This is a genomic window from Actinosynnema sp. NPDC059335, from assembly GCF_042752395.1.
In the GTDB taxonomy this organism is placed as follows: domain Bacteria; phylum Actinomycetota; class Actinomycetes; order Mycobacteriales; family Pseudonocardiaceae; genus Actinosynnema.
The window spans coordinates 14,424-64,705 of record NZ_JBHYXZ010000034.1; the positions used below are offsets into that span (position 1 = coordinate 14,424).

General features: G+C 72.1%; 50 protein-coding genes. 14 read left to right on the top strand and 36 right to left on the bottom strand.

From position 1 onward, the window contains the following. The first annotated feature begins 227 nt into the window (after window positions 1-227). The gene (locus ACFXGA_RS13360; RefSeq protein WP_378087436.1) at window positions 228-1,043 is read left to right on the top strand and encodes an SAM-dependent methyltransferase; all 816 of its coding nucleotides are present in this window, start codon (window positions 228-230) and stop codon (window positions 1,041-1,043) included. A 237-nt stretch (window positions 1,044-1,280) separates the two neighbouring features. On the opposite strand, the gene ddaH is transcribed toward ACFXGA_RS13360, so the two are convergent. Continuing rightward, on the bottom strand, window positions 1,281-2,159 hold the full coding sequence (ddaH, locus tag ACFXGA_RS13365; RefSeq protein WP_378087438.1) for a dimethylargininase: 879 nt from the start codon (window positions 2,157-2,159) through the stop codon (window positions 1,281-1,283). A 75-nt stretch (window positions 2,160-2,234) separates the two neighbouring features. On the opposite strand from ddaH, the gene ACFXGA_RS13370 reads away from it, so the two are divergent. The 4 genes from ACFXGA_RS13370 to ACFXGA_RS13385 all read left to right on the top strand — a co-directional run bounded on the left by ACFXGA_RS13370 (window position 2,235) and on the right by ACFXGA_RS13385 (window position 6,635). After that, entirely contained in the window at window positions 2,235-2,675 is a 441-nt protein-coding gene (locus ACFXGA_RS13370) for an Lrp/AsnC family transcriptional regulator (protein ID WP_378087440.1), read from the top strand. Window positions 2,676-2,685: 10 nt separating this feature from the next. Then, on the top strand, window positions 2,686-3,447 hold the full coding sequence (locus ACFXGA_RS13375; protein ID WP_378087441.1) for an enoyl-CoA hydratase: 762 nt from the start codon (window positions 2,686-2,688) through the stop codon (window positions 3,445-3,447). A gap of 219 nt (window positions 3,448-3,666) precedes the next feature. Then, window positions 3,667-5,583 (top strand): 2-oxoacid:acceptor oxidoreductase subunit alpha, encoded by a 1,917-nt coding sequence (locus ACFXGA_RS13380; protein WP_378087443.1) that lies wholly within the window; start codon window positions 3,667-3,669, stop codon window positions 5,581-5,583. After that, on the top strand, window positions 5,580-6,635 hold the full coding sequence (locus ACFXGA_RS13385; protein ID WP_378087445.1) for a 2-oxoacid:ferredoxin oxidoreductase subunit beta: 1,056 nt from the start codon (window positions 5,580-5,582) through the stop codon (window positions 6,633-6,635). The genes ACFXGA_RS13380 and ACFXGA_RS13385 overlap by 4 nt, the downstream gene beginning before the upstream one ends. Before the next feature lie 69 nt (window positions 6,636-6,704). Here the strand turns inward: ACFXGA_RS13385 and ACFXGA_RS13390 are convergent, their stop codons facing one another. Then, complete coding sequence (locus tag ACFXGA_RS13390; RefSeq protein WP_378087447.1) at window positions 6,705-8,621, bottom strand: hypothetical protein; 1,917 nt, start codon at window positions 8,619-8,621, stop codon at window positions 6,705-6,707. Between the two features lie 196 nt (window positions 8,622-8,817). Between ACFXGA_RS13390 and rarD the strand changes: the two genes are divergently transcribed. Continuing rightward, the gene (gene rarD, locus ACFXGA_RS13395; RefSeq protein ID WP_378087449.1) at window positions 8,818-9,741 is read left to right on the top strand and encodes an EamA family transporter RarD; all 924 of its coding nucleotides are present in this window, start codon (window positions 8,818-8,820) and stop codon (window positions 9,739-9,741) included. A 172-nt stretch (window positions 9,742-9,913) separates the two neighbouring features. On the opposite strand, the gene ACFXGA_RS13400 is transcribed toward rarD, so the two are convergent. The 19 genes from ACFXGA_RS13400 to ACFXGA_RS13490 form a co-directional block, all read right to left on the bottom strand. After that, window positions 9,914-10,915 carry a polyprenyl synthetase family protein gene (locus ACFXGA_RS13400; RefSeq protein ID WP_378087451.1) on the bottom strand — a complete coding sequence of 334 codons (1,002 nt, stop codon included), beginning with the start codon at window positions 10,913-10,915 and terminating at the stop codon, window positions 9,914-9,916. Between the two features lie 21 nt (window positions 10,916-10,936). Next, window positions 10,937-12,508 carry an NADH-quinone oxidoreductase subunit NuoN gene (gene nuoN, locus ACFXGA_RS13405; protein WP_378087453.1) on the bottom strand — a complete coding sequence of 524 codons (1,572 nt, stop codon included), beginning with the start codon at window positions 12,506-12,508 and terminating at the stop codon, window positions 10,937-10,939. Between the two features lies 1 nt (window position 12,509). Then, window positions 12,510-14,072: an NADH-quinone oxidoreductase subunit M gene (locus tag ACFXGA_RS13410; RefSeq protein ID WP_378087454.1), complete on the bottom strand. Its 1,563-nt coding sequence runs from the start codon at window positions 14,070-14,072 to the stop codon at window positions 12,510-12,512. Then, window positions 14,069-16,003 carry an NADH-quinone oxidoreductase subunit L gene (gene nuoL / locus ACFXGA_RS13415; RefSeq protein ID WP_378087456.1) on the bottom strand — a complete coding sequence of 645 codons (1,935 nt, stop codon included), beginning with the start codon at window positions 16,001-16,003 and terminating at the stop codon, window positions 14,069-14,071. Before nuoL ends, ACFXGA_RS13410 begins: the two co-directional genes overlap by 4 nt. Before the next feature lie 10 nt (window positions 16,004-16,013). Continuing rightward, a complete protein-coding gene (gene nuoK / locus ACFXGA_RS13420) occupies window positions 16,014-16,313 on the bottom strand; it encodes an NADH-quinone oxidoreductase subunit NuoK (RefSeq protein ID WP_053715303.1) in 300 nt (99 codons plus the stop codon). Then, window positions 16,310-17,152, bottom strand: a complete 843-nt coding sequence (locus ACFXGA_RS13425; protein WP_378087458.1) for an NADH-quinone oxidoreductase subunit J — start codon at window positions 17,150-17,152, stop codon at window positions 16,310-16,312. The genes nuoK and ACFXGA_RS13425 overlap by 4 nt, the downstream gene beginning before the upstream one ends. Next, complete coding sequence (gene nuoI / locus ACFXGA_RS13430; RefSeq protein ID WP_378087460.1) at window positions 17,149-17,715, bottom strand: NADH-quinone oxidoreductase subunit NuoI; 567 nt, start codon at window positions 17,713-17,715, stop codon at window positions 17,149-17,151. Before nuoI ends, ACFXGA_RS13425 begins: the two co-directional genes overlap by 4 nt. Continuing rightward, on the bottom strand, window positions 17,702-19,033 hold the full coding sequence (gene nuoH / locus ACFXGA_RS13435; protein ID WP_378087462.1) for an NADH-quinone oxidoreductase subunit NuoH: 1,332 nt from the start codon (window positions 19,031-19,033) through the stop codon (window positions 17,702-17,704). The genes nuoI and nuoH overlap by 14 nt, the downstream gene beginning before the upstream one ends. Continuing rightward, the gene (locus ACFXGA_RS13440; RefSeq protein WP_378087464.1) at window positions 19,030-21,480 is read right to left on the bottom strand and encodes an NADH-quinone oxidoreductase subunit G; all 2,451 of its coding nucleotides are present in this window, start codon (window positions 21,478-21,480) and stop codon (window positions 19,030-19,032) included. Before ACFXGA_RS13440 ends, nuoH begins: the two co-directional genes overlap by 4 nt. Continuing rightward, entirely contained in the window at window positions 21,477-22,757 is a 1,281-nt protein-coding gene (gene nuoF, locus ACFXGA_RS13445) for an NADH-quinone oxidoreductase subunit NuoF (RefSeq protein ID WP_378087466.1), read from the bottom strand. Before nuoF ends, ACFXGA_RS13440 begins: the two co-directional genes overlap by 4 nt. A 15-nt stretch (window positions 22,758-22,772) precedes the next feature. After that, window positions 22,773-23,558, bottom strand: a complete 786-nt coding sequence (gene nuoE, locus ACFXGA_RS13450; RefSeq protein WP_378087468.1) for an NADH-quinone oxidoreductase subunit NuoE — start codon at window positions 23,556-23,558, stop codon at window positions 22,773-22,775. Further along, window positions 23,555-24,958 carry an NADH-quinone oxidoreductase subunit D gene (locus tag ACFXGA_RS13455; RefSeq protein WP_378087470.1) on the bottom strand — a complete coding sequence of 468 codons (1,404 nt, stop codon included), beginning with the start codon at window positions 24,956-24,958 and terminating at the stop codon, window positions 23,555-23,557. Before ACFXGA_RS13455 ends, nuoE begins: the two co-directional genes overlap by 4 nt. After that, window positions 24,955-25,653: an NADH-quinone oxidoreductase subunit C gene (locus ACFXGA_RS13460; RefSeq protein WP_378087529.1), complete on the bottom strand. Its 699-nt coding sequence runs from the start codon at window positions 25,651-25,653 to the stop codon at window positions 24,955-24,957. Before ACFXGA_RS13460 ends, ACFXGA_RS13455 begins: the two co-directional genes overlap by 4 nt. Window positions 25,654-25,764: 111 nt before the next feature. After that, window positions 25,765-26,313 (bottom strand): NuoB/complex I 20 kDa subunit family protein, encoded by a 549-nt coding sequence (locus ACFXGA_RS13465; protein ID WP_378087472.1) that lies wholly within the window; start codon window positions 26,311-26,313, stop codon window positions 25,765-25,767. A gap of 14 nt (window positions 26,314-26,327) precedes the next feature. Further along, the gene (locus tag ACFXGA_RS13470) at window positions 26,328-26,693 is read right to left on the bottom strand and encodes an NADH-quinone oxidoreductase subunit A (protein ID WP_033428518.1); all 366 of its coding nucleotides are present in this window, start codon (window positions 26,691-26,693) and stop codon (window positions 26,328-26,330) included. 346 nt (window positions 26,694-27,039) lie between these two features. Further along, complete coding sequence (locus ACFXGA_RS13475) at window positions 27,040-28,317, bottom strand: geranylgeranyl reductase family protein (protein WP_378087474.1); 1,278 nt, start codon at window positions 28,315-28,317, stop codon at window positions 27,040-27,042. Between the two features lie 43 nt (window positions 28,318-28,360). Beyond that, window positions 28,361-29,086 (bottom strand): demethylmenaquinone methyltransferase, encoded by a 726-nt coding sequence (locus tag ACFXGA_RS13480; RefSeq protein ID WP_378087476.1) that lies wholly within the window; start codon window positions 29,084-29,086, stop codon window positions 28,361-28,363. 264 nt (window positions 29,087-29,350) lie between these two features. After that, entirely contained in the window at window positions 29,351-30,460 is a 1,110-nt protein-coding gene (locus tag ACFXGA_RS13485; RefSeq protein WP_378087478.1) for a glycosyltransferase, read from the bottom strand. Then, window positions 30,457-31,560: a glycosyltransferase family 4 protein gene (locus ACFXGA_RS13490; protein WP_378087479.1), complete on the bottom strand. Its 1,104-nt coding sequence runs from the start codon at window positions 31,558-31,560 to the stop codon at window positions 30,457-30,459. The genes ACFXGA_RS13485 and ACFXGA_RS13490 overlap by 4 nt, the downstream gene beginning before the upstream one ends. Window positions 31,561-31,704: 144 nt before the next feature. Here ACFXGA_RS13490 and ACFXGA_RS13495 point away from each other — a divergent pair, with 144 nt between their 5' ends. Beyond that, complete coding sequence (locus tag ACFXGA_RS13495; RefSeq protein ID WP_378087481.1) at window positions 31,705-32,532, top strand: inositol monophosphatase family protein; 828 nt, start codon at window positions 31,705-31,707, stop codon at window positions 32,530-32,532. A gap of 180 nt (window positions 32,533-32,712) precedes the next feature. On the opposite strand, the gene ACFXGA_RS13500 is transcribed toward ACFXGA_RS13495, so the two are convergent. From ACFXGA_RS13500 to ACFXGA_RS13530, 7 genes are read right to left on the bottom strand one after another with little or no spacing between them, the layout of a single operon-like run. Next, complete coding sequence (locus ACFXGA_RS13500; protein WP_378087483.1) at window positions 32,713-33,348, bottom strand: hypothetical protein; 636 nt, start codon at window positions 33,346-33,348, stop codon at window positions 32,713-32,715. 17 nt (window positions 33,349-33,365) lie between these two features. After that, window positions 33,366-34,400: a 1,2-phenylacetyl-CoA epoxidase subunit PaaE gene (gene paaE / locus ACFXGA_RS13505; RefSeq protein ID WP_378087485.1), complete on the bottom strand. Its 1,035-nt coding sequence runs from the start codon at window positions 34,398-34,400 to the stop codon at window positions 33,366-33,368. Next, entirely contained in the window at window positions 34,400-34,900 is a 501-nt protein-coding gene (gene paaD, locus ACFXGA_RS13510) for a 1,2-phenylacetyl-CoA epoxidase subunit PaaD (protein ID WP_378087487.1), read from the bottom strand. Before paaD ends, paaE begins: the two co-directional genes overlap by 1 nt. Then, on the bottom strand, window positions 34,894-35,784 hold the full coding sequence (gene paaC / locus ACFXGA_RS13515; RefSeq protein ID WP_378087490.1) for a 1,2-phenylacetyl-CoA epoxidase subunit PaaC: 891 nt from the start codon (window positions 35,782-35,784) through the stop codon (window positions 34,894-34,896). The genes paaD and paaC overlap by 7 nt, the downstream gene beginning before the upstream one ends. 53 nt (window positions 35,785-35,837) lie before the next feature. Next, window positions 35,838-36,122, bottom strand: coding sequence for a 1,2-phenylacetyl-CoA epoxidase subunit PaaB (gene paaB, locus ACFXGA_RS13520; protein ID WP_077010962.1), 285 nt, complete (start codon window positions 36,120-36,122; stop codon window positions 35,838-35,840). After that, window positions 36,119-37,051, bottom strand: a complete 933-nt coding sequence (gene paaA, locus ACFXGA_RS13525; protein ID WP_378087493.1) for a 1,2-phenylacetyl-CoA epoxidase subunit PaaA — start codon at window positions 37,049-37,051, stop codon at window positions 36,119-36,121. Before paaA ends, paaB begins: the two co-directional genes overlap by 4 nt. A 41-nt stretch (window positions 37,052-37,092) precedes the next feature. Continuing rightward, entirely contained in the window at window positions 37,093-37,539 is a 447-nt protein-coding gene (locus ACFXGA_RS13530) for a DUF3592 domain-containing protein (protein WP_378087495.1), read from the bottom strand. Window positions 37,540-37,603: 64 nt separating this feature from the next. Here ACFXGA_RS13530 and ACFXGA_RS13535 point away from each other — a divergent pair, with 64 nt between their 5' ends. Next, a complete protein-coding gene (locus ACFXGA_RS13535) occupies window positions 37,604-38,833 on the top strand; it encodes an isochorismate synthase MenF (protein WP_378087498.1) in 1,230 nt (409 codons plus the stop codon). A gap of 5 nt (window positions 38,834-38,838) precedes the next feature. On the opposite strand, the gene ACFXGA_RS13540 is transcribed toward ACFXGA_RS13535, so the two are convergent. From ACFXGA_RS13540 to ACFXGA_RS13555, 4 genes are all read right to left on the bottom strand, one after another. Beyond that, on the bottom strand, window positions 38,839-39,249 hold the full coding sequence (locus tag ACFXGA_RS13540; RefSeq protein WP_378087501.1) for an Imm1 family immunity protein: 411 nt from the start codon (window positions 39,247-39,249) through the stop codon (window positions 38,839-38,841). 63 nt (window positions 39,250-39,312) lie between these two features. Further along, window positions 39,313-39,507: a DUF397 domain-containing protein gene (locus tag ACFXGA_RS13545; protein ID WP_378087502.1), complete on the bottom strand. Its 195-nt coding sequence runs from the start codon at window positions 39,505-39,507 to the stop codon at window positions 39,313-39,315. 114 nt (window positions 39,508-39,621) lie between these two features. Beyond that, window positions 39,622-39,816, bottom strand: coding sequence for a DUF397 domain-containing protein (locus ACFXGA_RS13550; protein ID WP_378087504.1), 195 nt, complete (start codon window positions 39,814-39,816; stop codon window positions 39,622-39,624). Continuing rightward, complete coding sequence (locus ACFXGA_RS13555) at window positions 39,797-40,696, bottom strand: helix-turn-helix domain-containing protein (protein ID WP_378087506.1); 900 nt, start codon at window positions 40,694-40,696, stop codon at window positions 39,797-39,799. The genes ACFXGA_RS13550 and ACFXGA_RS13555 overlap by 20 nt, the downstream gene beginning before the upstream one ends. 121 nt (window positions 40,697-40,817) lie before the next feature. On the opposite strand from ACFXGA_RS13555, the gene ACFXGA_RS13560 reads away from it, so the two are divergent. Next, a complete protein-coding gene (locus ACFXGA_RS13560; RefSeq protein ID WP_378087508.1) occupies window positions 40,818-41,024 on the top strand; it encodes a hypothetical protein in 207 nt (68 codons plus the stop codon). A 51-nt stretch (window positions 41,025-41,075) separates the two neighbouring features. Here ACFXGA_RS13560 and ACFXGA_RS13565 read toward each other — a convergent pair whose 3' ends face one another. Next, window positions 41,076-42,569, bottom strand: coding sequence for a M1 family metallopeptidase (locus ACFXGA_RS13565; protein WP_378087510.1), 1,494 nt, complete (start codon window positions 42,567-42,569; stop codon window positions 41,076-41,078). 56 nt (window positions 42,570-42,625) lie between these two features. Continuing rightward, the gene (gene menD, locus ACFXGA_RS13570; RefSeq protein ID WP_378087512.1) at window positions 42,626-44,248 is read right to left on the bottom strand and encodes a 2-succinyl-5-enolpyruvyl-6-hydroxy-3-cyclohexene-1-carboxylic-acid synthase; all 1,623 of its coding nucleotides are present in this window, start codon (window positions 44,246-44,248) and stop codon (window positions 42,626-42,628) included. A gap of 94 nt (window positions 44,249-44,342) precedes the next feature. Between menD and ACFXGA_RS13575 the strand changes: the two genes are divergently transcribed. The 5 genes from ACFXGA_RS13575 (at window position 44,343) to ACFXGA_RS13595 (ending at window position 49,297) form a co-directional block, all read left to right on the top strand. Continuing rightward, entirely contained in the window at window positions 44,343-45,254 is a 912-nt protein-coding gene (locus ACFXGA_RS13575) for a 1,4-dihydroxy-2-naphthoyl-CoA synthase (protein ID WP_378087514.1), read from the top strand. A gap of 6 nt (window positions 45,255-45,260) precedes the next feature. Continuing rightward, window positions 45,261-46,325 carry an o-succinylbenzoate--CoA ligase gene (menE, locus tag ACFXGA_RS13580; protein WP_378087516.1) on the top strand — a complete coding sequence of 355 codons (1,065 nt, stop codon included), beginning with the start codon at window positions 45,261-45,263 and terminating at the stop codon, window positions 46,323-46,325. Between the two features lie 127 nt (window positions 46,326-46,452). Continuing rightward, entirely contained in the window at window positions 46,453-47,652 is a 1,200-nt protein-coding gene (locus ACFXGA_RS13585; protein ID WP_378087518.1) for a hypothetical protein, read from the top strand. Between the two features lie 52 nt (window positions 47,653-47,704). Continuing rightward, a complete protein-coding gene (locus ACFXGA_RS13590) occupies window positions 47,705-48,577 on the top strand; it encodes a 1,4-dihydroxy-2-naphthoate polyprenyltransferase (RefSeq protein ID WP_378087521.1) in 873 nt (290 codons plus the stop codon). 72 nt (window positions 48,578-48,649) lie between these two features. Continuing rightward, complete coding sequence (locus tag ACFXGA_RS13595; RefSeq protein ID WP_378087523.1) at window positions 48,650-49,297, top strand: hypothetical protein; 648 nt, start codon at window positions 48,650-48,652, stop codon at window positions 49,295-49,297. Here the strand turns inward: ACFXGA_RS13595 and ACFXGA_RS13600 are convergent. Further along, entirely contained in the window at window positions 49,278-49,676 is a 399-nt protein-coding gene (locus tag ACFXGA_RS13600) for a hypothetical protein (RefSeq protein ID WP_378087525.1), read from the bottom strand. The two genes, ACFXGA_RS13595 and ACFXGA_RS13600, sit on opposite strands and share 20 nt — an antisense overlap. A gap of 72 nt (window positions 49,677-49,748) precedes the next feature. Next, the coding region (locus tag ACFXGA_RS13605; protein ID WP_378087527.1) for a pyridoxal-phosphate dependent enzyme at window positions 49,749-50,282 on the bottom strand (534 nt) is incomplete at its 5' end.

Consider the following 50,282-nt stretch of genomic DNA (forward strand, 5'->3'; position numbering starts at 1 on the left):
GGGGCGGGCCGCCGCGCCGCGACCCCGCGGGGGGGGGCGCGCGCGGGGCCCGGCGGGGGACGCCCCCCGGGTGGGGGGCCCCCCGGCGCCCGGGGGGGGGCCCCCACCCATCGGGAATGCCGATGACGCCTGTGCCGGTCAGGGCGGTGACGTGCGCGAACATGGGCCCTTTGTCGGGGAGGCACCACCGTTCCGCACGGAATCCATCCCACCTTAGGACGGCACCAGTGTCAGCTTCCGAGACCGCGCACCTGGATCCCGAGACGCCCAACATCGCCCGCATCTACGACTACTACCTGGGCGGCGCGTTCAACCTGCCCGCCGACCGCGAGCGCGCGGACCGCATCAAGTCGGTCCTGCCCGGCATGGAGATGCTCGCCCGCTTCAACCGCGGTTTCCTGCGGCGGGCCGTGGCCTACCTGCTCGACCAGGGCATCACCCAGTTCCTCGACCTGGGCTCCGGCCTGCCCACCGCGGGCAACACGCACGAGGTCGCGCAGGCCCGCGACCCGCGGGCCAAGGTCGTCTACGTCGACTACGAGCCGGTCGCCGTCGCGCTCGGCCGGCGCATCCTGCGCGCCAACCCCGGCGCGGTCATGGTGGAGGCCGACGCGCGCCGCCCCGAGGAGGTCTTCGCCCACCCGCGCGTGCGGGAAGTGCTCGACCTGAGCCGGCCGCTGGGCGTGATGATGACCGGCGTGATGGTGTTCGTGGGCGACCACGAGGACCCGGTCGGCCTGATGAAGTCCTACCGCGACCTGTGCGCGCCGGGCAGTCACATCGCGTTGTCGCAGTTGACCGACGAGTGCGCCGACCCGGAGACCAAGGTGCAGGTCAGGGCCATGGTGGAGGCGTACCGGGGCGTGATCGAGCAGCTCTACGTGCGCGACCGGGCGGGGGTGGAGGCGTTGTTCGAGGGCATGCCCCTGGTCGAGCCGGGCGTCACCCTGATGCCCGACTGGCGTCCGCACGCGGACACCGACATCGCCACGGGCAGCCCCGCCCACGGCCTCGGCTACGCCGCCGTGGGCCGGGTGGACTGACCCCGACGCCGGTCGGCACGCCCTGGGCTCGGACCTTGTGGCCGCTCTGCGGGGCGCGGTCGAGGACTTCGTCGACCTCGGCCTGCCGGCACCGCTTACCGGCCCGTGCAGGTGGTGGCGATCAAGCCGGCCGGACCTCGCCGCTCGACCGGGATCGGACCTTCAGGGCCACGAATGGCGTCGCGCTGGTCAGCGGGCTGAGGCCAGAGCTGACCAGCGCGAAGCCCGAAGGCAGGTTCAGTCCCGAAGTTCCATCGTGCAGCACTTGGGGCCGCCGCCCGACTTGCGCAGTTCCGAGATGTCCACGAACACCGGCTCGAAGCCGTGACGCGCCACTTGGTCCGCCAGCGCCGTGGCCTCGACCGGCAGGATCACGTGACGGCCGTCGCACACCGCGTTCAGGCCCAGGCACGCGGCGTCGTCGGCGGTCGCGACGATGGCGTTCGGGAACAGGCGGCGCAGGACGCGGCGGCTGCCCGGGGAGAAGGCGTCCGGGTAGTAGGCGATCAGGTCGTCCGTGAGGACGAACAGGGCGACGTCCAGGTGGTAGTACCGCGGGTCGGTGAGCTGGAGCGAGATGACCGGGACGCCGAGCACCTCCTGCGCCTCGGCGTGGGCCAGCGGGTCGGTGCGGAAGCCCGTGCCGGCCAGGAGGTACTTGCCCGTCCAGGCGAAGTCGCCCTCGGCCTCGTTGGTCCGCTCCGGCATGACGACGTCGCGGTAGCCGTTGGCGAGGAACCAGCGGCGGAAGTGGTCGGCTTCGGCGGCGCGTTGCGGGGCGCGGAAGCGGGAGCCCAGGACCCGGCCGTCGATCACGGTGCCGGAGTTGGCCGAGAACACCATGTCCGGCAGGCCCGGTTGGGGTTCGATCACGGAGACCTCGTGGCCCAGGCGCTCGTAGGTCTCCTTCAGCGCCGTCCACTGCTCCATCGCGAGCGCGGTGCTGGTCGGGCGCGTGGGGTCCATCCACGGGTTGATCGAGTACTCGACCGTGAAGTGCGCCGGCGGGCACATCAGGTACCGGCGGGTGGTCGGCACGCGCACCTGCGTGGCGGGCGTGGGCACCTCGAGCACGATCGGCTCGTCGCCGGGGCCCGCGAAGGAAACCGAGGTCATGGATCGAAATGTAGATTGCGGTCGGACCGTCGAACAACGCCGCGATATTGCGTCTTCTGGGGCAGAATGTTGCGTGTGGACACGATCGACCAGCGAATCATTTCACGCCTGATGGCCAACGCCCGCTCCAGCTACGCCGACGTCGGCAAGGAGGTCGGCCTGTCCGCGCCCGCGGTGAAGCGGCGGGTCGACAAGTTGCTGGACACGGGCGTCCTGCGCGGCTTCACGGCCGTCGTGGACCCGGAGCAGCTCGGCTGGGGCACGGAGGCGTTCGTCGAGGTGCACTGCCGCGGCAACGTCGCGCCGCACGACATCCAGCAGCACCTGGAGCCGATGGCCGAGGTCCGGGCGGCCTACACCGTCTCCGGCGCGGCGGACGCGATCGTGCACCTGCGCGCCGCCGACATCCACCACCTCGAAACCGCGCTGGAACGCCTGCGCGCCGTCGAGATCATCGACCGCACCGTCTCGACCGTGGTGCTGTCCCGCCTCTTGGACCGACCGCCGGCACCCTAGAGTCGCGCGCATGGCCGAAGTGCTGCTGGACCGCTCCGACCGCGTGGCGGTCATCACCGTGCACGACCCGAAGCGCCGCAACGCGCTGACGCTCGACCTCTCCGACCAGCTCGTGGCGGCCGTGCGGACGTGCGAGGACGACCCCGAGGTGCACGCCGTCGTCGTCACGGGCGCGCCACCGGCCTTCTGCGCGGGCGCGGACCTGAGCGCGCTCGGCGAGGCCCGCGAGGAGGGCCTGCGCCGCATCTACGCCGGGTTCCTCGCGGTGGCCCGCTGCACGCTGCCCACGATCGCCGCCGTGGGCGGCGCGGCCGTGGGCGCGGGGCTCAACCTCGCCCTGGCCTGCGACGTGCGGCTGGTCACCGCCGACGCCCGGTTCGACGCGCGGTTCCTCCAGCTCGGCATCCACCCCGGCGGCGGGATGACGTGGATGCTCCAGCGCCTCGCCGGCACCCAGACCGCGACCGCCATGACCCTGTTCGGCCGGGTCCTGGACGGCGCCGCGGCGGTGTCCGCCGGGGTGGCCCTGGCGCGCGTCGACGGCGGGCACGACGAGCTGGTCGCCGCCGCGGTGGAGCTGGCGCGCCCTTCGGCCGAAGCGTCGCGCGAGCTGGTCCGCACCATCAAGGCGTCCATGCGCACCACCGCGGCCCTGACCGACCACGCCGAGGCGGTGGACGTCGAGCTGACGCCCCAGGCCGCCTCGATCGCCACGCCCGAGTTCCAGGCCCGGCTGGCGGCCGCGAAGGCCCGCATCAGCGGCCGCGGCTGACCTGGACACCGGCCCCAAATAGCTGTAACTTCGAGTAACAGTTACCCGTCAGTATTACTCGATTACTGCCGAGTTCCGCCCTCGCGCACCAGGTGGGACGAACCGTCCCGCACAGTGGTACGGGAGAAACCGGCGGCTGGGCGGGCACGACTACCCTCGCGGAGGGGGATGGGGCACCAGACCCTCCGGCGGTTGTGAGGAAAGGGATCGGCGTAGGACATGACTACCGACGTTGGTAACGGCGCCGCGCCAGGTGGCTCGCCCGAGGACACCGCGGCCGGGCGCAACGGCGCGGTCCGCAAGCTCGACCGCGTGGTGATCCGGTTCGCCGGCGACTCCGGCGACGGCATGCAGCTCACGGGCGACCGGTTCACCTCGGAAGCCGCCGCGTTCGGCAACGACCTCGCCACCCAGCCGAACTTCCCGGCCGAGATCCGCGCGCCCCAGGGCACCCTCCCCGGCGTCTCCAGCTTCCAGCTGCACTTCGCCGACTACGACATCCTCACCCCCGGCGACCGCCCCGACGTGCTCGTGGCGATGAACCCGGCGGCGCTCAAGGCGAACATCGACGACCTGCCCAAGGGCGGGATCCTCATCGTCAACACCGACGAGTTCACCAAGCGCAACCTGGTGAAGGTCGGCTACGCGAGCGACCCGCTGGAGGACGACTCGCTCACCGACACCTACCAGGTGCACAAGGTCGCGATGGCCACGCTGACCATCGGCGCGCTGGAGCACACCGGCCTGGGCAAGAAGGACGCGGAACGGGCGAAGAACATGTTCGCCCTGGGCCTGCTGTCCTGGATGTACCACCGGCCCACCGAGGGCACCGAGCGGTTCCTGCGCGAGAAGTTCGCCAAGAAGCCCGAGATCGCCGAGGCCAACGTGCTGGCGTTCCGGGCGGGCTGGAACTACGGCGAGACCACCGAGTCGTTCGCGGTGACCTACGAGGTCGCGCCCGCCAAGCTCAACCGGGGCACGTACCGCCAGATCACCGGCAACACCGCGCTCGCCTACGGCATCATCGCCGCCGGTCAGCAGTCCGGGCTGCCCGTGGTGCTGGGCACCTACCCGATCACGCCCGCCTCCGACGTGCTGCACGAGCTGTCCAAGCACAAGCAGTTCGACGTCACCACGTTGCAGGCCGAGGACGAGATCGCGGGCATCGGCGCGGCCCTGGGCGCGTCCTACGGCGGCGCGCTCGGCGTGACCTCGACCTCCGGTCCGGGCGTGGCGCTGAAGTCCGAGACCATCGGCCTGGCCGTGATGACCGAGCTGCCGCTGGTCGTCATCGACGTGCAGCGCGGCGGCCCGTCCACCGGCCTGCCGACCAAGACCGAGCAGGCCGACCTGCTCCAGGCGATGTTCGGCCGCAACGGCGAGTCGCCGGTGGCCATCGTCGCGCCGCAGTCGCCCGCGGACTGCTTCGACGCCGCGCTGGAGGCCGCGCGCATCGCGCTGACCTACCGCACGCCGGTGCTGCTGCTGTCCGACGGCGCGATCGCCAACGGCTCCGAGCCGTGGCTGATCCCGGACCTGTCCGAGCTGCCCGACCTGAAGGTGACGTTCGCCACGGAGCCGAACGCGCCGGACGGCTCGTTCTGGCCCTACCTGCGCGACCCGGAGACGCTGGCCCGGCCGTGGGCCGTGCCCGGCACCGCGGGGCTCCAGCACCGCATCGGCGGGCTGGAGAAGGCCGACGGCACCGGCAACATCTCCTACGACCCGGTCAACCACGACACCATGGTGCGGCTGCGGCAGCGCAAGATCGACGGCATCGAGGTGCCCGACGTCGTGGTGGACGACCCGTCCGGGCAGGCGCGGGTCCTGGTCGTCGGCTGGGGCTCGTCCTACGGCCCGATCGGCGCGGCCGCGCGGCGGGTGCGCAAGCTGGGCATGCCGGTCGCGCACGCGCACCTGCGCCACCTCAACCCGTTCCCCAAGAACCTGGGCGACGTCCTCGCCCGGTACGACCGGGTCGTCGTGCCGGAGATGAACCTCGGCCAGCTGGCGCTGCTGCTGCGCGCCAAGTACCTGGTCGACGCGATCAGCTACACGAAGGTGCAGGGCCTGCCGTTCAAGGCCGAGGAGCTTCAGGACGTGCTCGCCGACGTGATCAAGGGAGTGAACGCATGACGGCGACGGAACTGGGTCTGCCGACCGTGGGTGGCCTGGTCGGCGTGCCCACGGCGGACGAGCCGCAGAAGGCCAAGGACTACAAGTCGGACCAGGAGGTCCGCTGGTGCCCCGGCTGCGGCGACTACGTCGTGCTGAACGCCGTGCAGTCCTTCCTGCCCACGCTGGGGCTCAAGCGCGAGAACATCGTGTTCGTCTCCGGGATCGGCTGCTCGTCGCGGTTCCCGTACTACATGAACACCTACGGCATGCACTCGATCCACGGGCGCGCGCCGGCCATCGCGACCGGCCTGGCCGTGGCGCGGCCCGACCTGTCGGTGTGGGTGGTGACCGGTGACGGCGACGCGCTGTCCATCGGCGGCAACCACCTCATCCACACGCTGCGCCGCAACGTGAACCTCAAGATCCTGCTGTTCAACAACCGGATCTACGGCCTGACCAAGGGCCAGTACTCGCCCACCTCCGAGGAGGGCAAGGTCACCAAGTCCACGCCGTTCGGCTCGCTGGACCACCCGTTCAACCCGGTGTCGCTGGCGCTGGGCGCGGAGGCCACGTTCGTGGGCCGCGCGGTCGACTCGGACCGGGCGGGGCTGACCGAGGTGCTGCGGCAGGCCGCCGAGCACCGCGGGTCGGCGCTGGTGGAGATCTACCAGAACTGCCCGATCTTCAACGACGGCGCGTTCGACGTGCTCAAGGACGCCGACGAGGCCGCCCGGCGGATCATCAACGTGGTCGACGGGCAGCCGATCACGTTCGGCAACGGCGAGTACGCCGTGGTCCGGGACGGTTTCGGCCTGGCCGTGGCCAAGACCTCGGACGTCGCGCCGGAGGACGTCGTGGTGCACGACGCGTCGGACCTGAACCTGGCGTTCGCGCTGTCGCGGCTCTCCACGCAGGACCTCCAGCACACCGTCACCGGCGTGTTCCGCAACGTCGCCCGCACCACGTACGACGACGCGGCGCGGGCCCAGGTGGAGCAGGCGAAGGCGGCCAAGCCCGCGGACCTGCGCGCGCTGCTGCACGGCAAGGACACCTGGACCGTCGCCGGCTGAGCCGCCCGACACGACGGAGGACCCCTGTTCCGCCTCCCGGAACAGGGGTCCTCTCGCATCACCGGGTGGTCAGGGCGCCTGGCGGAAGCCCGCCTTCTCCGCGTCGGCGGTGGTGCGGAACCAGACGTCGGCGCGGGTCTCGCGGAAGTTCGCCGAGTCGTTGGTGAAGTAGCGGCGGCCGGTCAGGGTCGCCTTCACCTGGAACTCCGGCGCGGGCGCGAGGCCGTCCGACTTCGGCAGCACCGAGCCGGGGCCGAACGGCGACCGCGGGTTGAAGCCCTCCTGCTGGCCCTGGAAGCGGGTGCTGCCGGGCGAGGGCTGACGGCCGCCGGTGCTCGGGCTGAACCCGACCGGGCGCGGTCGCACGGGGCGCGGTGGCGGCGGGGTGATCGGCTTCGGCGCGGGCGGTGCGGGCGGCGGCGTGCGCTGGGCCGCGGGGCGGGTGGGGCGCTGCGGCAGGCCTGTCGGGTGCATCGGCACGGGGTTGCCGGCCAGCAGCTCGGGCGCGAGCGTCGGCACGAACGGCTGGTCGTTGCCGGCGGACGCCGGGGCCGGGCGGGTCTGCTCGGGCTCCGGCTCCTCGTCCGAGTCCGGCAGCGGCTCGAACAGGCTGCGCGGCCGGGCGGGCTCGCCGGTCTTCGGCTCGGGTGTCGCGGGCTTCGGCTCGGCGGTCCGGGCGGGCAGCGGCCGGTCGGAGGAGGACGGGACGAACGTCGGCTCGAACGCCGGCGGGTCGACCGGCTCGGGCGCGACCTCGGGTTCGGCGACGAGTTCCGCGCCGGAGGGTTCCGGCTCGGGCGCACGCGCCGCCCGCGGCTCGGGCGTCGGCTCGGGTTCGGCCTCGGGCCGGGCGTGCGACGGCTCGGTGTCGACCACGGCGCGGATGACGTCGGTCCGAGGCCCCTCCTCGTGGTCCCGGTCGTCACCCGCCGGCTCGTCGCGCGCCTGTTCGTCGTGCTCGCTGCGGGACTGCCGGGACTCGCGCTCGCGGGTCAGCTCGTCCAGGAACGCCTCGTCGCTGGCGGTCGGCCGGACGGGCTCGGACAGCTCGCCGTGCGCCGACTCGACGTCGACGGGCGCGAAGTGGCCGGTCAGGTCGTGCTCGGGCCAGACCTGCGCCTCGGGCGCCTCGGACCGCCGCTGCTCGCCGTCCACCTCGGCGATGGCCTCGGCCAGCGCGGTGGCCGGGATGAGCGTGGTCTCGGCGGCGGGGGCCGACGTGCGTTCCGGCTCGTCCTCCTCCTCGTGACCGGCGGTGTCGACGTCCTCGTCGTAGACCTCGCCGACGGGCTCCTCGCGCCACACCTCGCGCGGCTGGAAGACCTCGACCTCCGGCGGGGCGGTCGGCTCGTCGCGGCGGGGCGCGACCTCGGCGACCGGACCGGCCGGCACGGCGGGCATCACGGTGGTCGCCTCGGCGGGCAGCTCCGGCTCGTCCTCGGGCTGCCGGGGCCGCGGGCGCGGCGCGGGCTCCGGCGTCTCGCGGCCGTCCGGCGCGGGACCGGTCTGGCCGGGGGCCAACCGGTCGAACAGGCTGCGCGGCGGCTCGGCGTCGAACTCGGGGAAGTCGTGCTGCTCCTCGAAGTCGGACAGCGGCCGGTGCTCGTCGTCCAGCTCCTCCAGCAGGGAGTCGCGCTGGTCGAGCTTCATGTTCGTGACGTCGTACCGGACGGCCTCGGGCGCGGGCGTCTCGAGCCGGGCGCGCTCGGGGGTGGCGTCGGGCCGCGCGGGCTCGGGGGTCAGCACGTCGTCCGCCAGCGACCGGGACGCCTCGACGTGCCAGTCGTCGAACTCGTCGGAGGAGCCGGACCGCGACGTGGCGGAACCGCCGGACGTGCTCGTGGGGCGCGGCGAGGTGAGGAGGCGTTCCTCCAGGTCCTCCAGCTCGCGCTTGGCCGGACGCACCAGGACCAGCCAGGTCAGTGCGACGCCTGCCACGAAGGACAGCAGGCTCCACAGCCACACCTGCCCGAAGAGCGAACTCACGGGAGACCCTCCCACCGCTGCTTGTCACACCCCGACACGCTCCGCTTCCGGACCTTCACCCGGTAGGGGAAGCGGTGCCAAACTACCCTGACCTCCCGGTTCGGCGCGTGCGGCCGGCCGGACCCGTGGCCAGGGTTCGATAGTAGGCCACTTGGAGCAACTGACCAGCCAAAACGGTCGGCGTAGAGTGAGCCGTGTGCCACCGTTGACCAACGCCTCGACTGATTCGACGGGTGTCAACCGCACGAACCGGGGTATCGCTTTCGGCGTCGGCGCTTACTTCATGTGGGGCATCGTGCCCGCCTACTGGCCGTTGCTCCAGCCGGCCGGGTCGGTGGAGATCCTGGCGCACCGGATCGCGTGGTCGCTGGTGGTGATGGCGGTGCTCACCGCCGCGCTGGGCCGCTGGGCGGGCATCCGGGCGCTGTCGCTGCGCGGTTGGCTGATGGTGGCGGCCGCGTCCGTGCTCATCGCGGTCAACTGGGGCGTCTACATCCACGCGGTCAACACCGAGCACGTGGTCGAGGCGGCGCTGGGCTACTTCATCAACCCGCTGGTGAGCGTGCTGCTCGGGGTGCTCGTGCTGCGCGAGCGGTTGCGCGTGCCGCAGTACGCGGCGCTGGCCATCGCGGTGGCGGCCGTCGTCGTGCTGGCCGTCGACTACGGCCGGCTGCCGTGGATCTCGCTGGCGCTGGCGTGCTCGTTCGGCGTGTACGGGTTGTTGAAGAAGGTCGTGCCGCTGGACGCGACGGCCAGCCTGACCGCGGAGAGCGTGGTGCTCGCGCCGGTGGCGGTGGGCTACCTGCTGTGGCTGGGCCCGGCGGGCACGTTCCACTCCGGCGGCTGGGTGCACGCGCTGCTGCTGGCGTCGTCCGGGCTGGTCACGGCCGTGCCGCTGATCCTGTTCGGCGCGGGCGCGCGCCTGGTGCCGCTGACGACGATGGGGATGCTCCAGTACCTCGCGCCCGTGCTGCAGTTCGCGTGGGGCGTGTTCGTGGCGCACGAGCCGATGCCCGCGTCCCGCTGGTTCGGCTTCGCCCTGGTCTGGCTGGCCCTGGCGATCTTCACCGCCGACACCCTCCGCGCCCGCCGCCGCCTCCCCGTCCCCGACCTCCCCTGACCCCCGCGAGAGTCCAACGTCCGCGCGGCGAGAGTCCAACGTTCGGAGCACCTGAATTCAACGCTCACGCACCGACCGTTCGTCGTGAGCGTTGAACTCACGGTGCGCGAACGTTGGACTCTCGCGCTCTCAGCGTTGGACTCTCGCGCTGTGAGCGTTGGACTCTCGGGGGTCAGTGGGAGCGGGTGACGACGTACTCGCTCACGGATTCCAGGGCGTCGCGGGCGGTGCCGGCGGGGAGGACGGAGAGGGTGGCGCGGGCGCGGGCCGCGTAGTCGTCCAGGGTCCGGCGGGCACGCAGGAGGCCCGACGAAGCGCGCAGCAGGGCCAGGGCCTCGTCCACCTCGGCGTCGTCCTCGATGGGACCGGCCAGCAGCGTGGCCAGGCGCGACTCCGGCTCGTCCTGCAGCGCGTACAGCATGGGCAGCGTCTTCACGCCCTCGCGCAGGTCCGTGCCGGGCGTCTTGCCCGACTCCTCCGACGGCGACGCGATGTCGATGACGTCGTCGGAGATCTGGAACGCCGCCCCGATGACCTCGCCGTACGCGCGCAGCGCCTCCACCTGCTCCGGCGTGACGTCGGAGAACATCGCGCCGAACCGGGCCGCCGTGGCGATCAGCGAGCCGGTCTTCTCCGCGATCGTGGTCAGGTAGTGCGCGACCGGGTCCTCGCCGGCCCGCGGACCCATCGTCTCCCGCATCTGGCCCGTCACCAGCTCGGAGAACGTCTGCGCGATGATCCGCGCCGCGCCCGTGCCCAGGTCGGCCACCAGCGCCGACGCGTGCGCGAACAGGTAGTCGCCGGTCAGGATCGCGATGCTGTTGTCCCACTTGGCGTTGGCCGACTCCGCGCCGCGGCGCATGGTGGCCTCGTCCATCACGTCGTCGTGGTACAGCGTGGCGAGGTGGGTCAGCTCCACCACCGCCGCCGCCTTGATCACGCTCTCGCGGTCCCACGTGCCGCCGAACTGGGCGGACAGGATGGTGAACAGCGGGCGGATGCGCTTGCCGCCCGCGGACACCAGGTGCAAGGACGTCTCCATCACCGGGTGGAAGTCGCTCTGCACGACCTTGTGCAACAGCGCTTCCACCTCGGCCAGGCCGTCCTGAACCACCTCCGCGAGCACGGGGTCCGAAAACCGGAACCCCGTCCCCGCCCGCTCGCTACTGGTCACGGCTACAGAGCCTACGTACCACTAGAAGATGAACGTTCCGGCACCCGCCCAATCGAGGGCAAACGACGGGAAGACGCCCAGCACCAGCGTGACCGCCGCGCCGAGCGTGATGGCCACCGTGGTGAACGCGCCGGGCACGCTCACCGTCGGGCCGTCCGCCGCGGGCTCGCTGAAGTACATCAGCACGATCACCCGCAGGTAGAAGAACGCCGCCACCGCGCTCGCCACCAGGGCGACGACCACCAGCGGCACCATCTCGGCCTCCACGGCCGCCGCGAACACCACGAACTTGCCGACGAACCCGCTGGTCAGCGGCAGACCGGCGAGCGCGAGCAGCAGGAACGTGAACACGCCCGCGACCACCGGCGACCGCTTGGCCAACCCGGCCCACTGGGACAGGTGGGTGGCCTCGCCGTCGCCGTTGCGCACCAGGCTGACGATGCCGAACGCGGCGATCGTGGTGAAGCCGTAGGCCATCAGGTAGAACATCGTGCCGGACAGGCCCTGGTCGTTCAGCGAGATCGCGCCGATGAGCAGGAAGCCGGCGTGCGCCACGGACGAGTACGCGATCATCCGCTTCACGTCGGTCTGGGTCAGGCCGAGGACCGCGCCGATCACCATGGACACGATCGCCACGGCCCACAGGACGCCGTTCCACTCCCAGCTCGACCGCTCGAACGCGCCGTAGAGCACGCGCAGGATGCCGCCGAACGCCGCGACCTTCGTGCACGCCGCCATGAACGCCGTCACCGGCGTGGGCGAGCCCTGGTAGACGTCGGGCGTCCACGCGTGGAACGGGCCGACCGACGCCTTGAACAGCAGGCCCACCACGAGCAGGCCGAAGCCCGCGTACAGCAGCGTGTCGGACCGGTCGGTGGCCGTGGTCGCGGTGGCGATGTCGGACAGCTTCACCGAGCCCGCGTAGCCGTACAGCAGGGCCACGCCGTACAGGAAGAACGCCGACGCGAACGCGCCCAGCAGGAAGTACTTCACCGCGGCCTCCTGCGACAGCAGGCGGCGACGGCGGGCCAGGCCGCACATCAGGTACAGCGGCAGGGACAGCACTTCCAGCGCGATGAACATGGTCAGCAGGTCGTTCGCCGCGACGAACGTCATCATCCCGCCGAGCGCGAACAGCGTCAGCGGGAACACCTCGGTCTGCATCTCCTGCCGGCGCAGCTTCTCGCGCACGCCGACCGGCGCGCCCGGCAGGATCGAGGCGTCGGCGACGAACGCGCCGCCCGGCTCGACGGACCGGTCCGCGATGAGCAGCACCGCGCCCAGGCCGAGCAGCAGCAACGTGCCCCACAGGAAGATCACCGGGCGGTCGACCGCGATGGTGCCCGCCAGGGTCAGCTTGCCCTGTTCGAGCGTGCTGTCCGCGGACGCGTGCAGCACCACCCCGGCGCCCGCGGCGGCCAGCGCGAGCAGGGTGAGCACGACCTGCGCGCTCCACCGCTGCCCCTTGGGCAGGAACGCCTCGAACAGCACGCTGAGGCAGGCCGCGCCGAGCACGATCAGCAACGGTGCGACGGCCCCGTAGTCGATCTCCGGGGCTTGCAGCCGCTCCACTTGCGAGAGGAACGTCGTCACGTCACTTGCCTTCCTGCGCGACCGGGTCGGCCACCCCGACCTCGCTGAGCGTCGCCCCGACGGACGGGGTGATCACGTCCAACACCGGCTTCGGGTAGAAGCCGAGCACCAAGATCAGCGCCACCAGCGGCGCGAGCACGGCCAGTTCGCGCTTGTTCAGGTCGGGCACGGCCGCCCGCTCCGGGTCGACCGCCGCGCCCGGACCGCCGACCGCGTCCAGCAGCGCCGTGCCGCGCACGGGGCCCTGGAACACCCGCTGGTACAGCCACAGGACGTACAGCGCGGCCAGGATCATGCCGACGGCGGCGAGCACGGTGTAGACCGGCTCGTTCGGGTAGGAGCCGATCAGCACCAGGAACTCGCTGACGAACGAGTTGGTGCCCGGCAGCGCCAGCGACGACAGACCGGCCACGAAGAACAGGCCGCCCAGCACCGGCGTCAGCTTCGCCATGCCGCCGTAGTCCTCGATCAGGCGCGACCCGCCGCGGGCCATCACCATGCCGACGACCAGGAACAGCATGCCGGTCGAGATGCCGTGGTTGACCATGTAGAGCACCGCGCCCGCGCCCGCCTGCGAGCTGAACGCGAAGATGCCCAGCGCGATGAACCCGAAGTGGGCGATCGAGGTGTAGGCCACGAACCGCTTCATGTCGGACTGGCCCACCGCGAGCAGCGAGCCGTACAGGATGCCGACCACGGCCAGGATCAGCACGAGCGGCGCGAGCTCCTGGCTGGCCGCCGGGAACAGCGGCAGGCAGTAGCGCAGGAAGCCGAACGTGCCGATCTTGTCCAGGATGCCGACCAGCAGCACGCCCGCGCCCACGGGCGCCTCGGCGCCGGCGTCGGGCAGCCAGGTGTGCAGCGGCACCAGCGGCGCCTTGATCGCGAACGCGACGAAGAAGCCGAGGAACAGCCAGATCTGCGTGGACAGCGGCAGGTCGCGGGTGACCGTGACCAGGGTGGCCCAGTCGAACGTGCCGGAGCCGAGCTTGTCCGCGCTCACCACGTACAGGCCGATCACCGAGGCCAGCATGATGAGGCCGCCGAGCAGCGAGTACAGGAAGAACTTCATCGCCGCGTACTGCCGGTTCGGCCCGCCGAAGCGGCCGATCAGGAAGTACATCGGGACCAGCACGGCCTCGAAGAACACGTAGAACAGGAACACGTCGGTGGCGGCGAAGACGCCGACCATGCCGGTCTGCATGACCAGCAGCAGGGAGAAGAACCCGCCCGCGCTGCGGCCCTCGGGCAGCTTGTCCGCCCACGAGCCGCCGATCACGACCGGCACCAGGAACGCGATCAGCGCGATCATCACCAGCGCGATGCCGTCCACGCCGAACGACAGGTGCACGCCGAAGGCGGGGATCCAGTCGGCCGAGCTGGTGAGCTGCAACCGCTCGCCGCCCGGGTCGAACGCCGTCCACGCCAGCACGGCCAGCAGCAGCTCCACCAGCGAGAACGCCAGCGCGACCGTCTTGGCCAACCGGTCGTTGCCCCGCAGGAACGCCACCACCAGGCCGCCGACGAGCGGCAGCAGGAGCAGCGCGATCAGCGTCCAGCTCACGAGAACCTCACCATCAGCAGCGCGCCCAGGACGAAGACCGCACCCAGGAGCATGGAGAGCGCGTACGAGCGCACGAACCCGGTCTGCAGCCTGCGCAGCCGGCCCGAGCTACCGCCCAGCAGCGCCGCCGACCCGTTCACCAGGCCGTCGACGCCCTTGTTGTCCACGAACACCAGCGCGCGGGTGAGCCAGGTGCCCGGCCGCGCGAACAGCGCCTCGTTGAGCGCGTTGCCGTACAGGTCGGCACGCGCGGCGCGGACCGGGAACGACACCCGCGCCGGCCGCTCCACCGGCTGCTCCCCGCGCAGGAAGAGCAGGAAGCCGAGCCCGGCGCCGAGCGCCGACAGGGCCAGCACCAGGACGTTGACCACGCCGTGGCCGAGCACGCCGTGCTGCTCCTGCAGCTCGCCCAGCGACGGGGTGAGCCAGCCGGCCAGGTTGTCGCCGGAGGAGAAGAACCAGCCGGCGCCGACCGAGCCGACCGCCAGCACGATCATCGGGACCGTCATGCTCAGCGGCGACTCGTGCGGGTGGTACTCGCGGCCGTCCGCCGAGCGCAGCTCGGTGTACCGGGGCTTGCCCAGGAACACCAGGACGAACAGGCGGGTCATGTAGAACGCGGTCAGGCCCGCGCCCAGGGCGGCCACGCCGCCGAAGACCCAGCCGCGCCACCCCTCCATGCTGAACGCCGCCGCGATGATGGCGTCCTTGGAGAAGTAGCCGGACAGGAACGGGAAGCCGATGAGGGCCAGGTAGCCGAGCGTCCAGGTGACGAAGGTGATCGGCATCTTCTTCATCAGCCCGCCCATGCGGCGGATGTTGCCCTCGTCGTTCATGCCGTGCATGACCGAACCGGCGCCGAGGAACAGCCCGGCCTTGAAGAAGCCGTGCGTGAGCAGGTGCATGATGCCCAGCGCGTAGCCGATCGGCCCGAGGCCGACGGCCAGGATCATGTAGCCGATCTGGCTGACCGTCGAGTAGGCCAGCACCTTCTTGAAGTCGTCGTAGGCGCAGCCGATGACGCACCCGATCAGCAGCGTGAACCCGCCGATGATCATCACGACCAGGCGGCCGTCGGCCGACAGGTTGTAGAGCGGGTTCGAGCGCGCGATCAGGTAGACGCCCGCGGTGACCATCGTGGCCGCGTGGATCAGGGCGGAGACCGGGGTGGGGCCCGCCATCGCGTCCGGCAACCACGCCTGGAGCGGGAACTGGCCCGACTTGCCGCACGCGCCGAGCAGCAGCAGCAACGTGATGGCCAGCACCTCGGCCGAGGACAGCTCGCCGACGCGGGCGAACACGTCGGCGTACTGGGTGGTGCCCAGCTCCTTGAACATGATGAAGATGGCGATCGCGAGGCCCAGGTCGCCGACCCGGTTCATCAGGAACGCCTTCTTCGCGGCCGACGCCGCTTCCGGCTTGTACTGGTACCAGCCGATGAGCAGGTAGGACGCGAGACCCACGCCCTCCCAGCCGAAGTACAGCGTCACGAAGCCGTTGCCGAGCACCAGCAGCAGCATCGCGGCGACGAAGAGGTTCAGGTAGGCGAAGAACTTCCGCCGCCCGGCCTCGTGCGCCATGTAGCCGATCGAGTAGATGTGGATCAGCGACCCGACACCGGTGATCAGCAGCACGAACGTCAGCGACAGCGGGTCCAGGCGCAGGCCGAACTCCACGTTCAGCGCCGCGACCGGGATCCAGTCGAACAGGTGCACCTCGGTGGTGCGCGCCTCGGGCGCCAGCGCGACCGTGTCGAAGAACAGCGCGACCCCGTACGCGAACGCGGCGATCACGGTGGCGCAGCCCAGCAGGTGGCCCCACTTGTCGGTGCGCTTGCCGCCCACGAGCAGCACGAGCGCGCCGAAGGCCGGCAGGGCGAGCAACAACCAGGCGAGACTGCCGATCCCGCTGGCGGCAACAGGTTCCGTCACCGTGGACCTCTCAGTACTTCAGCAGGTTGGAGTCGTCGACCGAGGCCGAGCGACGCGTCTTGAAGATCGCCATGATGATCGTCAGACCGACCACGACCTCGGCCGCGGCGACGACCATCACGAAGAACGCCATCACCTGGCCGTCCAGCCCGCCGTTGATGCGGGCGAACGTGACCAGGCTGAGGTTCACCGCGTTGAGCATCAGCTCCACGCACATGAACACCACGATGGCGTTGCGCCGCACCAGAACGCCGACCGCGCCGAGGCTGAACAGCAGCGCGGACAGCAGCAGGTAGTACGTAGGGGTCACGACGACTCTCCCTTGAGCGCGCGCGCGTCGGGCTGGTGCCCGGTGCCGGACACCTCCGCGACATCGTCCTCGAGAGCTTCCCTCGCGGTCGTCTCGATCAGCTCGGACAGCGACTCGGGGGCGACCGAGCCGTCCGGCAGCAGGGCGGGCGTGGCCACCGAGTTGGCGGTGGCGAACACGCCGGGGCCGGGCAGCGAGCCGGGCCGGTCGCCGCGGAAGCGCTCCTCGACCAGCTGGCGCTGGGTCTTCTTGGCGTCCTTGCCGGTGCGCGAGGTGAAGGCGAGCACCATCGCGCCGACGGCCGCGGTGATCAGCAGCGCCGAGGTCAGCTCGAAGGGGAACAGGTAGTCGGTGAACAGCGCCTCGCCGATGTTGGCGACGTTGCCGCCGTTCTGCGTGTTCTGCTGGGCCAGGCCGACCGGCTCCACGTCGGTCAGCGCGCGGGCGACCGAGGCGACCACGAGGCCCGCGAAGCCGACCCCGATGACCGCCGCGGCGAGCCGCTGGCCGCGCAGCACCTCGACCACCGAGTCCGAGCTGTCCCGGCCGACCAGCATCAGCACGAACAGGAACAGCATCATGATCGCGCCGGTGTAGACGATGATCTGCACGAAGCCGAGGAACGGCGCCTGCTGGACCATGTAGAGCACACCGAGGCTGAGCATGGTGAGCACCAGCCACAGCGCGGAGTGCACCGCGTTGCGCGCGAAGAGCATGCCCAGCGCGCCGGCCAGCGCCAGCGGGCCGAGGATCCAGAACGCGACCGCCTCGCCCGTGGTGACGGTGTCGACCACGCGCTGGACCTCGTCGGGCTGCTGGAGCAGGAACGTGAGGCTCACTTGCGTGCCTCCTCTGGCCCGGTCTCCGCGGTCGCGCCCTCGGGCACGCCGGCCCGGCGCGCCAGCGTCGGCCCGTTCACGTAGTAGTCCTGCTCGTTCTCGCCCAACCGCATGGGGTGCGGCGGCTGCTCCATGCCGGCGAGCAGCGGGGCGAGCAGGTCCTCCTTGGTGAAGATCAGCTTCTGGCGGTCGTCGTCGGCCAGCTCGTACTCGTTGGTCATGGTGAGCGAGCGGGTCGGGCACGCCTCGATGCACAGGCCGCAGCCGATGCACCGCAGGTAGTTGATCTGGTAGTCCTTGCCGTAGCGCTCACCCGGGGAGTAGCGCTCCTCCTCGGTGTTGTCGCCGCCCTCGACGAAGATCGCGTCCGCCGGGCAGGCCCACGCGCACAGCTCGCAGCCCACGCACTTCTCCAGCCCGTCCGGGTGCCGGTTGAGCTGGTGGCGGCCGTGGAACCGCGGCGCGGTGACCTTCTTGACCTCGGGGTACTCCTCGGTGACGACCTTCTTGAACATCGTGCCGAAGGTGACGCCGAAGCCCTTGACGGGATCAAACACGCCCATCGCTGGCCTCCTTGTGTGAAGCTGCGGGTACCGCTGCCGGTTCCTGCGTCTCGTCGTCCGTGCCGGGCAGTTCCGCGACGCGCACCTGGCGGCGCGGCGGCGACTTCGGGACCTTCAGGTCCAGCGGCGGCACCGGGAAGCCGCCACCGGTGACCGGCACGGCGTCGGGGTCGTGCGGCTCGCGCTTGTCCGGCAGCAGGAACGCGATCAGCAGCACCACGACCAGGAAGCCGCCGATCACCATCAGCGCCGTGCCGGTGTCCAGGCCGCCGCCGGACTCCCACTCCTGGCGCAGGTAGCGGGCGAACGCCACCGCGACGAACCAGACCAGCGCGATCGGGACCAGGAACTTCCAGCCCAGGCGCATGAACTGGTCGTAGCGCAGGCGGGGCAGCGTGCCGCGCAGCCAGATGAACAGGAACAGGAAGGCCAGCGTCTTGATCACGAACCAGAGCAGGCCGAACCAGCCGCTGTTGAGGACGTGGTCGTCGCCGACGAACGGGAACCGCCAGCCGCCCAGGAACAGCGTGGTGGCGAGCGCCGACACGGTGACCATGTTGACGTACTCGGCGAGGAAGAACAGCGCGAACTTCAGCGAGCTGTACTCGGTGTGGAAGCCGCCGACCAGCTCCGACTCGGCCTCGGGGAGGTCGAACGGGGCGCGGTTGGTCTCGCCGACCATCGAGCAGACGTAGATGAGGAAGCTGACCGGCAGCAGGTAGAAGAACCAGCCACTGGCCTGCGCGTCCACGATGTCGGAGGTGGACAGCGAGTGCGAGTGCATGACGACCGCGATGATCGACAGGCCCATCGCGATCTCGTACGAGATGACCTGCGCGGCCGAGCGCAGCGCGCCCAGCAGCGGGTACGGCGAGCCGGACGCCCAGCCCGACAGCACGATGCCGTACACGCCGAGCGAGGAGCACGCCAGCACCACCAGCACGCCGACCGGCAGGTCCACGAGCTGGAGCGCGGTGCGCTCGCCGAAGATCGAGACCTCGCCGCCCAGCGGGATCACCGAGAAGGCGACGAACGCGGGGATGCAGGAGATCACCGGGGCCAGGAAGTACACCCACTTGTCGGCCAGGACCGGGCGGATGTCCTCCTTGAACGCGAGCTTCAGGCCATCGGCGAGCGACTGGAGCCACCCGCCGGGGCCGACCCGGTTCGGCCCGGGGCGCTGCTGCATCCGGGCCACGACCTTGCGCTCCCAGTTGATCATGAACAGGGTCATGACCACGAGGAACGCGAAGATGCCGACGACCTTGACGATGATCAGCCAGAGCGGATCGTCGGCGAGAAGTTCTGCGGTGCTCATGCATTGCCTCCGCTAGAGACGGCCACCACGGACCCGTGGCCGGCGACGAGGTTGCGCCGCACCGTGACCGCGCCCGAGTTGCCGGGCAGCCACACGACGCCGTCGGGCAGGTCGGCCGCCTCGACCGGCAGCACCACCTCGCCCCGATCGGTGGAGACGGTGATCTCCCCACCGAGTTCGACACCCAGGTGCGCGGCCGTGGCGGCGGACAGCTTGGCCACCACCGGGCGCGCGGTGCCCGCCAGGTTCGGCTCGTCGTCCTGCATCGAGCCGTTGTCCAGCAGCCGGCGCCAGGTCGCGAGGACCGCCTCGCCCTGCTTCGGCTGGGTGAGCAGGGGGGCGGGCACGGTCGGGGCCGCCACCCGGGCGGCGCCCGGGCCGAGCCGCGCGAAGTCGGCCGCGGCCGCCGCCGGGGTCTGCGTGAACAGGTCGGCGTCCATCTCGACGGCCAGCGTGTCCAGCACCCGGCCGTCCGGCAGCGCGCCGGTGCCCTCCAGCGTGGTGGCGAACGGGCGCGGGCGGCCCTCCCAGTTCAGGTAGCTGCCCGACTTCTCCACCGCGGGCGCGACCGGGAGCACCACGTCGGCGTGCGCGGTGACCGCGCTGTGCCGCAGCTCCAGGCTCACCACGAACCCGGCGGCCTCCAGCGCGCGCTCGGCGAGCGCCGGGTCCGGCAGGTCGAACGGGTCGACGCCGCCGACGACCAGCGCGTCCAGCCCGCCGCTCGCGGCGGCGGTCAGGATGCCGTCGGTGTCGCGGCCCGCCCGCGCGGGCAGCGCGCCCGCCTCGACGCCCCAGGCCCGCTCGACCTCGGCGCGGGCCGCCTCGTCGCCCACCAGGCGGCCGCCCGGCAGCAGCGTCGGCAGCAGGCCGGCCTCCAGCGCGCCCCGCTCGCCGGCGCGCCGCGGGATCCAGGCGACCTTCGCGCCGGTCCGCTCGGCCAGCGCGGCGACCGCGGAGAACAGGCCGGGCACCTCGGCGGCGCGCTCGCCGACCAGGATGACCGCGCCCGGCTTCGACAGGTCCTCGACCACGTCGGCCGCGTGCTCCGGCAGCGCGTTGAGCGCCGACGGCTCCTGGCCCGGCACGCAGGCCAGCAGGACGCCGTTGGTCTTCTCCACCGCGGGGGTCGTGTACTGGCCCAGGTGGAACACCTTCGTGCGGTTCTTGCGGGCCGCCTTGCGCAGCCGCAGGAACACGATCGGCGACTCCTCCTCGGGCTCGAACGCGACCAGCAGCGCGGCGGGCGCGGACTCGATGCCCGCGTACGTGACGCCGCCGTTGTCCGGGTTCGTGCCGAGGATCGCGCCGGTCAGGAACTCCAGCTCCTCGGCCGAGTGGGCGCGGGCGCGGAAGTCCACGTCGTTGGTGCGCAGCGCGATCCGGGCGAACTTCGAGTACGCGTAGGCGTCCTCGACGGTCAGCCGGCCGCCCGCGAGCACGCCGACGCCCTTGCCGTCACGCGCCTTCGCCAGGCCCTGGGCGGCGTGCTGGAGCGCCTCGGTCCAGGACGACTCCCGCAGCTCGCCGGTGGCCCGGTCGCGCACCAGCGGGCGGCGGATCCGGTCGGCGGCGGTGGCGTAGGTGAACGCGAAGCGACCCTTGTCGCAGGTCCACTCCTCGTTGACCTGCGGGTCGTCGCCCGCGAGCCGGCGCTGCACCTTGCCGCGCCGCCAGTCGGTGCGGGTCGCGCAGCCCGACGCGCAGTGCTCGCACACGCCCGGCGTGGACACCAGGTCGAACGGGCGGGCGCGGAACCGGTACGCGGCGCTGGTCAGCGCGCCCACCGGGCAGATCTGGATGGTGTTGCCGGAGAAGTAGGACTGGAACGGCTTCTCCTGCGCCACGCCGATCTGCTGCTGCGCGCCGCGCTCCAGCAGCTCGATGAACGGGTCGCCGGCGATCTGCGCCGAGAACCGCGTGCAGCGCTGGCACAGCACGCACCGCTCCCGGTCCAGCAGCACCTGCGTGGAGATCGGGATCGGCTTCGGGAACGTCCGCTTGTGCTCGTGGAACCGGGAGTCCGCGCGGCCGTGCGCCAGCGCCTGGTTCTGCAGCGGGCACTCGCCGCCCTTGTCGCAGATCGGGCAGTCCAGCGGGTGGTTGATGAGCAGCAGCTCCATCACGCCCTGCTGGGCCTTGTCCGCGACCGGCGAGGTGAGCTGGGTCTTGACCACCATGCCGTCGGCGACGGTCATGGTGCAGGACGCCTGCGGCTTCGGCATCGGCCGGCCGCCCATCTCCACCTCGACCAGGCACTGCCGGCAGGCGCCCGCGGGCTCCAGCAGCGGGTGGTCGCAGAAGCGCGGCACGACGATGCCCAGCCGCTCCGCGGTGCGGATCAGCAGCTCGCCCTTGGGCGCGACGACCTCCATGCCGTCGATGACGAGCTTCACGTGGCCCTCGGGCACCACCAGCTCGGCCTTCTGTTCAGGCGCGATCGTCATGCGCTTGCCCCCGCCAAGACCTGTGAGTTCTGGTCGCACAGAGCCAGGAACTCGTGCTTGAAGTACTTGATGCCGCTGGTGATCGGGCTGACCGCGCCGTCACCGAGGGCGCAGAACGAGCGGCCCAGGATGTTGTCGCAGACGTCCAGCAGCGTGTCGATGTCACTGGCCGTGCCCTCGCCGCGCACCATCCGCTGGAGGATCTGGACGAGCCAGTAGGTGCCCTCGCGGCACGGCGTGCACTTGCCGCAGGACTCGTGCTTGTAGAACTCGGTCCACTTCATGACCGCCCACGGCACGGACACCGTCTCGTTGAAGATCTGCAGCGCGGTGGTGCCCAGCATCGAGCCCGCCTCGGCCGCGCCCTCGAAGTCCAGCGGCACGTCCAGGTGCTCGGCGGTGAACAGCGGGGTGGACGAGCCGCCCGGCGTCCAGAACTTCAGCGGGATGCCGTCCTTCATGCCGCCCGCGAGGTCGAGCAGCTCGCGCAGCGTGATGCCCATCGGGGCCTCGTACTGGCCGGGGCGCTCCACGTGGCCGGACAGCGAGAAGATCTTCGGCCCCGGCGAGCGCTCGCGGCCCATGCTGCGGAACCAGTCCGCGCCGCCGTTGACGATGTAGGGCACGCTGGCGATCGTCTCGACGTTGTTGACCACGGTCGGCGAGGCGTACAGGCCGGCGGTCGCCGGGAACGGCGGCTTGAGCCGGGGCTGGCCGCGCCTCCCCTCCAGCGAGTCCAGCAGCGCCGTCTCCTCGCCGCAGATGTACGCGCCCGCGCCCGCGTGCACGACCAGGTCGAGGTCGAAGCCCGAGCCGAGGATGTCCTTGCCCAGGTAGCCCGCCTCGTACGCCTCGCGCACGGCCGCGTGCAGCCGGCGGATCACGTGCAGCACCTCGCCGCGCACGTAGATCGCGGCGAAGTTCGCCCGGATCGCGTACGAGGTGATGATGATGCCCTCGATCAGCGAGTGCGGGTCCGCCATCATCAGCGGGATGTCCTTGCAGGTGCCCGGCTCGCCCTCGTCGGCGTTGATGACGAGGTAGTGCGGCTTGCCGTCGTTCTGCGGGATGAAGCCCCACTTCATGCCGGTGGGGAAGCCCGCGCCGCCACGACCGCGCAGCCCCGAGTCCTTGCACTGCTGGATCAGCTGGTCCGGGTGGGCCTTGAGCGCCTTGCGCAGCGCCGTGTAGCCCTCCAGCTGCTCGTAGGTCTTCAGCGTCCACGAGCGCGGCGACAGCCAGCGCTTCGTCAGGACGGGAGTCAGGTTGTCGACCACGTCAGCTCCCTCTACCTACTTCTTCTCCGGCAGCGGCGGGAACTCCGCGTGGTCCGGCATGGCCGGCGCGGTCCACCCGCGTTCCGCGGCGATCTTGGCCCCGCGCACGGTCTCCGGCGCGGCCGACGGGCCGTCCAGGTCCGCCTCCCGACCCTCGAAGAACCCGGCGAGCTGCAGCTCGGCCTGGCGGAAGTCGGTCAGCGGCGCGCCCCGGGTCGGGTGCGGCTTCTCCCCCGCCTGCAGGGACTTCACCAGCTCCAGCGCGCCGTCCGGCGTCTGGTTGTCGAAGTACTCGTAGTTGACCTGGAGCACCGGGCCGAGGTCGCACGCCGCCAGGCACTCGGCGTGCTCCAGCGTGATCGAGCCCGGCGCGCCCGGCTCGCCCGCGGTCTCCTCGTGACCCACGCCGAGGTGGTCCTTGAGCTTCGCGTAGATCGCGTCACCGCCGAGCGCGGCGCACAGCGTGTTCGTGCAGACGCTCACCAGGTGCTCGCCACACGGGCGGCGCTTGTACATGGTGTAGAACGTCGCGACCGCGCTGACCTCGGCGTTGGTGAGGTCGAGCTGGTCGGCGCAGAACGTGATGCCCGCCTGGCTGACGTAGCCCTCCACCGACTGCACCAGGTGCAGCATCGGCAGCAGGGCCGAGCGCGCCACCGGGTAGCGCGCGATGATCGCCTGCGCCTTGTCCACGATCGACTGGTCGAACACGCCGGTGTCGACCGGGTTCTCGGTCACCAGCCGCTGCGTCTCGACGGGGTCCAGCGGCGAGGCCGCGTAGACCTCTTCGGAAGTGCTCATCGGTCACAACCACCCATCACCGGGTCGATAGAGGCCACCGACGCGATGACGTCGGCGACCATGCCGCCCTCGCACATCGCGGGCATCGACTGGAGGTTCACGAAGCTGGGTTCGCGCACGTGCACGCGCATCGGCCGGGTGCCGCCGTCGGAGACGATGTGGTAGCCCAGCTCGCCGCGCGGCGACTCGATCGGGACGTACACCTGGCCCGCCGGCACCGCGAAGCCCTCGGTCACCAGCTTGAAGTGGTGGATGAGGGACTCCATGGACTGGCCCATGATCTTGCGCACGTGCTCCAGCGAGTTGCCCATGCCGTCCGCGCCGATGGTCAGCTGCGCAGGCCACGCGATCTTGGCGTCCTCGACCATGACCGGACCCGGCGTCAGGTTGTCCACCGCCTGCCGGACGATCCGCAGCGACTGGTGGATCTCCTCCAGGCGCAGCCGGTAGCGGGCGAACGAGTCGGCCTCGTTCGACGTGGGCACGTCGAACTCGTAGTTCTCGTAACCGCTGTAGGGCTCGACCTTGCGCAGGTCCCACGGCAGGCCCGCGGAGCGCAGGATCGGACCGGTGATGCCGAGCGCGAGGCACGCGTCCACCGGCAGGTAGCCGATGCCCGCGAGGCGGTTGCGCCAGATCGGCTGGCCGGTGAGCAGCTTGTCGTAGTCGGGCAGCCGGGAGTCCATCACCTTGATGAAGTCCTTGATCCGCTGCTCCGCGCCCTCGGGCAGGTCCTGCGCCAGGCCGCCGGGCCGGATGAACGCGTGGTTCATCCGCAGGCCGGTCAGGAACTCCAGCAGGTGCAGGACCTCTTCGCGCTCGCGGAAGCCCGCGGTCATGCCGGTCAGCGCGCCCAGCTCCATGCCGCCGGTGGCCAGGGCCACCAGGTGCGAGCTGATCCGGTTCAGCTCCATGAGCAGCACGCGGACCGTCTGCGCCCGCTGCGGCACGGTGACGCCGAGCAGCTTCTCGACCGCCATGCAGTACGCGGCCTCGTTGTGCAGCGGGGCCAGGTAGTCCATGCGCGTCACGAACGTGACGCCCTGGGTCCAGTTGCGGTACTCGACGTTCTTCTCGATGCCGGTGTGCAGGTAGCCGATGACGCTGCGGGCCTGGGTGACCGTCTCGCCCTCCAGCTCCAGCACCAGGCGCAGCACGCCGTGCGTGGAGGGGTGCTGCGGGCCCAGGTTCATGACGATGCGCTCGTCACCCGCGGCCTCGGCCAGCACCTCGTCCCAGTCGCCGCCGGTCACGGTGTAGACCGTGCCCTCGGTCGTCTCGCGGGAGCCCGCGTACGCGTCGGGGTTCGGCGTGGTGCGGGTGGCGTCGTGGGAGTCGCTGTCCCGACCCGGGTCGCTGGTGTCGGTGCCCGTGGTCACGTCGGAAAGTCGCTCGGTCATGAGTAGGACCGCCTCTGGTCTGGCGGGGGGATCTCCGCGCCCTTGTACTCCACCGGGATGCCGCCGAGCGGGTAGTCCTTGCGCTGCGGGTGGCCGTCCCAGTCGTCCGGCATGAGGATCCGGGTGAGCCCCGGGTGGCCGTCGTAGACGATGCCGAACATGTCCCAGGCTTCGCGCTCCTGCCAGTCGGCGGTCGGGTAGACCGCGACCACGCTGGGGATGTGCGCGTCGTCCACGTCGACCGCGACCTCCAGCCGGATGCGCCGGCGGTAGGTCATCGACGTCAGGTGGTACACCGAGTGCAACCGCTGCGGCGCGTCCGGGCCGTAGTCGACCCCGGACACCGAGCTGCACAGCTCGAACCGCAGCGCCGGGTCGTCGCGCAGGATGCGCGCCACGTCCACCAGGTGCTCCCGGCGCAGGTAGAAGGTGATCTCGCCGCGGTCGACGGTGATCTGCTGGACCGTGTCGGAGGGCAGGCCCCGCTCCCGGATGGCGGCCAGCAGCTCGTCGGCGACCTCGTCGAACCAGCCGCCGTAGGGCCGCTCGGAGGGCGCGGCGACGTGGGCGGGCAGCCGCAGGCCGCCGAAGCCGGAGGTGTCGCCGCTGCCGGAGATGCCGAACATGCCCTTGCGCGCCCGGCCCGCGACCACGCCGCCGCGCGCGAGGTACTCCTCGTGCTCGGCCTCGTTCATGCTCGCCGAGCTGAGCGCCTCGTCGTTGCCCGGGGTGTCGGCCCCGGGGGTCTTGGCGACCTCGCCGTTGGCGTTGTTGTCTCCAGCTCCGGTCTCATTTGGCATTGCCGCTCACTTCTTCGCAAAGCGCTCGGAGGACGGGATGAGGTCGGTCCGGTGGCCCGACTCGGCCAGCAGCGCGGCCCGGTTCGGCCCGAGCGGTTCGTCCATGATCTTCGCGTGGATCTTGAGGATCGCGTCGATCAGCATCTCCGGCCGCGGCGGGCAGCCGGGCAGGTACATGTCGACCGGCACGACGTGGTCCACGCCCTGCACGACCGCGTAGTTGTTGAACATGCCGCCGCTGGAGGCGCACACGCCCATGGCGAGCACCCAGCGGGGCTCGGGCATCTGGTCGTAGATCTGCCGCAGCACCGGCGCCATCTTGTTGGTCACCCGGCCCGCGACGATCATCAGGTCGGCCTGGCGGGGCGAGGCGCGGAAGACCTCCATGCCGAACCGCGCGAGGTCGTAGCGCGGGCCGCCGGTGGTCATCATCTCGATCGCGCAGCAGGCCAGGCCGAAGGTGGCGGGCCACAGCGAGGACTTGCGGGTCCAGTTGACCAGCTTCTCCACGCTGGCGAGCAGGATGCCGTTCGGGAGCTTCTCTTCGAGACCCACTTCGCTTCTCCCCCTCAGTTCCAGTCCAGGCCGCCGCGACGCCACACGTAGGCGTACGCGAAGCCGACCGTCGCGACGAACAGGGCGATCTCCACCAGGCCGAACAGGCCGAGCCGGTCCGCGGACACCGCGAAGGGGTAGAGGAACACCATTTCGATGTCGAACAGGATGAACAGCATCGCCGTGAGGTAGTAGGCGACCGGCATGCGGCCACCGCCCACCACCGGTTGCGGCGACGGCTCGATGCCGCACTCGTAGGCGTCGAGCTTCGCGCGGTTGTAGCGGCGGGGACCGATGTACGGCGCGGCCGTCACCGAGAACAGCGCGAAGGCCGCGGCGAGGGCGAACATCAATACGAGGGGGAGGTAAGGGTCCAGCACTCTCCGTCGTCCTTTCCTCGCTGTCGCGGTGGTGGTGCACCGCCGACCGTTGCGCACCCTAAAGGGTGTTCTTGCGGCCTCCGGAGGTTAGGCGGGCCTAACAATCCGCAGGTCGCTTGTGAAACACTTCACAAGGCATCTCAGCCGGTTGTGAACTGATTCACAAGACCTGAGGCCCAGTGTAGAACGTCACACAGAGGCGTGACGGGCACCCCCGTCATACCGGTTGACCTGCACTTTCACGGTGCAGATCGACGGTCGGCGGACGGGGACGTGAACGGGAACACACCCATAACGAAACAGCGCCGTCCCGGAGGACGGCGCTGCATCGTTCAGGTGAGGGCGGTTAGGCCGTTGGGGCGAGCTTTGTCGCGGCCGTGATGATGCGGTCGAACGAGTCGCCGTCCTTCGGGTCGTAAAGGCCCGCGAGGAGCTTCAGGACCAGCTTCATCAGGGTCTTGCGCGGCAGCCCGTACTTCGTCGCGGTGCGCATCACGGTGGGGTTGCCGATGAGCTTGCTGAAGATGTTCCCGAGCCGGTAGTAGCTGCCCAGGGCCTGCTCGATGCGCAGCGGGTAGCCGTGCAGCGCGCGTTCACGGCTCGCGCCCTGGCGGGCCAGGGCCTGCACGACGGTCTCGGCCGCGATCCGGGCCGACTCCATGGCGTAGCCGATGCCCTCGCCGTTGAACGGGTTCACCATGCCGCCCGCGTCGCCGACCAGCAGCAGGCCGTCGCGGTAGTGCGGCTTGCGGTTCAGGCCCATCGGCAGGGCCGCGCCGCCGATCTTGCCGGTGGCGTGCTCCTCGCGGAAGCCCCACTCCTCGGGCGTGCCGTCGAGCCAGCTCTTGAGCAGCGCGCGGTAGTCCGTGGTGCCGTACGCCTTGGAGGTGCTGAGGATGCCCAGGCCCACGTTCACGGTTCCGTCGCCCATGCCGAAGATCCAGCCGTAGCCGGGCAGCAGCACGTCGTTGGCGCGGTCCCACAGCTCCAGGTGCGACTCCAGGTAGTCGTCCTTGGTGCGGGGGCTGGCGTAGTAGCGGCGGACCGCGACGCCCATCGGCTTGGCGTCGTCCTTCTGGATGCCGACGCTGAGCGCGAGGCGGGCGCTGACGCCGTCGCAGGCCAGCACGAGCGGCGCGCGGTAGGTGACCGGGGTCTTGTCCGGGCCCTGCTTGGCCGTGACGCCGACGACCCGGCCGTTCTCCACGACCGCGCCGGTGACGGTGGTCTGCTCGTGCATCCGCGCGCCCGCCGCGACGGCGGTCCTGGCGAGCATCTCGTCGAAGTCCTGGCGGGGGCGGACCACGCCGTAGGGCGGGAACGTGGCCAGCTCGGGCCAGTCCAGCTCCAGCGTGACGCCGCCGCCGACCACGCGCAGGCCGCGGTTGTGCAGCCAGCCGGCTTCCTCGCGGGTGTCGATGCCCAGGTCGATGAGCTGCTTCACCCCGCGCGGGGTGAGGCCGTCGCCGCACACCTTCTCGCGCGGGAAGGTGCTCTTCTCCAGCAGCACCACGTCCAGGCCCGCGCGTGCCAGGTAGGTGGCCGCGGTGGAGCCCGCGGGCCCCGCGCCGACCACGATCACCTCGGCGTCCTCGCCTGCCTTGCGGCGGCTGGGAGTCGTCATCCCCGCTCCTTGTGCCCGTGTTCACAAAGTCCCGGGGCCGAGTCTACTTGCGCGTGACCGGGGGCCTCGCGCTCGACGGCCGGGCGGGCTTCGTGCCGCGGTGCAGGGCCACCATGCCGCCGGTGAGGTTCATCCAGGCGACGTCCTCCCAGCCGGCGCGGGCCACGATCTCGCCGAGGGCGCGCTGGTCGGGCCACGTGCGCATGGACTCGGCGAGGTACTTGTAGGCCTCCGGGTTGGAGGAGACGAACCGGGCGATGAGCGGCAGGATGCGCAGCAGGTAGCGCATGTAGACGAAGAGGAACGGCCGGAAGGTGGGCGTGGAGACCTCGCACACCACGAGCCGTCCGCCGGGCTTGACCACGCGCGCCATCTCGCGCAGGGCGGCCTCGGTGTCGTTGAAGTTGCGCAGCCCGAAGGAGACCGTGACGGCGTCGAAGGAGTCGTCGGCGAAGGGCAGGCGCAGGGCGTCGGCGGCGACCTTGGGCACCGGCCGGTGCGCGCCGCCGAGGAGCATGCCGAGGGAGAAGTCGGCCGCGACGCACCACGCGCCGGAGGCGGCGTACTCGACCGTGGACACGGCCGTGCCGGCGGCGAGGTCGAGCACCTTCTCGCCGGGCTTGGCGTCCAGCACCCGCCTGCTCCACTCCCGCCAGCGCCGGTCGAACCCGAGCGTCATGACGGAGTTCGTGCGGTCGTAGCCCCGGGCGACGCCGTCGAACATCTCGGCGACCTCGCGGGGGTCCTTGTCCAAACCTGCACGCGACATGCCGGAAGCCTAAGTGACACCCCCACCACCCGCGTGTCCTACGCCCGGAACGCGAGTGTCCTACGTTCAGAACGCGTGAGTCCTACGTTGAGAACGCGAGTGTCCAACGCTCAGGTACCCCGAGTTGAACGCTCAGGACGGCCGGGCTGTGTTCCGAACGTTGAACTCGGGTGTTCCGAACGTAGGACTCACGCGTTCCGAACGTAGGACTCTCGCGTTCTGGACGTAGGACACGCGCGTTTTGGAGGTAGGACACGCGCGGGGTCAGGTGGCGCGGAGGGCGGTCAGCATGCCGGTGACGGCGGTGTGCCAGGGGTACTCCTCGGCGCGGGCGCGGGCGGCCGAGCGGCGGGACGGTTCCGGGTCGTCCAGGAGGCTGGTCACGGCGTCGGCGAACGCCGGGGCGTGGTCGGGGACGGCGGCACCGCAGTCGGGGCGCACGATCTCCCGCAGCGCCGAGGAGGCGGAGACGACGACCGGCGTGCCGGACGCCAGCGCCTCCAGGGCGGCGAGGCCGAACGTCTCGTGCGGGCCCGGGGCCAGGGAGACGTCGGCCGACGCGAGCAGGTCGGCCACGGCGGCACGGTCGCCGACGTGACCGAGGAACGTCACCGGCAACCCGGCCGCACGGCGTTCCAACGCCTCCCGGCGCGGCCCGTCACCGGCGACGATCAGCCGCACGGCGTGCCCGGCCGCGTGCAGCTCCGCCGCCGTGTCCACGCTGCGCTCCACGTGCTTCTCCGGCGACAGCCGCCCGCAGTGCACGAGCAGCGCGTCCGCGCCCCGCGCCAGGTCCGCCCGCAACGACCGGTCGCGCCGGGCCGGCGTGAACGTCCGCAGGTCCACCCCCAGCGGCACGCGGGCCACGTTGCGCGCGCCGATCCGGTCGAACTCCTCCCGCGCGAACTCCGTCGTGCACACCACCGTGTCGTACGAGGCGGCCATCCGCGCGTTCGCCCGGTCCGCGCCCCGCCGCGCCAGCGCCGCCGGCAGCAGGAACTGCTCCAGCAGCCGGTCCAGCCGCTCGTGCGAGATCACCACGCTGGGCACGCCGCGCGCCGCCGCCCACCGGCCCATCCCCCGCAACGTGAGCCGGTCGGAGACCTCCAGCCGGTCGGGCGAGAGGTCGTCCAGCAACGCCCGCACGCGCCACGGGTCCACCGCCCGGTACCCGCCCGTGCCGGGGATGCGCGGCGCGGGCAGCGTGATCCGCCGGACCCCCGGCGACAGCTCCTCGTCCGCGTGCGCCGGCCCCGGCACGACGAGCGTGACGTCGTGGCCGCGCGCCGCGTACCCGCCGCCCAGGTGGTGCAGCGCCGTGCGCAGGCCGCCGGACCGGGGTCCGTAGAAGTTGGCCAGCTGGACGATCCTCATGCGGCGCGGCGCTCCGGCACGCCCAGCACGGCCGCGTAGTGGCCCAGCAGCTCGTCGCACACCGCCGACCACGTCCGCCCCCACACCCACCGCCGCGCCGCCAGGCCGAACCGGCGCCGGCGCAGCGGGTCGGCCAGCTCGACCACGGCCCGCCGGAGCTGGTCGTCGTCCGAGAACAGGTACCCGGTGGTCGGCAGCACCAGGTCACGCGGCCCGCCCGCGTCCGGCGCGACCACCGGCACCCCGCTCGCCAACGCCTCCTGCACCGCCTGGCAGAACGTCTCGTGCGGCCCCGTGTGCACGAACACGTCCAGGCTCGCGTAGGCCGCCGCCAGGTCCGTGCCGCTCCGGAACCCGAGGAACGCCGCGCCGGGCAGGTCGCGCCGCAACCGCGCCTCCTCCGGCCCCTCGCCGACCACGACCAGCCGCACGCCGGGCAGGTCGGCCAACGCCGCGAGCCGGTCCACCCGCTTCTCCGGCGACAGCCGGCCGACGTACCCGACCAGCAGCTCACCCCCCGGCGCGAGCGAGGCGCGCAACGCGTCGTCCCGGCGGGAGGGGTGGAACAGCTCCACGTCCACCCCACGCCCCCACCGGTGCACGCGCGGCACGCCGTGCTCCCGCAGCGCCTCCACGGCCCACGTCGACGGCGCGAGCGTCCGGTCGGCCTGGGCGTGCAGGCGCCGCGTCCACCGCCAGGCGGCGCGCGCGGTCAGGCCGAGGCCGTAGTGGCCGGCGAACCCGGCGACGTCGGTCTGGTAGACCGCGACCGTCGGGATGCCGAGCCGACGCGCCGCCGACAGCCCGCGCGCGCCCATCACGAACGGGCTGGCCAGGTGCACGACGTCCGGCCGGAAGCCGGCCAGCGCGGTCAGCACCTTGCGCGTCGGCACGCCCACGGGCAGCGAGCTGAACCTCGGCAGGTCCACCGCCGGCACGCGGACGACCGGCGTGCCGCGGTGGTCGTCCTCCCCCGCGCCGGGCGCGACGACGAGCGCCTGGTGACCGTGCGCCCGCAGGTGCTCCAGGATCCGGAGCACCGAGTTGGTGACCCCGTTGACCTGAGGGAGGAAGCTCTCGGTGACGATCGCTACGCGCACGCCGATCACCCTGCGGTGCCGAGGACACGACGGCGTGACACCTCGGCGAACGCCCGCCGAACTCCTCGCGTCGCGGTTGACGTTGGCCCCGGGTTCACCTGGAGTACGCGACGCGGTCACTGCGTGCGGTCACACTAGGTCGGCATGACCGTCTTGTCGTCCCGGCCCACGCAGCCCGTCGATCCCGGCCTGGTGTCGATCGCGCTGGAGATAGCCGGTCGGCTCGCCAACGACGCGTCCGACGTCATCATGGCGACCGCCGGTCGGGGCGCGCGGCCCGACGAGGGCTCGTCGCCGTTCGACTGGGTGACCGACACCGACCGGACGCTGGAGCGGCACACGCGGCGGGTGCTGACCGCCGAGTTCCCGCACATCCCGGTGTTCTGCGAGGCCACCGACGACGACAGCGGCGCGAGCGACGCCGAGTTCCGCTGGGTGGTGGACCCGGTCGACGGCACCGCGAACTACGTGGCGGGCGTGCCCTGGTGCGCGTACAGCCTGGCGCTGGTCGACCGGTGGGGTCCGGTCGTCGGCGTGGTCGCGGACCCGTACCGGGCCCAGATCTACGCCGCCGCGCGGGGGCGGGGCATGCGGGCCAACGGGACGCCCGTGCGGCTGGGCGAGCAGGCGGTCAGTTCGATCGTGTGCACGGAGATGACGCGGACCGGGCCGTGGCCGGGGATGGGCGAGTTCATCTCGCGGGCGGCGGTGGCGGGGACGGGCGTGCGCGTGCTGGGCTCGAAGGCGCTCGCCGTGGCCCAGGTGGCCCTCGGCCACGCCGCGGCGGCGGTGCTGGACAGCTACCACGAGTGGGACGTGGCCGGCGCGGTCGCCCTGGCCGTCGAGTCGGGCGCCGCAGTGCTCGACCGGAGGGGCGAGGACGACCCGCTGCCGGTGGACGGCCTGCTCGTGGCGATGCCGGGGGTGGCGGAGGAAGTGCTGGCCTGGTGGCAGGCGTCGACCTCCCGCTGACTCCGCCGTCGCCCGAAGGGCTGCCATGACGCGTTGGACCATGTGCCGCACGTGATCGGCTGGGACAACGTTCGCGCCGCCCGGCCCACCAGGGCTTGCAAGTGAACCCGGTCCACCCGCCGGACGACGGGTTGCCGGGCTTCGCGCTGTACGGGGGGAGCAGGCGTCGCGCCGGCCGGTCTAGGCGTTGCCCAGGTGGGGCAGTTGTTGTTCCAGCACTTCCAGGTGCGTGCGGACCGCGTCGAGCGAGGTCTGGTCCAGCAGGCGCAGGGCCACGCGGCCCACTTCGTCCTCGAACGAGGTGAAGTCGCGGACCGCCGCGTTCAGGCGCTCGGTCACCGGGTGGGCTTGTTCCGCGCCCAGCGCGCGGCCCAGGTCGGCGACGCGGCGGACGTCCGGCAGTTCGCCCTCGAACTGGGCGGCGATCCGTTCCAGCCACTCGCGGGCCGGGGACGGCGGCACGGTGGCGACCGCGGCGCGCACCCGCCGCACGGACAGCTCGCAGCGGGCCACCATGGCGGCCCAGCGGTCGTTCTGCGGAGGCGGAGGCGGAGGCAGCGGCGGGAGCGGCCCGGCCGCCGGCGGCGGCAGGACGGGACGGCGGGAACGGCGGCGGACCGCGCCCACCACCAGGCCCACGAACGTGCCGGGGACGCCGCCCGTCATCACGCCCACCATGCCGGACGCGATGAAGCTCACGGCGAAGGACGGCGGGGTCTCCTCCACCGCCGCCGACGGCAGCGAGATGCCGAACAGGATCAGGGCCGTCATCAGCGCCGTGCCGATGAGCAACCCCAGGAGCGCCGACCGTGCCATGCGCACAATGTGCCAGATCAGGCGTCGTAATCCACGGTGATCGCGGGACTGACCGCGACCGACTGGCAGGTCAGCACGAACCCCGCCTCCACCTCGCGCGGCTCCAGGGCGTAGTTCCGCCGCATCTCCACCTCGCCGGACGTGACCAGCGCGCGGCACGTCCCGCACACGCCGCCCTTGCACGCGAACGGCAGGTCGGCGCGCACCCGCTGGGCCGCGTCGAGGATCGGCACGTCGGCCGGCAGCGGCACCTCGGTGGTCCGGCCGTCCAGCACCACGGTCGCGACCGCGGCCGTCGCCGGGGCCGACGACTCACGGCGCGGCGGGGGCGGCGGCTCGTCCACGTAGAACAGCTCGTGGTGCACCGCGGCCGGGTCGACGCCGAGGGACCCCAGCACCTCCCGCGCGTCCCGCACCATCCCGTACGGCCCGCACAGCCACCACTGGTCCACGTCCGCCCACGGCACGACCGTCGCGCACAACGCCCGCAGCTTGGCCGCGTCCAGCCGCCCGGTGAACAGCTCCACGTCCCGCGGCTCCCGCGACAGCACGTGCACCAGCTGGAACCGGGCCGGGTAGCGGTCCTTCAGGTCCGCCAGCTCCTCGGCGAACATGACCGTGTCCGCCCGCCGGTTCCCGTACACCATGGTCACCCGCGCGCCCCCGGCCAGCACGGACGCCGCGATCGACAGCGCGGGCGTGATGCCGGAGCCGGCCACCAGCAGCCCGTGGTGCGCGCCCCCGGACGGCGTGAAGTCGCCCGCCGGCGGCAGCACCTCCAGCACGTCGCCGGGCTGCGCGCGGTCCACCAGTTGAGTGGAGAACAGGCCGCCCTCCACCCGCCGAACGCCGATGCGCAGCGGGCCGCCGGCGGGCGCGCAGATCGAGTACGAGCGCCGCTCGTCGCCGTTGCGCAGGGTCAGGTGCTGCCCCGGCGCGAACGCGAACTCCGCCGCCAGCTCGTCGGGCACCTCGAACGTCACCGCGACGGCGTCCGAGCACAACCGCTCGACCGACGCGACGGTCAGCTTGTGGAACACCGGCCGCGCCATCAGATCTCCTTCACGTGCTCGAACGGCTCCGCGCAGTCCGCGCACCGCCGCAACGCCTTGCACGCCGTCGAGCCGAACCGCGACACCTCGGCCGTGCGGGACGACCCGCACCGGGGGCACGGCACCCGGCGCGACGGCGGGGTCAGGTTCAGCGGCACCGGCCCGACCGCGCGCGGGCCCAGCCGGGCCGGCGGCGCGATGCCCGCCTCCCGCAGCTTGCGCAGCCCGTCCTCGCTGATCCAGTCCGTGGTCCACGCGGGCGACAGCGACAGCCGCACGTCCACCGCCGCGTACCCCGCCGCCAGCAACGACCGGCGCAGGTCGGCGGCCATCTCGTCCAGCGCCGGGCAGCCCGAGTAGGTGGGCGTGATGGTCACCGTCACCCGGCCGTCCCCGTGCTCGGTCACCTCCCGCAGCACGCCGAGGTCGGCCAGGGTGAGCACCGGCAGCTCCGGGTCCCGGACCCGGGCCGCGACGTCCAGGGCGGTGGTGGTCACCACTTCGCCCCCGGCAGCGAGCGGTGCAGGTGCTGCATCTCGGCGAGCAGGTAGCCGAACGCCTCGGTGTGCACGCCGTCACGCCCGGCCCGGCCGTTGACCCGCGCCGCGGGCACGTCGGCGGGCCGCGCCAGCCCGGCCGCCGCCAGCACCGCGTCCAGCACCTCGTCCACCTCGGACCGCAGCCCGGCCGGGTCGACCGCGATCCCGGCCAACCGCAGCTCCACGGGGTGCGCGGTGAACAGCTCGTCCAGGAACGGCCACACCCGCTCCAGCCCGGCCCGCATCCGCCGGTGCGACTCCTCGGTGCCGTCGCCGAGCCGCACCACCCACTGCGCCGCGTGGTCGCGGTGGTAGGCCAGCTCCTTCACGGCCCTGGCCGCGACCGCCGCGAGCACCGGGTCGGCGCTGCCGCGCAGCCGCGAGCACTGCGCGAGCTTCCACGACGAGAACACCAGCAGGCGCGCCATGGTGGTGGCGAAGTCGCCGCCCGCGCGGGGGCCGCACTCGATCTCCGCCAGGTGCACGTTGCGGAACTCGCGCTCGTCGCGCAGGTACGCCAGCGCGTCCTCGTCCCGGCCCGCGCCCTCGACCTCGCCGGCGCGGGTCAGCAGCATCCTGGCCTGGCCGAGCAGGTCGAGCGCGATGTTGGCGAGCGCGACGTCCTCCTCCAGCTCCGGCGCGCGGGAGCACCACTCGGCCAGCCGCTGGGACAGCACGAGCGCGTCGTCGCCGAGCATCAGGCAGTACGCGGCGAGGTCGGCGCGGTCGACGTCGGGCACGTCGCGGTCCACGCCGGCCAACGCCTCGGAGAACCCGGTGCCGAACGCCCAGTGCGCGTCCTCGTGGTCGTCCACCAGGGATTCGTACGCGTTGTCGAAGCTCATCGGGTCACCGCACGTTCGTCGGAAGGGGCGTTGTCACCGTGCCCGCACCCTGGTCACAGGTGCGGCACGTCCTCGGGGATCTCGTAGAACGTCGGGTGCCGGTACACCTTGTCCCCGCTCGGCTCGAAGAACGGGTCCTTCTCGTCCGGCGACGACGCGGTGATCGCGGCCGCCGGCACGACCCAGATCGACACGCCCTCGTTGCGCCGGGTGTAGACGTCGCGGGCGTTGCGGAGGGCCATCTCGGCGTCCGGCGCGTGCAGCGAGCCGACGTGCACGTGGTTCAGGCCCCGCTTGCCGCGCACGAACACCTCCCACAGCGGCCAGGACGAACTCATGCCACACCTTCCCGGGCCGCGTGCTTGGCGGCGTGCGCCGCGGCGGCGGCACGCACCCACTCGCCGTCCTCGTGCGCCTTGCGCCGGTGCGCGATCCGCTGCGCGTTCGCCGGGCCGTTGCCGCCGACGACCTGCCAGAACTCGTCCCAGTCCGGTTGGCCGAAGTCGTGGTGCCCGCGTTCGGGGTTCCACCGCAGCTCGGGGTCGGGCAGCGTCACGCCCAGCTTCTCCGCCTGCGGCACGGTCATGTCGACGAACTTCTGCCGCAGCTCGTCGTTGGTGTTGCGCTTGATGCGCCACTTCATCGACTGCTCGGTGTTGGACGACTCCGCGTCCGGCGGGCCGAACATCATCAGCGACGGCCACCACCAGCGGTCGACCGACTCCTGCACCATCGCCCGCTGGGCGTCCGTGCCGGACATCATGGTCATCAGCAGCTCGTAGCCCTGCCGCTGGTGGAAGGACTCCTCCTTGCAGATGCGGATCATGGCCCGCGCGTACGGCCCGTAGGACGTGCGGCACAGCGGCACCTGGTTGCAGATGGCCGCGCCGTCCACGAGCCAGCCGATCACGCCCACGTCGGCGTAGGACAGCGTCGGGTAGTTGAAGATCGAGGAGTACTTCTGCCTGCCCGAGATCAGCTTCTCGGTCAGCTCGGCCCGGTCCGCGCCCAGGGTCTCGGTCGCGGCGTACAGGTACAGCCCGTGCCCGGCCTCGTCCTGGACCTTGGCCAGCAGGATCGCCTTGCGCCGCAGCGAGGGCGCGCGGCTGATCCAGTTGCCCTCGGGCTGCATGCCGATGATCTCGGAGTGCGCGTGCTGCGCGATCTGCCGGATCAACGTCCGGCGGTAGCCGTCCGGCATCCAGTCCCGCGGCTCGACGCGCTGCTCGGCCGCGACGGTGCGCTCGAAGCGGTCCTCCAGGTCCATGCGCCGATGTTACACCTGGAGGGCGAATTTGGGCAGAACTGTCACAAACGCGGTCGCGGACTCCGCCGCAGCCACCAGACCAGCGGCAACAGCACCGCCCACACCGCGAGCAGGAACGTGCCGATCGGCAGGAGCGCCAGCACGGCGGTCCGCCCGGCGACCCGCGCCACCTCGGGGTCGGCCGTGTCGTACTCGACCCGCACCAGCTGGCCCGGCTCCAGGCCCTCCGGGTAGAGCAGGCCCTGCGACGGGCTCACCACCGCGCCGTCCTCGGTGGCGAAGCGCACGACCGTGCGCTGGAAGGAGACGGACACCACTTCGGCGGTCGCCTTGCCGAGCCGCTTCCCGATCATCAGGTCGTCCCGCCAGCACGCCGCGAGCAGGATCACGCCGATGAGCGTCACCACCGCGCCCAGCAGCACCAACGCCCGGCTGACCAGCAGCCGGACCCTGGGGCGCGCACCTGTCCGCACTGCGTCGTCCACCACAAACCAGGAGTCTAGGGCGGCCCTAACCGCCGGATCTCAGCGACGAGTCCATACCCTCGACGGCGTGACCTCAGCTCCTGCCTCGCGGACCCGACCACGGCTGCGCGTGCACACCAGGCGCGTCGCGGGCGACGACCTGCTGGGCACGCTCCCCGCGCCGACCGGCGCGCTGAGCTGGGTGCGCGACGGAACGGGCCTGGTCGGGTGGGGTGAGGCGGCCCGGTTCGAGGTGTCGGGGCCGGACCGGTTCGCCGCCGCCGACCGGTGGTGGCGCGAGTTCACCGAGGGCCTCGTGGTGGACGACGGGCTCGGTGTGCCCGGCACGGGACCGGTGGCGTTCGTCAGCATGGCCTTCTCCGACCGCCCCGGGCACTCGGTGCTGATCGTGCCGGAGGTCGTGGTGGGCAGGCGCAACGGCCACAGCTGGCTGACCACGGTCGGCGACCCCGGCACGCGGCGGGTCGAGCCCGTGCGCAAGCCGTCCGAGGTGCGTTACGGCGACGGCCGGTTCTCCGTCACCGCGTACCGCGAGGCCGTGCGCGCGGCGGTGGCGCGGATGCGGGAGGGCGAGCTGGAGAAGGTGGTGCTCGCGCACGACCTGCTCGCGGTCGCCGACACGGGCATCGACCACCGGTTCGTGCTCGACGGCCTGGCCCGCCGGTACCCCGAGTGCTGGGTGTACGCGGTCGACGGGCTGATCGGGGCCACGCCCGAGCTGCTGCTGCGGCGCAGCGGGTCCGTGGTCGACTCGCGCGTGCTCGCCGGCACGACGTGGCCGCACGACGGGATGTCGGACGACGAGCTGGCCGCCGCGCTGCTGTCGTCGGGCAAGAACCGGGGCGAGCACGAGTACGCGGTGGCGTCGCTGGTGGACACGCTGCGGCCGTTCTGCTCGGCCCTGTCGGTGGAGGGGCCGTCGGTGCTGCGGCTGCCGAACGTCTCGCACCTGTCCAGCGACGTCATCGGCACGCTGCGCGGCACGCCGTCGCTGCTCGCGCTCGGCGAGGCGCTGCACCCCACGGCGGCCGTCGGCGGCACACCGCGCGCCGACGCCGTGGCCATGATCGAGGAGCTGGAGGGCATGGACCGCGGCCGCTACTCCGGCCCGGTCGGCTGGATCGACGGCAACGGCGACGGCGAGCTGGGGATCGCGTTGCGCTGCGCCCAGGTGGAGGGCCGCACGGCCCGGCTGTTCGCGGGCTGCGGCCTGGTCGCCGAATCGGACCCGGACTCGGAGGTCCGGGAGGCGCACGCCAAGATGCTGCCGTTCCGCGAGGCCCTGGAAGGTCTGTGACGGCCTCAGCCGGACCGCCACTCGACGCACGCAGGCCGCCGCCGGGTCAGGATGAGCTGATCCACGGCGGCGCAGACCTCATCCAACGAGACCTCCGCGCCCGGCGGGACCGCCGCCTCGTGGCCGGACCAGGTCCAGTAGCTCGCCCAGTCGTCGTTCGTGCCGTTGACCGGCACGAACTCGCCGTCGCCCTCGTACCACACGAGCGCGCCGACCTCCCCCCGGACGCCTGCCACCAGGGTCGGAGAGGATTCGTCCCCGCCGACCTGGAAGTGCCACACGAGCCCGCCTTCGGAGGGTTCGCCGCTCGCCGCCCCCACCGCCCGCAGCGCGGCGACCACCGCTGTCGCGTCGCCCAGTTCGAGCACGTTGACCTGATCACGTCCAGCCAGGACGGACTGCCCGGGTGCGGTCATGCTTGATGGCCGCCTCTCGTCCGCCGGCCGTTCCGCGAAGCCCTCGAAGGCATGTGACGGCCGCTACTCCGCCTTGAGATGCGCGAGGAAGCGGGACCACGCGGCGGAGCCAACCCACAACGAGCCACCGCCGGCGTTCTTGGAGTCGCGCACGCCGACACCGTGCCCGGGGGTGATGCGGCACTCGACGCACGCGTCGCTACCGCCGGCGCTGTGGCTGCTCTTGAACCAGCCCGTGTCACGCGGGGCGTTCGGCATGGTCGTCCTCCTGTAGCCGCCGGCGGATCAACCCGATCGTATTTCGATCGACGACATGGCAAGCCTCACGTCACCCGACAGTTCCGCGAGGCCCTGGAAGGTCTGTGACGGCCGCTACTCCGCCTTGAGATGCGCGAGGAAGCGGGACCAGGCGGTGGAGTCGACCGACAGTGAGCCACCGCCGGGGTTCTTGGAGTCGCGCACGCCGACGCCGTGGTCGGCGGTGATGCGGCACTCGACGCAGTCGTCGCTGGCGGGGGCGCTGTAGGTGCTCTTGAACCAGCCCGTGTCACGCGGGGCGTTCGGCATGGTCGTCCTCCTGTAGCCGCCGGCGGATCAACTCGATCGTATCCGCGTGGCCACGGGCGAGTTCCTGCACTTTCCTGAACGCCCGCAACAGGTTCGCCGTGTCGACCGGCTCGTCGAAGTAGCTGGACGGCCCGTAGATCGTGGGTGTGAAGGCGACGCTGGGAGCGGTGCCGTCGAAGTCCAGCACGATGACGCCGGCGCTGGGGACGGGGTTGCGCAGGTCGCCCGGCCTCAGCACCTGGACGGTCAGGTCCGGGTGCTGCCCGGTGAGGCGGAGCAGGTGTTCGAGCTGCTCCCGCCTGACTTCCGGGTTTGCACCGAAGCAGTCCAACGCGTCCTCGGTGAACACGAATTCGAGCTTCTTCGGCCGATTCGACTCCAGGATCTTGACTTGCCGGTCGCGGCGGAAGGTGTAGCGACCTTCGACGCCCGCCTCCGAAGACTCCCAGAACACACCGTCACCGGCGCTCATCCCGGAACGGATGTACCCGGGAGCCTGGAGGAGACCGGGCACCACGCCAGGCTGGTAGCAGTGGATCGCGGTGGCGTCGGCCTCCATGTCGGCCAGCCGTTGGAACGAGCCGGGCAGGGTGTCGGTGTACGGCGGGATGTCCTTGGCGCTTCGGCGCAGGCGCTTGCGGGCCCGCGCGCCCAGTTCCAGCGCGGTCGCGCGTTCCGCGCCGTGCACGTCGAGGAAGTCGAGCACCCGCGCGAGCTGGTCGGTGCTGAGCGTCGCCGTGCCGTCCTCGACCTTGCTGATCCGCGAATCGCTCACCCCGAGGCTCGCGGCGACCTCCGCCTGGGACGCGCCGCGCGAGCCGCGGTAGCGCTTGAGCGACAGGCCGAGCTGCCGTCGTTCCACGGTCTGACGAGCGCGCATCGGCGGCCTCCGAGTGGTCTACCCGATCGAGGGAGTGCGTAAGGGGAACTTTCACCATAACGTGTCCCCTCACACATCGTAGCGGACGGCTACTGTGCGTAGACGCAACGGGAGGACGGGCGTGATCACTGCGGGCGGGACCGACGTGGAGGCGTGGGTCAGGGTGGACGACGAGTGCGACATCGTCTGCGAGGTGGACCGGGACGAGGTGCAGTTCCGGTTCGGCGGGACGCGGTCGTTCGCCCTGGAGCTGATCTTCACCGAACGCGGGCTGGAGAACCTGAGCCGGATCAGCGCGGACGCGTTGCGGCGGTTGCGGGAGCGCTGAACGACAACGGGGCCGCCCCCGGAGGGACGGCCCCGCCGCACGGCGACGCGATCAGTGGTGGTGCTGCGCCAGCAGCTCGCGCGTCTCCTGGATCTTCTTGAACGACTTCGGCTCGGCCGGCGCGGACCGCGCCGCGAACCCGGTCGAGCCCGGCGCGGCGGCCGGCTTGCCCGGCGTGAACAGCCAGGTCTGGAACAGCTCGTCGAGCTGCTTGCCGGACAGCCGCTCGGCGAACGCGATGAACTCCTCCGTCGTCGCGTCACCGTTGCGCTTGGCCTGCGGCCACTCCTTGAGCAGCCGGAAGAACGCCTCGTCGCCGATCTCGGCCCGCAACGCGTGCACGGTCAGCGCACCGCGGTCGTACACGGCGCTGTGGAACTGGTTCGCCGCGCCCGGGTCGCCGGGCAGGACCTGCCAGAACTCGCTGTCGGCCGGGTACAGCGAGTAGACGTAGTCCGAGTTCTCCTGGACGGTGCCCTCGCCGACCTGCTCCGACCACAGCCACTCGGCGTAGCTCGCGAAGCCCTCGTTCAGCCAGATGTCCCGCCAACCGTGCACGGACACCGAGTCGCCGTACCACTGGTGCGCGATCTCGTGCGCCACCACGTAGGTGTTGGAGCCGCGGCGGAAGAAGCCGGCGTCGTAGGTCGGCCGGGTCTGGTTCTCCAGCGCGAAGCCGATGCCCGGCGTCGCCACGCCCCCCTGCGCCTCGAACGGGTAGGGGCCGAACTGCGTCTCCAGGAACTCCGTCACCTCGGGCGTGCGCTCGATGCTCGCCACCGACGCGCCGTAGTCGTCGCCCAGCCGCTCGGAGTAGGCGTTGAGCACCGGCTGGCCGTTCGGCGCGGTGGACTGCCGGATCTCGAACTGGCCGATGGCGATGAACGCCAGGTAGGTGGCCTGCGGCTGGAGGCTGCGGTAACGCCACCGGGTCCAGCCGTTGATCTGCTGGGTGGTGCCGCCGAACAGGCCGTTGGAGAGCACCTCGACGCCGGTCGGCACGGCCACCGACACGTCGAACTTCGCCTTGTCGGTCGGGTGGTTGTTGCTCGGGAACCACCACGGCGCGATGTCGGGCTGGTCGATCGCGAGCGCGCCGTCCGGGGTGCGCTTCCACGCCGTGTAGCCGTCCACCGCGTGGCTCGACGGCACGTCGGAGTAGGTCACGACGACCGTCACGTCCGAGCCCTTGCGCAGCGTGCCGCGCGGGTCGACCACGAGTTCGCCGCCGTTCTGGGAGAACGCGGCCACCTTGTTGTTGACCCGGACCGAGCTGACCTTCAGCAGGAAGTCGAGGTTGAACCGGCTCAGGTCCTGGGTGGTTTTGGCCAGGATCGTCGTCGTGCCGGAAAGGTTGTCGTTCGCCGGCTGGTAGTTGAGCCTGATGTCGTAATGGGAAACGTCGTACCCGCCGTTGCCCGCATTCGGGTAGTACGGGTCGCCGATGCCCGGTGCACCCGGCTGTGCCGCCGTCGCCGTGCCGGCGAGGAGCAGCAAGGACGCCGCGGTGGCGGTACCGAGGGTCAGCTTCGCTCTCAAGGACATGCGGCGAAGCTAGCCGCGACCGACGGCGGGCTGTACCCCCGACGGTAGGATTCCGCCTAATGGAATGAGCTGGACACGGCCGACTTCAACCGCGCGTGCAGATCGCGCAATTCGTGGCGTTCCGCCCGGATTTCCACCACGCGGATTCCGCTCGGCCGGTCGAGCGCGCGCCCCAACTCCTCGGCGGTGGCGACCGCGGTGTGCGGCACGCGGTACGCCGCGCACAACGACGCGAGGTCCACGCCGTGCGGCGTGCCGAAGACCCGCTCGAACGTCGGCGCGTGCTCCTTCGCGCCCTGCTCCAGCAGCGCGAAGATGCCGCCGCCGTCGTCGTTGAGCACCACGACGGTCAGGTCGGGGCGCGGCTCGCCGGGACCGATGAGCAGGCCGTTGGCGTCGTGCAGGAACGTGAGGTCGCCGATCAGCGCGAAGGTCGGGCCGCAGGCCAGCGCGATGCCCGCGGCCGTGGAGACGCTGCCGTCGATGCCCGCCACGCCCCGGTTGGCGTAGGTGCGCACGTCGCGGCGCGGCTCGGCGACCAGGTCCACGTCGCGGACCGGGTTGGAGGAGCCGAGGAACAGGTTCGCGCCGGACGGCAGCGCGGCGACCAGGTCGCGGGCCACCCGCAGGCCGGTCGGCCAGGGCTCCCGCGCCAGCAGGTCGTCCACCACCTCGGCGACCGCCTTGTCCGCGTGCTGCCAGGCGGTGAGCCAGTCGTGGTCCACCTCGTGCTCGCCGAGGGCCAGGTCGGTGGACGTGTGCGTGGCCGCGAACTGCGGGTCGGGCCAGTCGGGCTCGTCGGACAGCACGTGCACGACCGGGGTGCGGGCGATGAGCCGCAGCACGCCGCGGGAGAGCGTGACGCGGCCGACGACCACCACCGCCTGCGGGGTGAGGTGGTCGGGCAGGTCGCCCGCGTTGAGCAGCAGCGCGCCGTGGCGCAGGCCGTGCCCGGTCGGCTCGGCGATCACCGGCCAGCCGGCGCGCTCGGCCAGGTCGGACGGGTCGCGGTCGGTGTCGCCGACGAGCACGAGGGTGCGCGGGCCGAGGTGGTCGGCCGGGCTGGTCGCGGTGGTCGTGCGGCGGGTCGTGCGGGTCCACGGCACGTCGAACGGGCGGCCGTCCAGGGACTCGGGCCAGTCCTCGTCGCCACCGGGCACCAGCGGCTCGCGGAACGGGACGTTGACGTGCACCGGGCCTTGGTCGCGGGCGGTGGCCACGGCGCGGCACACCAGGGCGCGCCACAGGCCGTTCTGGCCGGCGCGGCGCTCGGCGATGGGGAACTGGAGCGTGTCCGTGCCGAAGATGCGCTGCTGGTCCACGGTCTGGCTCGCGCCGGTGCGGTGCAGCTCGACCGGGCGGTCCGCGGTGAGCGCGATGAGCGGGACGCCCGCGTGCCGGGCCTCCAGCACCGCGGGGTGCAGGTTCGCCACGGCGGTGCCCGAGGTGCAGGTGACGGCGGTGACCCCCGCGCCGCCCTTGGCCAGGCCCAGCGCCAGGAAGCCCGCGGTGCGCTCGTCCACCCGGACGTGCAGCGTGATCCGCCCGGCCGCGGCGGCGTCGTGCAGGGCGAACGACAGCGGTGCGTTGCGCGATCCGGGGCTCAGCACGACGTGCCGGACGTCGTTGCGGATCAGCTCGTCGACGAGCACCCTGGCCTGCGCGGTGGACGGGTTCACCCGGCCATTGTCGCGCAGCGCCCGACCAGGTGATTCCGCGCGCCGGGCGGACCGGGGCCCGCTCACCGCGCGGAGCGGGCATATTGTCCCTGCCGTGGCAGATCAGGACGTATCCGAGCTGTTCGACCCGACCCGCTGGAAGCGGGTGGAGGGCTTCGACTTCACCGACATCACCTACCACCGCGCGGTGGACCAGGGCACGGTGCGCATCGCGTTCAACCGGCCCGAGGTGCGCAACGCGTTCCGGCCGCACACCGTGGACGAGCTGTACCGCGCGCTGGACCACGCCCGGATGAGCTCGGACGTCGGCTGCGTCCTGCTCACCGGCAACGGCCCGTCGCCCCGCGACGGCGGCTGGGCGTTCTGCTCGGGCGGCGACCAGCGCATCCGCGGCCGCAGCGGCTACCAGTACGCGTCGGGCGAGACGGCCGACACCGTCGACCCGGCCAGGGCGGGCCGGCTGCACATCCTGGAGTGCCAGCGCCTGATCCGCTTCATGCCGAAGGTCGTCATCGCGGTGGTGCCCGGCTGGGCGGCCGGCGGCGGGCACAGCCTGCACGTGGTGTGCGACCTCACGCTGGCCAGCGCCGAGCACGCCCGGTTCAAGCAGACCGACGCCGACGTCGGCAGCTTCGACGGCGGCTACGGCTCGGCCTACCTGGCCCGGCAGGTGGGCCAGAAGTTCGCCCGCGAGATCTTCTTCCTCGGCCGCACGTACAGCGCCGACGACATGCACCGGATGGGCGCGGTCAACGCCGTCGTGCCGCACGCCGAGCTGGAGGACGCGGCGCTGGAGTGGGCGAAGGAGATCAACGGCAAGTCGCCGACCGCCCAGCGGATGCTGAAGTACGCGTTCAACCTGATCGACGACGGTCTGGTCGGCCAGCAGCTCTTCGCGGGCGAGACCACGCGCCTGGCGTACATGACCGACGAGGCCGTGGAGGGCCGCGACGCGTTCCTGGAGAAGCGCCCGCCGGACTGGTCCGACTACCCCTACTACTACTAGGCACCCATGATCACGATCGACCGACTGCGCGCCGCGTTGCGCGGCGAGGGCGACCCGGTGGCGACCCGGCCCGAGGCCCGGGTCCCGCTGCGGGGCTGGGAGACCGGGGCCGTGCTCGCGGTGGCGACCTCGGGCTCCACCGGCGAGCCGAAGACCGTGCTGCTCGGCGCGGACGCCCTGACCACGTCCGCCGAGCTGACCCACGCCCGCCTCGGCGGCCCCGGCACGTGGTTGCTCGCGCTGCCGACCACGCACATCGCGGGCATCCAGGTGCTCGTCCGGTCGGTCGTGGCGGGCACCGAGCCGGGGGTGATGGACCTCGCGCCGGGCTTCCGCGCGTCCGACTTCGCCGTCGCGGCGCGCCCGGTGCTGGCCCGGCCCGGCCCGCACTACACCGCGCTCGTGCCCACGCAGCTCGCCCGGCTGGTCGCGGCCGACGGGCCGGGCCTGGCCGCGGTGCGGCGGTTCGACGCCGTGCTGATCGGCGGCGCGGCCACCCCGCCCTCCGTGCTGCGGCGGGCGCGCGACCTCGGCGTCCGGGTGGTGACCACGTACGGCATGAGCGAGACGTCCGGCGGCTGCGTCTACGACGGGCTGGCGCTCGACGGCGTGCGCGTGCGGCTGGTGGACGGCCGGGTCGAGGTCGGCGGGCCGGTGCTCGCGCTCGGCTACCAGGGCGGCGAGCGGTTCGGCGAGTGGTTCCGCACCGGCGACCTGGGCCGGATCCGCCCGGACGGCACGCTGGAGGTGCTGGGCCGCGCCGACGACGTGATCATCAGCGGTGGGGAGAACGTCGCGCCCCTCGCGGTCGAGCGGGCGCTGACCGCGCAGGCGGGCGTGCGCGAGGCGTGCGTGGTGGGCCTGCCCGACCCCGAGTGGGGTCAAGTGGTGGCCGCGGCCGTGGTGCCGGAGGATCCGGGTGACCCGCCCGACGCGGACGAGCTGTGCGCGGCGGTCGGCGAGGTGGTGGGGCGGTTCGCCATGCCGAAGCGGGTCGCGTTCGTGTCGGAACTGCCGCTGCGAGGTCCGGGCAAGGTGGACAGGAGAGCGGTCGCTAGCTCGTTTGGGTGAGTTTCTGTCGAGTTGTCAATCTTGTTGGTTGACAGGTAACCACACAGGCGATTGGCTCGGCAGCGCCGGGACGCGCGGCCCTGCAGCGGTCCCCTCCGCACCGCGCGTCCGGACGAGGAGTGCTGCGATGACCAGGCGCTACCTGCTGATACCGCTCGCCGTCGCCACCGTCCTGACCGCGGGGCTCGTCGCACCCGCCGCGGCCGCGGGCGCGACCGAGTGGCGAGCCGACCTGACCACCGTGGACGCCGACGACAACGGCGTCACCACGCACGACGGCGCGGTGCGGCTCGACCGCGCCGCGCCGACGCCCGCCAGCGCGCGGGCCGCGCTGCGGACCGGGTTCCTGCAACTCGACCCGCGCACCCTCGCCGCGCCGGTGAACGCCGTCGCGGCGACCGTGAAGAGCACCGTGCCCGCCGGGGCGGAGGTCGCCGTGGACGTGCGCGGCGCGCTCGGCGACGGGCAGTGGACCGAGTGGGTCGAGGCGCGCCCCGACGCGCCGGCCGTGCTGCCGACCGCCGTCACGACCGTGCAGGTCCGGCTCGCGCTCACGGCCGAGAAGGCGTCGCCCGAGGTCAGCCGGCTCGACCTGCGGGCGTTCACGACGGTCGCGGCGGCGGGGGTCGGCGCGCAGGCCGCGGGCCTGTCCTACCGCGTCTACGCCACCCGCGAGGGCCTGGTCGGCGGCACCACGGCGAACGGGCACGTCATCGTGAGCCGCGACCACTTCGTCGCCCTGCCGTCGCGGCGCGGCCTGTCCGCCAAGGGCACCGGCACCTACAGCGTCCGGGTGTGCGCGGCGAACGGCCGGTGCGAGTGGGCGCCGGTGTGGGACGTCGGCCCGTGGAACACCAAGGACGACTACTGGAACCCGTCGTCCACCCGCGAGATGTGGAAGGACCTGCCGCAGGGCAAGCCGGAGGCGCAGGCCGCGTACCAGGACGGCTACAACGGCGGCAAGGACCAGTTCGGCCGGGCCGTGGCCAACCCGGCGGGCATCGACCTGGCCGACGGCACGTTCTGGGACGGCCTGCAGCTCACCGACAACGCCTGGGTCACCGTCACCTACCAGTGGACCGGTTCCGGCCCGGCCGGGTTCATCCGCACCGCGGGCGACCCGCTGAACGTGCGCAGCGGCGCGACCTCCACCGCCTCCCAGGTCGGGCTGGCCGCGAACTACGCGCAGGTGCGGGTCGAGTGCCAGGTCACCGGCCAGTCGGTGACGGGCAGCCAGGGCACGTCGAACATCTGGTACCGGATCGCGACGGGCAAGTTCGTCGCGCGGGCGTACGTGTCGGGCGTCTCCGGCGCCACCGCCTGCTGATCACGGCCACCCGGGAGCGGGTCCCCGTTCACCATGTCGGAGGATGTCCGGCATGGCCACAGTCGCCCAGTGGGTATCGGGGACCCGCCCCCGCACGCTGCCGAACTCGATCGCGCCGGTGCTGGTGGGCGCGGGCGCCGCGCACCACATCGACGGGTTCAACGCGGCGTGGGCGCTGCTGGCGCTGGTGGTGTCGGTCGCGTTGCAGGTGGGCGTGAACTACGCCAACGACTACTCCGACGGCATCCGCGGCACGGACGCCGACCGGGTAGGGCCGTTCCGGCTGGTCGGGTCGGGCGCGGCCAACCCGAAGGCGGTGCGGGCGGCGGCGTTCGCGGCGCTGGGCGTGGCGGCGGTGGCGGGCCTGGTGCTCGTGCTGCTGACCGGCCGGTACTGGATGGTGGCCTTCGGCGCGGTGTGCATCGCGGCGGCGTGGTTCTACACCGGCGGGCGCAAGCCGTACGGGTACGCGGGCCTGGGCGAGCTGGCCGTGTTCGTGTTCTTCGGCCCGGCGGCGGTGCTGGGCACGCTGTACGTGATGACCGGCGAGGTCACCGGGATCGGCATCGGCGGCGCGGTCGCGATGGGCTCCTTCTCCACCGGCGTGATGATCGCGAACAGCCTGCGCGACATCCCGACCGACGTGCGGGCGGGCAAGCGCACGCTGGCGTCCACCCTGGGCGACCGCGACTCCCGCCGCCTCTACCTGGCGCTGGTCTGCATCCCGTTCGTGATCACCCTGGCGATCGGCCTGCGCGTCCCGCTGGCGTTGATCGGGTTCCTCGCCCTGCCCCTGGCGATCATCGGCGCGCGGCGCGTGCTGGGCGGCGCGAAGGGGCGCGACCTGATCCCCGTGCTGCGCGACACCGGCCTGGCCATGCTGGTGTGGGGCATCGCCGTGCCGGTCGCGCTGGTGCTGGGCTGAGACATTCGGCCATTGGTGGCCGATACGGCGCATCCGGGGCCGACCGGCCGACCGGGGCGCTAGAACGGTGGCATGCGCGGGCTGCGGGCGTTCGGGTCGCTGTGCGCGGGCGTGGCCGTGCTCGTCGTGTGCTGGTCGGCGGCCTTGGCGACGCTCGCCGGGATGATGATGGTCCAGCCGGGCCGGGGCTGGTGGACGTTCCTCGGCATCCCCCTCGTGCTGGTCCTCCTCGCCGTCGGGTTCGGCCTGGCGATGGCGCACGACGAGGCGTCGGGCTCCGGCGGGACCCTGAACGCGCTCATCGTGTTCTTCCTCGTGGCGTGCGGCGCGCTCATGGTGGCGGGCGGCGTGGCGTACTTCTCCGGCGCGCAGGTCTACCAGGCGCACCTCGGCACGCGGGCCGAAGCGGTCATCTCGTCCACCATCGGGTTCAACGGCGAGTCCGGCGGCGTGGTGAGGCGCTGGTACTACGTCGACGACGCCGTCACCGGCGAAAGCCTCGGCCCCCTGGCGACCCCGCCCGAGAACGCGGAGGAGGGCACGCGCGTCACGGTCCTCGTGGACCCCCACGGCTGGATCCGACCCGTGCCCGCCGACAGCGCGGCCAGGACGGCGGCGCCGACCGCGATCGCGCTCGGCGCGGCGGGCGTCGTGCTCCTCGGCGCCCTCGCCGTGCTCGCGACGGGGTTGTGGGCGTCCGCTACCAGGCGTCCTCGGTGAAGCTCATCGGCTCGTCGTCGTCGGCCGGTTCGGGCTTGGGGGGTGCGACGCGGGGCTCCTCGCCGCGGCACAGGGCGGTCAGGGCGTCGCGGTCGGCTTCCAGCGCCGCCTTCACGCCCCGGTCGTCCGCGGCCTCGCCCATGAGCACCTGCCGCCAGCTCAGGTAGCCGCCCGCGATCCGCCGCTGCAACGCCTGCAACTCCGGCGACGCGGCGTTCGACTTCGCGTACTGCATGACCCGTCGCACGTCGTCGGCCGACGGTTCCCGCTGCGGCCGGCGCAGCGCCGCCGCCTCGCGCATCGCCTTGTCGGCATCGGCGACCGACCTGCTCAGCACGTCCTCGGCCGTGAGCACCTCGGCAGTCCGCCACGCGATCACCGCAAACCCCTTTCTCGCGCCGATCCCGCTGCGACGCACGCGGGCCGCCGCGCGTTCCCTCGAAGTCGCGAATCACCCGCTCCACGTGCCGGTGGCGCGGAACCGGGTCAGGGTGGCCAGGTGCGGTTCGAGGTCCAGGCCCTGCGCGGCCACCCACTCGTCGTCGTAGTAGGTGTGCGCGTACCGCTCACCGCCGTCGCACAGCAGGGTCACCACGCTGCCGCGCAGCCGCGACGCCCGCATCTCCGCGATCAGCTGGAACGCGCCCCACAGGTTCGTGCCGGTGGACCCGCCCACGCGCCGGCCCAGCACCTGCTCGACGTGCCGGATGGTGGCCAGCGACGCCGCGTCCGGCACCTTGATCATCCGATCGATGACCGCGGCGATGAACGACGGCTCCACCCGCGGCCGGCCGATGCCCTCGATGCGCGAGCCCCGGGTGCCGGTCAGCGACGGGTCGCGGTCGCGCCAGGCGTCGAAGAACACCGAGTGCTCCGGGTCCACCACGGCGAGCCGGGTCCGCAGCTTGCGGTAGTGGATGAACCGGCCGATGGTGGCGCTCGTGCCGCCGGTGCCCGCGCCGACCACGACCCACTCCGGCTCCGG

What these genes read in the sequence shown, in the direction of transcription:
- ACFXGA_RS13440 (WP_378087464.1), bottom strand. Translation starts at nt 21,480, where the DNA reads ATGACGATCGCGCCTGAACAGAAGGCCGAGCTGGTGGTGCCCGAGGGC.
- ACFXGA_RS13460 (WP_378087529.1), bottom strand. Translation starts at nt 25,653, where the DNA reads ATGAACGAGGCCGAGCACGAGGAGTACCTCGCGCGCGGCGGCGTGGTC.
- ACFXGA_RS13545 (WP_378087502.1), bottom strand. Translation starts at nt 39,507, where the DNA reads ATGCCGAACGCCCCGCGTGACACGGGCTGGTTCAAGAGCAGCCACAGC.
- menE (WP_378087516.1), top strand. Translation starts at nt 45,261, where the DNA reads ATGATCACGATCGACCGACTGCGCGCCGCGTTGCGCGGCGAGGGCGAC.
- ddaH (WP_378087438.1), bottom strand. Translation starts at nt 2,159, where the DNA reads ATGACCTCGGTTTCCTTCGCGGGCCCCGGCGACGAGCCGATCGTGCTC.
- ACFXGA_RS13565 (WP_378087510.1), bottom strand. Translation starts at nt 42,569, where the DNA reads ATGTCCTTGAGAGCGAAGCTGACCCTCGGTACCGCCACCGCGGCGTCC.
- paaA (WP_378087493.1), bottom strand. Translation starts at nt 37,051, where the DNA reads ATGGACCTGGAGGACCGCTTCGAGCGCACCGTCGCGGCCGAGCAGCGC.
- ACFXGA_RS13495 (WP_378087481.1), top strand. Translation starts at nt 31,705, where the DNA reads ATGACCGTCTTGTCGTCCCGGCCCACGCAGCCCGTCGATCCCGGCCTG.
- ACFXGA_RS13585 (WP_378087518.1), top strand. Translation starts at nt 46,453, where the DNA reads ATGACCAGGCGCTACCTGCTGATACCGCTCGCCGTCGCCACCGTCCTG.
- ACFXGA_RS13555 (WP_378087506.1), bottom strand. Translation starts at nt 40,696, where the DNA reads ATGCGCGCTCGTCAGACCGTGGAACGACGGCAGCTCGGCCTGTCGCTC.
- ACFXGA_RS13590 (WP_378087521.1), top strand. Translation starts at nt 47,705, where the DNA reads ATGGCCACAGTCGCCCAGTGGGTATCGGGGACCCGCCCCCGCACGCTG.
- ACFXGA_RS13540 (WP_378087501.1), bottom strand. Translation starts at nt 39,249, where the DNA reads ATGACCGCACCCGGGCAGTCCGTCCTGGCTGGACGTGATCAGGTCAAC.
- nuoH (WP_378087462.1), bottom strand. Translation starts at nt 19,033, where the DNA reads ATGAGCACCGCAGAACTTCTCGCCGACGATCCGCTCTGGCTGATCATC.
- ACFXGA_RS13595 (WP_378087523.1), top strand. Translation starts at nt 48,650, where the DNA reads ATGCGCGGGCTGCGGGCGTTCGGGTCGCTGTGCGCGGGCGTGGCCGTG.
- ACFXGA_RS13485 (WP_378087478.1), bottom strand. Translation starts at nt 30,460, where the DNA reads ATGAGGATCGTCCAGCTGGCCAACTTCTACGGACCCCGGTCCGGCGGC.
- ACFXGA_RS13475 (WP_378087474.1), bottom strand. Translation starts at nt 28,317, where the DNA reads ATGACGACTCCCAGCCGCCGCAAGGCAGGCGAGGACGCCGAGGTGATC.
- paaB (WP_077010962.1), bottom strand. Translation starts at nt 36,122, where the DNA reads ATGAGTTCGTCCTGGCCGCTGTGGGAGGTGTTCGTGCGCGGCAAGCGG.
- ACFXGA_RS13480 (WP_378087476.1), bottom strand. Translation starts at nt 29,086, where the DNA reads ATGTCGCGTGCAGGTTTGGACAAGGACCCCCGCGAGGTCGCCGAGATG.
- ACFXGA_RS13550 (WP_378087504.1), bottom strand. Translation starts at nt 39,816, where the DNA reads ATGCCGAACGCCCCGCGTGACACGGGCTGGTTCAAGAGCACCTACAGC.
- paaC (WP_378087490.1), bottom strand. Translation starts at nt 35,784, where the DNA reads ATGAGCTTCGACAACGCGTACGAATCCCTGGTGGACGACCACGAGGAC.
- ACFXGA_RS13385 (WP_378087445.1), top strand. Translation starts at nt 5,580, where the DNA reads ATGACGGCGACGGAACTGGGTCTGCCGACCGTGGGTGGCCTGGTCGGC.
- paaE (WP_378087485.1), bottom strand. Translation starts at nt 34,400, where the DNA reads ATGGCGCGGCCGGTGTTCCACAAGCTGACCGTCGCGTCGGTCGAGCGG.
- ACFXGA_RS13375 (WP_378087441.1), top strand. Translation starts at nt 2,686, where the DNA reads ATGGCCGAAGTGCTGCTGGACCGCTCCGACCGCGTGGCGGTCATCACC.
- nuoI (WP_378087460.1), bottom strand. Translation starts at nt 17,715, where the DNA reads ATGGGCGTGTTTGATCCCGTCAAGGGCTTCGGCGTCACCTTCGGCACG.
- ACFXGA_RS13455 (WP_378087470.1), bottom strand. Translation starts at nt 24,958, where the DNA reads ATGACCGAGCGACTTTCCGACGTGACCACGGGCACCGACACCAGCGAC.
- ACFXGA_RS13500 (WP_378087483.1), bottom strand. Translation starts at nt 33,348, where the DNA reads ATGGCACGGTCGGCGCTCCTGGGGTTGCTCATCGGCACGGCGCTGATG.
- ACFXGA_RS13380 (WP_378087443.1), top strand. Translation starts at nt 3,667, where the DNA reads ATGACTACCGACGTTGGTAACGGCGCCGCGCCAGGTGGCTCGCCCGAG.
- nuoE (WP_378087468.1), bottom strand. Translation starts at nt 23,558, where the DNA reads ATGAGCACTTCCGAAGAGGTCTACGCGGCCTCGCCGCTGGACCCCGTC.